Annotated in this window: 60 protein-coding genes (2 of these 60 running past the window's edge); 27 read left to right on the top strand and 33 right to left on the bottom strand. The window is 73.9% G+C overall.

Annotation, left to right across the window (positions count from 1 at the left end; genetic code table 11):
- Nucleotides 1-665: the 5' portion of a nitrilase-related carbon-nitrogen hydrolase gene (locus tag IEZ31_RS03450; protein ID WP_190248223.1), read on the bottom strand. The gene continues 175 nt to the left of window position 1, outside the view; 665 of the gene's 840 nt are visible here — the first part of the coding sequence; its start codon is at nt 663-665; its stop codon lies beyond the left edge, outside the window.
- Between the two features lie 225 nt (nt 666-890).
- Between IEZ31_RS03450 and IEZ31_RS03445 the strand changes: the two genes are divergently transcribed.
- On the top strand, nt 891-2,282 hold the full coding sequence (locus IEZ31_RS03445) for an aminotransferase-like domain-containing protein (RefSeq protein WP_229834086.1): 1,392 nt from the start codon (nt 891-893) through the stop codon (nt 2,280-2,282).
- 429 nt (nt 2,283-2,711) lie between these two features.
- Here IEZ31_RS03445 and IEZ31_RS03440 read toward each other — a convergent pair whose 3' ends face one another.
- Entirely contained in the window at nt 2,712-3,824 is a 1,113-nt protein-coding gene (locus IEZ31_RS03440; protein ID WP_190248222.1) for an acetate/propionate family kinase, read from the bottom strand.
- Between the two features lie 18 nt (nt 3,825-3,842).
- On the opposite strand from IEZ31_RS03440, the gene pta reads away from it, so the two are divergent.
- Together pta and IEZ31_RS03430 are read left to right on the top strand one after the other, a co-directional pair.
- Nucleotides 3,843-5,873 carry a phosphate acetyltransferase gene (pta, locus tag IEZ31_RS03435; protein ID WP_190248221.1) on the top strand — a complete coding sequence of 677 codons (2,031 nt, stop codon included), beginning with the start codon at nt 3,843-3,845 and terminating at the stop codon, nt 5,871-5,873.
- Nucleotides 5,874-5,889: 16 nt separating this feature from the next.
- Complete coding sequence (locus IEZ31_RS03430; RefSeq protein WP_190248220.1) at nt 5,890-6,240, top strand: VOC family protein; 351 nt, start codon at nt 5,890-5,892, stop codon at nt 6,238-6,240.
- Here IEZ31_RS03430 and IEZ31_RS03425 read toward each other — a convergent pair whose 3' ends face one another.
- Together IEZ31_RS03425 and IEZ31_RS03420 are read right to left on the bottom strand one after the other, a co-directional pair.
- Nucleotides 6,241-6,951: a M23 family metallopeptidase gene (locus tag IEZ31_RS03425; RefSeq protein ID WP_190248219.1), complete on the bottom strand. Its 711-nt coding sequence runs from the start codon at nt 6,949-6,951 to the stop codon at nt 6,241-6,243.
- An 11-nt stretch (nt 6,952-6,962) separates the two neighbouring features.
- A complete protein-coding gene (locus IEZ31_RS03420; protein WP_190248218.1) occupies nt 6,963-7,751 on the bottom strand; it encodes a helix-turn-helix domain-containing protein in 789 nt (262 codons plus the stop codon).
- A 63-nt stretch (nt 7,752-7,814) separates the two neighbouring features.
- Here IEZ31_RS03420 and IEZ31_RS03415 point away from each other — a divergent pair, with 63 nt between their 5' ends.
- Together IEZ31_RS03415 and IEZ31_RS03410 are read left to right on the top strand one after the other, a co-directional pair.
- Nucleotides 7,815-8,369, top strand: coding sequence for a TIGR03086 family metal-binding protein (locus IEZ31_RS03415; protein WP_229834077.1), 555 nt, complete (start codon nt 7,815-7,817; stop codon nt 8,367-8,369).
- Nucleotides 8,370-8,695: 326 nt separating this feature from the next.
- A complete protein-coding gene (locus tag IEZ31_RS03410; RefSeq protein ID WP_229834169.1) occupies nt 8,696-10,105 on the top strand; it encodes an SDR family NAD(P)-dependent oxidoreductase in 1,410 nt (469 codons plus the stop codon).
- 4 nt (nt 10,106-10,109) lie between these two features.
- Here the strand turns inward: IEZ31_RS03410 and IEZ31_RS03405 are convergent, their stop codons facing one another.
- Both IEZ31_RS03405 and IEZ31_RS03400 read right to left on the bottom strand, forming a co-directional pair.
- Nucleotides 10,110-10,811 carry a bifunctional nuclease domain-containing protein gene (locus tag IEZ31_RS03405; RefSeq protein ID WP_190248217.1) on the bottom strand — a complete coding sequence of 234 codons (702 nt, stop codon included), beginning with the start codon at nt 10,809-10,811 and terminating at the stop codon, nt 10,110-10,112.
- Nucleotides 10,812-10,886: 75 nt separating this feature from the next.
- A complete protein-coding gene (locus tag IEZ31_RS03400) occupies nt 10,887-11,663 on the bottom strand; it encodes a sporulation protein (RefSeq protein WP_190248216.1) in 777 nt (258 codons plus the stop codon).
- A gap of 38 nt (nt 11,664-11,701) precedes the next feature.
- On the opposite strand from IEZ31_RS03400, the gene IEZ31_RS03395 reads away from it, so the two are divergent.
- Nucleotides 11,702-12,097, top strand: a complete 396-nt coding sequence (locus IEZ31_RS03395; protein WP_190248215.1) for a MerR family transcriptional regulator — start codon at nt 11,702-11,704, stop codon at nt 12,095-12,097.
- Between the two features lie 6 nt (nt 12,098-12,103).
- Here IEZ31_RS03395 and IEZ31_RS03390 read toward each other — a convergent pair whose 3' ends face one another.
- Nucleotides 12,104-12,745, bottom strand: coding sequence for an FMN-dependent NADH-azoreductase (locus IEZ31_RS03390; RefSeq protein WP_190248214.1), 642 nt, complete (start codon nt 12,743-12,745; stop codon nt 12,104-12,106).
- 86 nt (nt 12,746-12,831) lie between these two features.
- Here IEZ31_RS03390 and IEZ31_RS03385 point away from each other — a divergent pair, with 86 nt between their 5' ends.
- On the top strand, nt 12,832-13,374 hold the full coding sequence (locus tag IEZ31_RS03385; protein ID WP_190248213.1) for a MarR family winged helix-turn-helix transcriptional regulator: 543 nt from the start codon (nt 12,832-12,834) through the stop codon (nt 13,372-13,374).
- On the opposite strand, the gene IEZ31_RS03380 is transcribed toward IEZ31_RS03385, so the two are convergent.
- The 6 genes from IEZ31_RS03380 to IEZ31_RS03355 form a co-directional block, all read right to left on the bottom strand.
- Complete coding sequence (locus IEZ31_RS03380; RefSeq protein WP_190248212.1) at nt 13,349-14,611, bottom strand: hypothetical protein; 1,263 nt, start codon at nt 14,609-14,611, stop codon at nt 13,349-13,351. The two genes, IEZ31_RS03385 and IEZ31_RS03380, sit on opposite strands and share 26 nt — an antisense overlap.
- Nucleotides 14,612-14,740: 129 nt before the next feature.
- Entirely contained in the window at nt 14,741-14,989 is a 249-nt protein-coding gene (locus tag IEZ31_RS03375) for an eL34 family ribosomal protein (RefSeq protein WP_190248211.1), read from the bottom strand.
- 79 nt (nt 14,990-15,068) lie between these two features.
- Nucleotides 15,069-15,221, bottom strand: coding sequence for a hypothetical protein (locus tag IEZ31_RS03370; RefSeq protein WP_190248210.1), 153 nt, complete (start codon nt 15,219-15,221; stop codon nt 15,069-15,071).
- A 71-nt stretch (nt 15,222-15,292) separates the two neighbouring features.
- Nucleotides 15,293-15,883, bottom strand: coding sequence for a DUF305 domain-containing protein (locus IEZ31_RS03365; RefSeq protein WP_190248209.1), 591 nt, complete (start codon nt 15,881-15,883; stop codon nt 15,293-15,295).
- A complete protein-coding gene (locus IEZ31_RS03360) occupies nt 15,880-16,662 on the bottom strand; it encodes a lytic polysaccharide monooxygenase (protein ID WP_190248208.1) in 783 nt (260 codons plus the stop codon). The genes IEZ31_RS03365 and IEZ31_RS03360 overlap by 4 nt, the downstream gene beginning before the upstream one ends.
- Before the next feature lie 78 nt (nt 16,663-16,740).
- A complete protein-coding gene (locus tag IEZ31_RS03355) occupies nt 16,741-18,024 on the bottom strand; it encodes an NAD(P)/FAD-dependent oxidoreductase (protein ID WP_190248207.1) in 1,284 nt (427 codons plus the stop codon).
- Nucleotides 18,025-18,081: 57 nt separating this feature from the next.
- Between IEZ31_RS03355 and IEZ31_RS03350 the strand changes: the two genes are divergently transcribed.
- Nucleotides 18,082-19,242: an MFS transporter gene (locus IEZ31_RS03350; RefSeq protein ID WP_190248206.1), complete on the top strand. Its 1,161-nt coding sequence runs from the start codon at nt 18,082-18,084 to the stop codon at nt 19,240-19,242.
- Nucleotides 19,243-19,294: 52 nt separating this feature from the next.
- Nucleotides 19,295-22,375, top strand: a complete 3,081-nt coding sequence (locus IEZ31_RS03345; protein ID WP_190248205.1) for an ATP-binding protein — start codon at nt 19,295-19,297, stop codon at nt 22,373-22,375.
- Here IEZ31_RS03345 and IEZ31_RS03340 read toward each other — a convergent pair.
- The 5 genes from IEZ31_RS03340 to IEZ31_RS03320 form a co-directional block, all read right to left on the bottom strand.
- Complete coding sequence (locus IEZ31_RS03340) at nt 22,357-23,118, bottom strand: ABC transporter permease (RefSeq protein ID WP_190248204.1); 762 nt, start codon at nt 23,116-23,118, stop codon at nt 22,357-22,359. The two genes, IEZ31_RS03345 and IEZ31_RS03340, sit on opposite strands and share 19 nt — an antisense overlap.
- Nucleotides 23,115-24,083 (bottom strand): ATP-binding cassette domain-containing protein, encoded by a 969-nt coding sequence (locus IEZ31_RS03335; protein WP_190248203.1) that lies wholly within the window; start codon nt 24,081-24,083, stop codon nt 23,115-23,117. Before IEZ31_RS03335 ends, IEZ31_RS03340 begins: the two co-directional genes overlap by 4 nt.
- A gap of 122 nt (nt 24,084-24,205) precedes the next feature.
- Complete coding sequence (locus IEZ31_RS03330; protein WP_190248202.1) at nt 24,206-25,606, bottom strand: glycoside hydrolase family 10 protein; 1,401 nt, start codon at nt 25,604-25,606, stop codon at nt 24,206-24,208.
- 143 nt (nt 25,607-25,749) lie between these two features.
- On the bottom strand, nt 25,750-26,994 hold the full coding sequence (locus IEZ31_RS03325) for an SGNH/GDSL hydrolase family protein (RefSeq protein ID WP_190248201.1): 1,245 nt from the start codon (nt 26,992-26,994) through the stop codon (nt 25,750-25,752).
- 73 nt (nt 26,995-27,067) lie between these two features.
- Nucleotides 27,068-28,501 carry an amidase gene (locus IEZ31_RS03320; RefSeq protein WP_190248200.1) on the bottom strand — a complete coding sequence of 478 codons (1,434 nt, stop codon included), beginning with the start codon at nt 28,499-28,501 and terminating at the stop codon, nt 27,068-27,070.
- A gap of 83 nt (nt 28,502-28,584) precedes the next feature.
- On the opposite strand from IEZ31_RS03320, the gene IEZ31_RS03315 reads away from it, so the two are divergent.
- Nucleotides 28,585-30,696, top strand: coding sequence for a LuxR C-terminal-related transcriptional regulator (locus IEZ31_RS03315; RefSeq protein WP_190248199.1), 2,112 nt, complete (start codon nt 28,585-28,587; stop codon nt 30,694-30,696).
- Nucleotides 30,697-30,763: 67 nt separating this feature from the next.
- Here IEZ31_RS03315 and IEZ31_RS03310 read toward each other — a convergent pair whose 3' ends face one another.
- From IEZ31_RS03310 to IEZ31_RS03290, 5 genes are all read right to left on the bottom strand, one after another.
- The gene (locus IEZ31_RS03310) at nt 30,764-31,702 is read right to left on the bottom strand and encodes a type IV toxin-antitoxin system AbiEi family antitoxin domain-containing protein (protein ID WP_190248198.1); all 939 of its coding nucleotides are present in this window, start codon (nt 31,700-31,702) and stop codon (nt 30,764-30,766) included.
- Nucleotides 31,703-31,816: 114 nt separating this feature from the next.
- Nucleotides 31,817-32,329, bottom strand: coding sequence for an SRPBCC family protein (locus IEZ31_RS03305; RefSeq protein ID WP_190248197.1), 513 nt, complete (start codon nt 32,327-32,329; stop codon nt 31,817-31,819).
- Between the two features lie 70 nt (nt 32,330-32,399).
- Nucleotides 32,400-32,576 (bottom strand): SDR family NAD(P)-dependent oxidoreductase, encoded by a 177-nt coding sequence (locus tag IEZ31_RS58120; RefSeq protein ID WP_268241643.1) that lies wholly within the window; start codon nt 32,574-32,576, stop codon nt 32,400-32,402.
- 10 nt (nt 32,577-32,586) lie between these two features.
- On the bottom strand, nt 32,587-33,474 hold the full coding sequence (locus IEZ31_RS03295) for a Sco1979 family transcriptional regulator (protein WP_505661122.1): 888 nt from the start codon (nt 33,472-33,474) through the stop codon (nt 32,587-32,589).
- 113 nt (nt 33,475-33,587) lie between these two features.
- Nucleotides 33,588-33,830: a DUF397 domain-containing protein gene (locus tag IEZ31_RS03290; RefSeq protein WP_190248195.1), complete on the bottom strand. Its 243-nt coding sequence runs from the start codon at nt 33,828-33,830 to the stop codon at nt 33,588-33,590.
- A 205-nt stretch (nt 33,831-34,035) separates the two neighbouring features.
- Between IEZ31_RS03290 and IEZ31_RS03285 the strand changes: the two genes are divergently transcribed.
- From IEZ31_RS03285 to IEZ31_RS03275, 3 genes are read left to right on the top strand one after another with little or no spacing between them, the layout of a single operon-like run.
- Nucleotides 34,036-34,725 (top strand): GGDEF domain-containing protein, encoded by a 690-nt coding sequence (locus IEZ31_RS03285; protein WP_190248194.1) that lies wholly within the window; start codon nt 34,036-34,038, stop codon nt 34,723-34,725.
- Between the two features lie 12 nt (nt 34,726-34,737).
- On the top strand, nt 34,738-34,941 hold the full coding sequence (locus IEZ31_RS03280) for a hypothetical protein (protein WP_190248193.1): 204 nt from the start codon (nt 34,738-34,740) through the stop codon (nt 34,939-34,941).
- On the top strand, nt 34,938-35,321 hold the full coding sequence (locus tag IEZ31_RS03275) for a hypothetical protein (RefSeq protein ID WP_190248192.1): 384 nt from the start codon (nt 34,938-34,940) through the stop codon (nt 35,319-35,321). Before IEZ31_RS03280 ends, IEZ31_RS03275 begins: the two co-directional genes overlap by 4 nt.
- Here the strand turns inward: IEZ31_RS03275 and IEZ31_RS03270 are convergent.
- Complete coding sequence (locus IEZ31_RS03270) at nt 35,239-35,979, bottom strand: endonuclease/exonuclease/phosphatase family protein (protein ID WP_229834165.1); 741 nt, start codon at nt 35,977-35,979, stop codon at nt 35,239-35,241. The genes IEZ31_RS03275 and IEZ31_RS03270 overlap by 83 nt on opposite strands.
- 26 nt (nt 35,980-36,005) lie before the next feature.
- Between IEZ31_RS03270 and IEZ31_RS03265 the strand changes: the two genes are divergently transcribed.
- From IEZ31_RS03265 to IEZ31_RS03250, 4 genes are all read left to right on the top strand, one after another.
- Complete coding sequence (locus tag IEZ31_RS03265) at nt 36,006-37,241, top strand: ArgE/DapE family deacylase (RefSeq protein WP_190248190.1); 1,236 nt, start codon at nt 36,006-36,008, stop codon at nt 37,239-37,241.
- A 70-nt stretch (nt 37,242-37,311) separates the two neighbouring features.
- Nucleotides 37,312-38,751, top strand: a complete 1,440-nt coding sequence (locus IEZ31_RS03260) for a cellulose binding domain-containing protein (protein WP_190248189.1) — start codon at nt 37,312-37,314, stop codon at nt 38,749-38,751.
- 55 nt (nt 38,752-38,806) lie between these two features.
- Nucleotides 38,807-39,136: a PadR family transcriptional regulator gene (locus IEZ31_RS03255; RefSeq protein WP_190248188.1), complete on the top strand. Its 330-nt coding sequence runs from the start codon at nt 38,807-38,809 to the stop codon at nt 39,134-39,136.
- 240 nt (nt 39,137-39,376) lie between these two features.
- Complete coding sequence (locus IEZ31_RS03250; RefSeq protein WP_229834074.1) at nt 39,377-40,828, top strand: MFS transporter; 1,452 nt, start codon at nt 39,377-39,379, stop codon at nt 40,826-40,828.
- 80 nt (nt 40,829-40,908) lie between these two features.
- Here IEZ31_RS03250 and IEZ31_RS03245 read toward each other — a convergent pair whose 3' ends face one another.
- Entirely contained in the window at nt 40,909-41,697 is a 789-nt protein-coding gene (locus IEZ31_RS03245; RefSeq protein ID WP_190248187.1) for an alpha/beta fold hydrolase, read from the bottom strand.
- 130 nt (nt 41,698-41,827) lie between these two features.
- Between IEZ31_RS03245 and IEZ31_RS03240 the strand changes: the two genes are divergently transcribed.
- The 5 genes from IEZ31_RS03240 (at nt 41,828) to IEZ31_RS03225 (ending at nt 43,812) form a co-directional block, all read left to right on the top strand.
- Nucleotides 41,828-42,250 carry a hypothetical protein gene (locus tag IEZ31_RS03240; RefSeq protein ID WP_190248186.1) on the top strand — a complete coding sequence of 141 codons (423 nt, stop codon included), beginning with the start codon at nt 41,828-41,830 and terminating at the stop codon, nt 42,248-42,250.
- Between the two features lie 58 nt (nt 42,251-42,308).
- On the top strand, nt 42,309-43,037 hold the full coding sequence (locus IEZ31_RS03235) for a histidine phosphatase family protein (RefSeq protein WP_190248185.1): 729 nt from the start codon (nt 42,309-42,311) through the stop codon (nt 43,035-43,037).
- Nucleotides 43,021-43,257, top strand: a complete 237-nt coding sequence (locus tag IEZ31_RS56040) for a carbohydrate kinase family protein (protein WP_229834072.1) — start codon at nt 43,021-43,023, stop codon at nt 43,255-43,257. Before IEZ31_RS03235 ends, IEZ31_RS56040 begins: the two co-directional genes overlap by 17 nt.
- A 135-nt stretch (nt 43,258-43,392) precedes the next feature.
- Entirely contained in the window at nt 43,393-43,566 is a 174-nt protein-coding gene (locus IEZ31_RS56035) for a hypothetical protein (protein ID WP_229834069.1), read from the top strand.
- Between the two features lie 21 nt (nt 43,567-43,587).
- Nucleotides 43,588-43,812 (top strand): hypothetical protein, encoded by a 225-nt coding sequence (locus IEZ31_RS03225; RefSeq protein ID WP_190248184.1) that lies wholly within the window; start codon nt 43,588-43,590, stop codon nt 43,810-43,812.
- 73 nt (nt 43,813-43,885) lie between these two features.
- On the opposite strand, the gene IEZ31_RS03220 is transcribed toward IEZ31_RS03225, so the two are convergent.
- Both IEZ31_RS03220 and IEZ31_RS03215 read right to left on the bottom strand, forming a co-directional pair.
- Entirely contained in the window at nt 43,886-45,253 is a 1,368-nt protein-coding gene (locus IEZ31_RS03220) for a hypothetical protein (RefSeq protein WP_190248183.1), read from the bottom strand.
- Between the two features lies 1 nt (nt 45,254).
- Nucleotides 45,255-45,671, bottom strand: a complete 417-nt coding sequence (locus IEZ31_RS03215) for a DUF2000 domain-containing protein (RefSeq protein ID WP_190248182.1) — start codon at nt 45,669-45,671, stop codon at nt 45,255-45,257.
- Nucleotides 45,672-45,721: 50 nt separating this feature from the next.
- Between IEZ31_RS03215 and IEZ31_RS03210 the strand changes: the two genes are divergently transcribed.
- Nucleotides 45,722-46,549, top strand: a complete 828-nt coding sequence (locus IEZ31_RS03210; RefSeq protein WP_190248181.1) for an AraC family transcriptional regulator — start codon at nt 45,722-45,724, stop codon at nt 46,547-46,549.
- On the opposite strand, the gene IEZ31_RS03205 is transcribed toward IEZ31_RS03210, so the two are convergent.
- Complete coding sequence (locus IEZ31_RS03205) at nt 46,501-46,872, bottom strand: cupin domain-containing protein (protein ID WP_229834061.1); 372 nt, start codon at nt 46,870-46,872, stop codon at nt 46,501-46,503. The two genes, IEZ31_RS03210 and IEZ31_RS03205, sit on opposite strands and share 49 nt — an antisense overlap.
- A 59-nt stretch (nt 46,873-46,931) precedes the next feature.
- On the opposite strand from IEZ31_RS03205, the gene IEZ31_RS03200 reads away from it, so the two are divergent.
- A complete protein-coding gene (locus IEZ31_RS03200; RefSeq protein ID WP_190248179.1) occupies nt 46,932-47,357 on the top strand; it encodes a MarR family winged helix-turn-helix transcriptional regulator in 426 nt (141 codons plus the stop codon).
- 181 nt (nt 47,358-47,538) lie between these two features.
- On the opposite strand, the gene IEZ31_RS03195 is transcribed toward IEZ31_RS03200, so the two are convergent.
- Nucleotides 47,539-48,492: an RNA polymerase subunit sigma-70 gene (locus IEZ31_RS03195; protein ID WP_190248178.1), complete on the bottom strand. Its 954-nt coding sequence runs from the start codon at nt 48,490-48,492 to the stop codon at nt 47,539-47,541.
- A gap of 58 nt (nt 48,493-48,550) precedes the next feature.
- Between IEZ31_RS03195 and IEZ31_RS03190 the strand changes: the two genes are divergently transcribed.
- Complete coding sequence (locus IEZ31_RS03190) at nt 48,551-49,870, top strand: DHA2 family efflux MFS transporter permease subunit (RefSeq protein WP_190248177.1); 1,320 nt, start codon at nt 48,551-48,553, stop codon at nt 49,868-49,870.
- Here the strand turns inward: IEZ31_RS03190 and IEZ31_RS03185 are convergent.
- Genes IEZ31_RS03185 through IEZ31_RS56030 form a run of 3 tightly spaced genes read right to left on the bottom strand, consistent with a single transcriptional unit; the run spans nt 49,805 to nt 52,205 of the window.
- Nucleotides 49,805-50,392, bottom strand: coding sequence for a hypothetical protein (locus IEZ31_RS03185; protein ID WP_190248176.1), 588 nt, complete (start codon nt 50,390-50,392; stop codon nt 49,805-49,807). The genes IEZ31_RS03190 and IEZ31_RS03185 overlap by 66 nt on opposite strands.
- On the bottom strand, nt 50,389-50,991 hold the full coding sequence (locus tag IEZ31_RS03180; RefSeq protein ID WP_229834162.1) for an MMPL family transporter: 603 nt from the start codon (nt 50,989-50,991) through the stop codon (nt 50,389-50,391). The genes IEZ31_RS03185 and IEZ31_RS03180 overlap by 4 nt, the downstream gene beginning before the upstream one ends.
- A 50-nt stretch (nt 50,992-51,041) precedes the next feature.
- A complete protein-coding gene (locus IEZ31_RS56030; RefSeq protein WP_229834058.1) occupies nt 51,042-52,205 on the bottom strand; it encodes an MMPL family transporter in 1,164 nt (387 codons plus the stop codon).
- Here IEZ31_RS56030 and IEZ31_RS56025 point away from each other — a divergent pair.
- Entirely contained in the window at nt 52,111-52,644 is a 534-nt protein-coding gene (locus IEZ31_RS56025; RefSeq protein ID WP_229834057.1) for a TetR family transcriptional regulator, read from the top strand. The two genes, IEZ31_RS56030 and IEZ31_RS56025, sit on opposite strands and share 95 nt — an antisense overlap.
- Here the strand turns inward: IEZ31_RS56025 and IEZ31_RS03170 are convergent.
- Nucleotides 52,601-53,131, bottom strand: a complete 531-nt coding sequence (locus IEZ31_RS03170) for a hypothetical protein (RefSeq protein ID WP_190248174.1) — start codon at nt 53,129-53,131, stop codon at nt 52,601-52,603. The genes IEZ31_RS56025 and IEZ31_RS03170 overlap by 44 nt on opposite strands.
- Before the next feature lie 14 nt (nt 53,132-53,145).
- Here IEZ31_RS03170 and IEZ31_RS03165 point away from each other — a divergent pair, with 14 nt between their 5' ends.
- Nucleotides 53,146-53,560 carry the 5' portion of a glycoside hydrolase family 16 protein gene (locus IEZ31_RS03165; protein ID WP_190248173.1) on the top strand. The gene runs 347 nt beyond the window's last position, so the window shows 415 of its 762 coding nt (coding positions 1-415); its start codon is at nt 53,146-53,148; the stop codon falls past the right edge of the window.

Genomic DNA, 53,560 nt, shown 5'->3' with positions numbered 1-53,560 from the left:
CCGTAGAAGTCGTTGTCGCCGAGGTCCTCGATGCCGGTGCGGTTGATCGCGCCGATGAAGTACTCGTTGGCGACGGCGCTCGCCGGCTGTTCGAGCTTCCAGAGGTACGCCGAGAGGCCGCGGCTCGTCGCCGAGGGGTTGAAGACGATCTGCGCGCCGTTGAGGCCCAGGGCCCGCCAGCCCTCGGGGAAGTGCCGGTCGTAGCAGATGTAGACGCCGACCTTGCCCACGGCGGTGTCGAAGACGGGATAGCCGAGGTTGCCGGGGCGGAAGTAGAACTTCTCCCAGAAGCCCTTCACCTGCGGGATGTGGTTTTTGCGGTACTTGCCGAGGTAACGCCCGTCGGCGTCGACCACGGCGGCGGTGTTGTACAGGACGCCCGGCTGCTCCTGCTCGTACATCGGCAGGACCATGACCATGCCCAGCTCGGCGGCGAGGGCCTGGAAGCGTTCGGTGGTGGGCCCGGGGATGGACTCGGCATACTCGTAGTACGCCTTGTCCTGGACCTGGCAGAAGTAGGGGCCGTAGAACAGCTCCTGGAAACAGATCACCTTGGCGCCCTGGGCGGCGGCCTGACGGGCGTAGTCCTCGTGTGCCTTGATCATCGACTCCTTGTCGCCCGTCCAGCTGGTCTGGACGATGGCGGCCCGGATGACGGCTGTCATGGCTGCCCCTCTCTGGTCAGTCCACTGTGTCCGGCGTGCGGGTATACCGGCGGTTGACCTTGTCTCGGGTCGGATGCCGTAGGACACTAACGACACAAATCTAGGCGGACAATGGTCCAAGCGTTACAGAATGTTTCGGAGATGTAATTTGCTCGCGCCAACTTCTCTGGGCGGGTCGAGGCCTACGGCTCTTGACCTGATCGACTTGCGGATCGGTCGGGGCCTGTGGCTCTCGACCTGATTGCCGGGGCCATCGACGACCGCACCGCCCGGGGCATCGCCGCGGCCGTCGGCCGGCTGGTCACGGCCGGCACGCTGCCCGCCGGGACCCGCCTGCCGACCGTTCGGGACGTCGCCAAGGAGCTGGGGATCAGCCCGACGACGGTGAGCGAGGCGTGGCGCAGCCTGGCCCGGGCCGGGGCGATCCAGACCCGCGGCCGCTCGGGCACGTTCGTGTCCGGCCCGTCGGTACCCCGGCAGCGGCTGCGGTATGCGCAGCTCGGCGGCCGGGTGAGCGAGCTCGGCGGCGGGCTGGTCCGCGACTACTCCACCGGCGTGCCCGACTACGACCTGCTGCCCAGCCTCAGCGAGGCGCTGCGGCGCATCGGCGACGCCCGCCTGACCACCAGCTACCTCGACGGCGCCGTGCTGCCCCGGCTGGAGGCGGTCCTGCGGGCGCGCTGGCCGTTCCTGCCGGAGCAGCTCACCGTCGTCGACGGCGCCCTCGACGCGCTCGACCGGATCACCGGCGTGGTCGTCCGCTTCGGCGACCACGTCCTGGTCGAGGACCCGGCCTTCCCGCCGGTGCTCGACCTGCTGGAGACGGTCGGCGCCACGGTCGTCGGGGTGCCGATCGACGAGCACGGCCTGCGCCCGGAGGCCCTCGCGGCGGCGCTACGCTCGGTCGACCCGGTCGCCGTGTACCTGCAGCCGCGCGCCCACAACCCGACCGGCGCGAGCATGACCCAGGCCCGGGCCGACAAGCTGGCCCGCGTGCTGGCCAAGCACCCGTCCGTCACGATCGTCGAGGACGACCACTCCGGCGGCATCGCGACCGCGGCGCCGGTCAGCCTCGGCCGCCGCCTGCCGGACCGCACGGTCCACGTGGTCAGCTTCTCCAAGAGCCACGGCCCCGACCTCCGCCTCGCCGCGATCGGCGGCCCGGCCGACGTGGTGACCGCGGTGACCGACCGCCGCCTGCTCGGCCCGGGCTGGTCCAGCCGCCTGCTGCAGGCCGTGCTCGTGGACCTGCTCACCGATCCGTCCACTGTGGAGCAGATCGCGCACGCCCGCGAGGAGTACGCCCGCCGCCGCACCGCCCTCCTCGACGCCCTCGACGCGCGGGGCGTGACCGCGACCGCGGGCGACGGGATCAACCTGTGGATGGCGGTGGCCAACCAGCAGGTGGCGATGCTGACCCTGGCCGCGCACGGCATCGCGGTCGCACCGGGCGCGCCGTTCGAGGTGAGCCACCTCGACAGCGACCACGTGCGGGTCACGGTGGGGCTGGTCCGCGAGGGCTTCGAGGAGCTGGCCGACGTGCTGGCCGAGGCGGCGGGCACCCCGCTGCGCGGCAGCGGCCCCCGCACGGCGACCCACCCCCGCGGCTGGCGCTGACCCACCCCCGCGGCCAGCCCCGCTCCCGGCCTCGCACCGCCCGTCCGCACCGCGCCGCCCGTCGGCACCGGCCCTCCGCACCGCGATCTTGGAGTTGTGGTCCCCAACTTATCGCGATTTTCCGACATATTGGGGACCACAACTCCAAGATCGCGGACGAGGAGCGAGCGAGTCCGCCACCGCACCCGTAGACGTTGGTCGATCTACCCTCACGAGGGCGCGAAGTTCTGAGGGTAGATCGACCAACGTCTACGAAGGTGCAGAGGACCGCGCGGGAGCGCCGCGGGAGAGCCCCGCGCGGGAAAGCGCCGCGCAGGAGGGGGCCGCGGGAGAGCCCCGCGCGGGAAAGCGCCGCGCAGAACAGGGCCGTGCAGAACAGGGCCGCGCGAGGGCGGCGCGCGAAGAGGCGGTCGTGCGTGTGGTTGAGGGTTAGGAGAGCAGCGTGGTGACCTGTTCGGCGATCGAGAGTTCCTCGTCCGTCGGGACCACACAGACCGCCACCGGGGCGCCCTCCGGAGAGATCAGGCGGGCCTCGCCCGACGGCGCCGCGTTGCGGGCCTCGTCCACCTCGATGCCCCAGCCGGACAGGCCGGCCAGCGACGCGGCGCGGACCGGGGCGGCGTGCTCGCCCACCCCCGCCGTGAACACGATCGCGTCCAAGCGGCCCAGGACGGCGTGGTAGGCGCCGACGTACTTGCGAATCCGATGACAGTATACGTCGAACGCCAGCACCGCCGCCTCGTCGCCGGCCTCCCGGCGCGACAGGACGGTGCGCATGTCGTTGACGCCGGCCAGGCCGAGCAGGCCGGACCTGCGCAGCAGGATCTCGTCGACCCCCGCGAAGTCCAAGCCCGCGACCCGGTGCAGGAAGCCGGGGATGGCCGGGTCGACGTCACCCGATCGGGTGCCCATGACGAGGCCCTCCAGCGGGGTCAGGCCCATCGAGGTCTCGACGCTGCGGCCGCCCGCGATCGCCGTGACGCTGGCGCCGTTGCCGAGGTGCAGGACGATCTGGTTCAGCTCCGTGACGTCCCGGCCCAGCAGGTCCGCGGTGCGGCCGGCGACGAAGGCGCACGAGGTACCGTGGAATCCGTATCGACGGATGCCGTGGCGGGCGGCCAGTTCGCGGTCCAGGGCGTAGGTGGCCGCCGCGGGCGGCAGCGTCGCGTGGAACGCGGTGTCGAAGACCGCCACGTGCGGCACGTCCGGCAGCGCGGCGCGGGCCGCCTCGATGCCGATGATCCCGCCCGGGTTGTGCAGCGGCGCGAGCGGCACCAGCGACCGCAGCTCGTCCAGCACGGCGTCGTCGACGAGCGTCGGCGCCCGGAAGCGCTCGCCGCCGTGCACCACGCGGTGGCCGACCGCCGTCACGCCGGCCCCGTCCACCCGTTCGAGCACCTGTGTCAGCGCGGCGGTGTGGTCGGGCACGCCGCCCGGCTCGCCGATCCGCTCGACGAGGCCGCGCTCGCCGCCCGAGGGGTCGGCGAGATCCACGACACGGTACTTCACCGAGGAGGAGCCGCTGTTGAGCACGAGGATCATGCCGTGCAGACTACTGCCGTGGCCCGAATCGTGTACCTCGTCGAGCAGGACCCCGCCAGCGGCAAGTCGGCGGTGGCCCTCGGCCTGGCCGAACTGCTGTCCCGCGCGGTGCCGCGGCTCGGCGTGTTCCGCCCCGTTGTCCCGGCGTTTCCCGACCCGTTGCTCACGCTGCTCCAGGAGCGCTACGGGATAATGAAGGAGCCGGCGGCGCTGTACGGGGTGACCGCCGCCGAGGCCGCCGCGGAGCTGGCCGCGGGGCACGGCGAGGAGCTCGTCGGGCTGGTCGTCGAGCGGTTCCGGGCGGTCGCGCCCGAGTTCGACGCCGTGGTGGTGATCGGCACCGACGCGGACGACGACCTGTCGTTCAACGCCCGGCTGGCCAACGAGTTCGGCGCGGTGGTGGTCCCGGTCGTCACCGCCCCGACACCGTCCGATGTGGACAATGCGGCCCGCCAGGCGTACCACGCGCTCGTCGACCTCGACGTCACCGTCGCCGCCGTCATCGTGAACAAGACGGCCGGCCCGGTGCCGCCGCCCGAGCTGCCGGTCCCCTGCTACACGATCCCGCACGTGGCGACGATCGGCGCGCCGACCGTGGCCGAGGTCGCCGACCAGCTCGGCGCCACGGTGATCACCGCCACCGAGGCGGCGCTCGGCCGCGACGTCCACGACTACGTCGTCGGTGCCGCGCAGGTGCCGGCCCTGCTGTCCCACCTCACCGAGAACGCGCTGCTCATCACCCCCGGCGACCGCGCCGACCTGCTGGTCGCGGCCGGGGCCGCGCACGCGTCGGGCCTGATGCCCCTGGCCGGGATCGTGCTGACGATCGGCATCGCGCCCGACCCGACCGCGCTGCGCCTCTTCGAGCGCCTCAACCCCGGCCTCGCGGTGCTGTCGGTGCCCGGCGCGAGCTACGAGACGATCGCCGCGTCGACGCGCGTCGAGCACCGGCTCGGCATGGCCAACCCGCGCAAGGTGGAGGCGGCGCTCGGCGCGTTCGAGTCCAATGTGGACGTCGCCGCGCTCGCCTCGGCGCTGGAGCTGACCCGGTCGTCGCGCGTGACGCCGCTGATGTTCGAGTACGACCTCATCGAGCGGGCCCGCGCCGACCGGCGGCGGCTGGTGCTGCCGGAGGGCACCGAGGACCGGATCCTGCGCGCGGCCGACATCCTGCTGCGCCGCGGCGTCGTCGACCTCACCCTGCTCGGCGCGCCCGACGCCGTCGCCGCGAAGGCCCGCGACCTCGGCGTCGACGTGTCCGGGGCGGCGGTCGTCGACCCGCTGACCTCGCCGCTGCGCGACGAGTTCGCCGTGGCGTACGCGCGGTTCCGTGCGCACAAGGGCGTCTCGTTCGACCTGGCCTGGGACGTCGTGGCCGACGTGTCGTACTTCGGCACGCTCATGGTGCAGCTCGGCCACGCCGACGGCATGGTCTCCGGCGCCACCCACACGACGGCGGCGACGATCCGGCCGGCGTTCGAGATCATCAAGACGGTGCCGGACGTGTCGGTCGCGTCGAGCGTGTTCTTCATGCTGCTGCCCGACCGGGTGCTCGTCTACGGCGACTGCGCGGTGAACCCCGACCCGACGGCCGAGCAGCTCGCCGACATCGCGCTGTCGTCGGCGGCGACCGCGGCCCGTTTCGGGGTGACCCCGCGGGTGGCGATGCTGTCGTACTCCACCGGCACCTCCGGGGCGGGCGCCGACGTCAACAAGGTGGCCACGGCGACCGAGCTGGTCCGCTCGCGCCGGCCCGACCTGCCGGTCGAGGGACCCATCCAGTACGACGCGGCGATCGACCCCGCCGTGGCCGCCACAAAGCTGCCGGACAGCCCGGTGGCGGGCCAGGCGACCGTCTTCGTCTTCCCCGACCTCAACACCGGCAACAACACCTACAAGGCGGTCCAGCGGTCGGCCGGCGCGGTGGCCGTCGGCCCGGTGATGCAGGGCCTGAACAAGCCGGTGAACGACCTGTCGCGGGGCGCGACCGTGAAGGACATCGTGAACACGGTCGCCATCACCGCGATCCAAGCGGGTTCGCACGGATAAGGGCAAGATTGGGAGCATGACCGCGCGTTTGAACACCGTCGTCTTCGACACGCCTGACCCGCACACGCTGGCCCGGTTCTACTCGGAGCTGCTGGACCTGCCCATCACGCGGATCGACGGCGACTGGATCGACGTCGGCGACGGCGCCACGAAACTGAGCTTCCAGCACGCCCCGAACTACCGGCCGCCGCAGTGGCCGGATCCGAACTTCCCGCAGCAGCTCCACCTCGACATCCGGGTCGACGACATCGACGCCACCGAGGCCAAGGTGCTGCGGATGGGCGCGCAGCTGCTGTCGACGAAGGAGTCGGGCTTCCGGGTGTACTGCGACCCGGCCGGCCACCCGTTCTGCCTGGAGTTCGAGTAGCTAGGGGAAGACGGTCGGCTTGGTCGGGCAGCCGTTCTTCTTCTGCCACGACTCGAGCTCGCCGACCGGGGACTTCTCCTTGCCGGCCTTCCAGGCGTCGAGATACGGCCACGGCCAGATGACGCCCCGGCGGGTCCACCAGTCGCCCGTCTTCTGGCAGGCCGGCGACAGGCCGAAGTGGATGTGGCAGGCGCTGGCGTCGCCGGTGCGGCCGACCTTGGCGACCGGCTGGCCGGCCGTGACCGGGGTGCCGGCCTCGATGCCCTCGTCGATGCTGGAGAAGTGCGACATGTAATACCGCGCGCCGTCGTTGCCGATGATCGACACGGACAGGCCGCCGCGGGTCGCGCCGTCGTTCGTCTTCTTGTTCCAGGTGTCGACCCGGGCCACCTCCAGCACGGTGCCGTCGACGGGCGACACGGCGACCAGGCCGCAGTTCGCGATGATGTCGCTGGCCGGGTAGTCGTGGTGCTCCCTCGAGTAGGACCCCTTGCCCTGCAGCGGGAACGCGTGCTTGACGTTCCCCGGCGTGGCGGCGCCGGGACTGGCCGCCGCCGGTGGGGCGCTGCCCGCCTCGCCGAGCGACTGCGCCTGGCGCCCCGGCGACTCGACGGTCGTGGCTGCGGAGTCCGGGGTCTCGGCGGGATCATCGCCGCAGCCGGCCGCCCCGAGGACGACGATCAGGGCGACCCCGAGCAGGCGTGTACGCATCGCCCGCCACCCTACCCCTGCGTCCCGTAGCGGGCCGCGTAGGAGGTCGGCGGCTCACCGAACATCGCCGTGAAGTCCCGGGTCAGGTGGGCCTGGTCGACGTACCCCAGGTCGGCCGCCAGCCCGGCCCAGTCGACGTCCGGTCCCCGCCGGTTCAGGCGTTCGGTCACCTCGTGCAGGCGGTACCGCCGGATGAGCCACTTGGGGCCGACCCCCACGTGCTCGGCGAACAGCCGCTGGAGCCGCCGAGGATGCACGCCGCAGTGCTCGGCGACCAGGTCGACCCGGCGCAGCCCGCTCGACGCGCGGATGTCGTCGGCCCAGCCCGCGACCTGGTCACCGACCGGGTCGGCCGCCGGCAGCGCGCCGCGCAGGAAGGCCTCGACCGCGGCCTGGTCGACACCCACGCCGTCGGTGTCGGGTGCCGGCACGAACCGGGGCGGATCGAACACCTCGGACGCCGGCAGCGCGCGGTCGGTGAGCTCGGCGACCGGCCGGTCGAGGAACCGGCGGAAGATGCCGGGCCGGAACACGACGCCGAAGCGCGCCCCGACGCCGGCCAGCTCGAAGACCACCCGCCCCCGCGGGACGCCGCGCACGAGCGCGGTCCCGTCGTCGGCGAACGTCAGCTGGACGCTGGGCTGGGGGACGATGAGCTGCCGGTACGGCGCCTGGCCGCGCAGGTCCCACCGCGCCCACCAGTAGCGGTCGACGACCGGGGCCAGGTCGGGCGCGGGCGCGGCGAACCCGAAGCGCTGGAACGCGGCCCACGCACCGCCGAGCTCCCTGCTGTCCCGCACGCGGCCCAGGCTACCGTCGCGTTTGTCCAAGACCGTGGCGCCGTCGTGTCCTACGGTCGCGCAATGGACATGCACCTGCTCCCCGGCTCCGCCGTCGTGATGATCCGCAAGCTCGCCGCCGACCTGACCGAGGCCGACCTGGCGGCGACGACGCCGTGCGCGGGCTGGGACGTGCGGGCGCTCACGGAGCACCTGCTGCACTGGGGCCCGGCGCTGGAGGGCGCGGCCCGCAAGGAGACGGTCCCGCCCGGCGCCGTACCCGGCCTGACGCTGGCGGGCCGGCTCGACGGCCTGGCCGAGGCGTGGTCGTCCCCGGCCGCCTGGGAAGGCGAGACGCACATGGCCGGCCCGGACCCGCTCCCCGCGGCCGTGGTGGGCGGCATGGTCCTCGGCGAGTTCGTGGTGCACGGCTGGGACCTGGCGCGGGCGCTGGGTCGCTCCGTCGAGTGGGACGACGAGCTGTTGCGCATCGTGTACTCCGAGGCCGCCCAGATGGCGGACCAGGGCCGGGCGATGGGCGTGTACGGCCCGGAGGTCTCCGTGCCGGACTCCGCTCCCCTGCTGGACCGCCTGCTGGCCCTGACCGGCCGCGACCCGTCCTGGAGCCCGCCCGCCTGACGCGGCGCACCCACGCCGGCGGGAATTCCGCGTGGCGTCAACCGAATTCGCCCGAAATTCCCGACATATCCGGTTTACTGGTCACGTCAGAGACGGCGTGGCCCCCGCCGGGATACAACGGGGGACGGTGGGAGCCGCGTGGCAGGCGGGTCCGGGTGGCAATGGTGCCACGCGGGCCCGTTCCGTTTTTCGCGTACAGTTCCGGGGTGACCCCGCACGACTCGGCCGCCCTCGCCGATCAGCACGACCTGCCCGGCATCGACCTCGACCGGCCCTTCGGCGACCCCGCCGCCGGGAGCGACGTGGCCGGGATCGACCCGGAGCGGATGGCAGTCTGCCTCGCCGTGTTCGAGGAGCTGCAGGAGCTGCCGCCCGACCACCCCGACGTGCTGCGGGTGCGGCGGGCCACCTCGCACCTGTACAAGCAGGTCAAGCGGCAGCGGCGCAGCGACAAGCGGGCCGCCGTCACCGAGGCCGACCGGATCGTCACCGAGGCCACCGCCACCGGGGCGCCCGGGCGGATCGACGACGAGACGCAGGGCATCGCGCTCGTGTCGCCCACCGTCGGGGCGACGGCGGGGCGGCTCAAGCGGCCCCGGGCGTGCTACACGTGCAAGCACCGGTACGTCGACGTCGACGCGTTCTACCACCAGCTCTGCCCGGACTGCGCGAAGCTCAACCGCGAGCGGCGGGACGCGCGCACCGACCTGACCGGGCGGCGGGCGCTGCTCACCGGCGGGCGGGCGAAGATCGGCATGTACATCGCGCTGCGGCTGCTGCGCGACGGCGCGCACACGACCATCACCACGCGGTTCCCCAACGACGCCGTGCGGCGGTTCTCGGCCATGCCCGACAGCGCCGACTGGCTGCACCGGCTGCGGATCGTCGGCATCGACCTGCGCGATCCCGCGCAGGTGTCCGCGCTGGCCGACGACGTGGCGGCGCAGGGGCCGCTCGACATCCTCATCAACAACGCGGCCCAGACGGTGAAGCGGGCGCCCGGGTCGTATTCGCACCTGGTCGCGGCCGAATCCGCGCCGCTCGCCATCGACGGCCCGGTGCCCGAGATGGTGACCTTCCACAAGGCGCCGCACGCCCACGACGCCCCGGCCGAGCTGGTGGGGGCGGCGCCGACGCTGATCCCGCCGGACGCGCTCACCGCGCTGGCGCTGACCAGCCGCAACGCGACGCCCGAGCGGATCGCCGCGCTGACCGCGATCGACGCCGGCGGGCTGGTGCCCGACCTCGCGTCCTCGAACAGCTGGGTGCAGATGGTGCACGAGGTCGACCCGCTGGAGCTGCTGGAAGTCCAGCTGTGCAACGTGACGGCGCCGTTCATCCTGGTCAGCCGCCTGCGTCCGGCGATGGCCGCGGCGAGCGCGCGCCGGAAGTACGTCGTGAACGTCAGCGCGATGGAGGGCCAGTTCAGCCGCCGCTACAAGGGGCCCGGCCACCCGCACACGAACATGGCCAAGGCGGCGCTCAACATGCTCACCCGCACCGCCGCCGAGGAGATGCTGCTGGCCGACGGCATCCTCATGACGGCCGTCGACACGGGCTGGATCACCGACGAGCGCCCGCACCCGACCAAGATGCGGCTGCACGAGGAGGGCTTCCACGCCCCGCTCGACCTTGCCGACGGCGCGGCGCGGGTCTACGACCCGATCGTGCGCGGCGAGCTCGGCGAGGACCTCTACGGCTGCTTCCTGAAGGACTACAGCCCGTCGCCGTGGTGAGGCGCTAGCGCAGCTGGTAGAGCAGCGTGAACTTGCCGACCTGGACCTCGTCGCCGTCGTTGAGGGTCGCGCTCTTGACCCGCTCGCCGTTGACGTAGGTGCCGTTGAGGCTGCCCATGTCGAGCGTCGAATAGCCGACGCCGCCCGCGTTGCGGTGGAACTCCACGTGCTTGCGGCTCACCGTGTTGTCGTCGAGGACGATCTGGTTGGCCGAGTCGCGGCCACAGAGCACGACCTCGCCGTCGAGGGCGAACTCGGCGCCCGCCTCGGCGCCCTTGCGGATCAGCAGGGTGGCCCGGCCCGACGGGAGCTTCTCCATGTGGGCGGTCAGGTCGAGCGCCTGGGTCGGCCCCTCGGGCGCGGCGACGGCCGCGCTGGACAGCAGCTCCTCGGAGGTCACGATCGGCACGCGCAGGTGCCGGGCCAGCGCGATCGCCTCCAGCGGCGCGGCCGGCACCCGGATGCCGTCGGCGAGCACCAGCTGGAACGGGCCCTGCGGCGCGGTCACCTCGATGGCCCGCAGCGGCACCCGCAGCGCCATCAGCACGCGCTGGAGCAGCTCCGCGCTGATCGGCTCGTCCAGGTTGCGGGGGCCGCCGTCGACGGGCAGCTGGATGTGCCGGCCGGAGACTTCCTCCTTGAGCAGGACCATCGGGCGGCTCTGCCAGGTCTGGGCCCGCACACCCACCACGACAAGCTCTCGCATGCCCCGCCTCCCGTGTCCGACGTCAAGTGCTGTGCGCTAACGGTACCGCGCCGATCCATCGACGGACCCGGCCGGTCAGGCCCATCCGCGGCGGCTTTGCGCCGTTTGTCGCATCCATCCGTCGACCTCGCGGGTCCAGTCGACCGCCTGCGCCTGTGCGTGACCGATCTTGAACCGTCCGATCGCGTCGTGGCCCCCGCGGCGTTTGTCCAGCTCTATGATGATCTCCATGCCGTGCGGGTCGGTCACGAACGTGACCTCGACCTCGGTCACGGCCCCCTGGTACTGCGGGGCCGCCCAGAACTCGATCTCCTGGTAGAACGGCAGGGTCTGGCGCACCCCGTAGATGAAGCCGCGCTCGAGGTCGGCCGACTTGAAGCGGAAGCCGAGCTCGACGAAGCCGGCGAGCACCCCCGCCTGCGCGGGCAGCGGGTGCACGTTGATCGGGTCGAGGTCGCCCTTGTCGACCGCCCGCGCCACCTCCAGCTCCGTGCGCAGGCCCATCGCCATGCCGGGGAGGCGCTGACCATACAGATGCGTGATCGGGGTCTCCCAGGGCACCGGCAGCTGGAACGGCACCGCGTGCTGCATCCCGGGCGCGAGCCGGAACCCGCCGGTGAGCTGCTGCCGCTGGAAGGCGACGGTCGAGTCGTGCTCGCCGTCGGAGGTCTCCACCTCGACCCGGGTCACCAGCTCGACCACGATGCGCTCGACCTCGACCTCGTGGTCGCCCCCGGCGAACAGGACCTGGCCGGCGAGCGGCTCGCCGGGTCGCACGTCGGGGCTCCTGAGCTGCGTGTCGACGGTCGGTCCACCGACGCCGAGGGCCCGCCGCAGGCTCTTGAAAACCATGGCGGGCACACTAACACGTGGCACTGTAGGGTTAGCTCGTGTCCAGACTGCTTCGGATCGGTGAGCTGGCGAATCTGTCCGGCGTATCCACCCGTACTGTCGACTTCTATACCGGCCTCGGCCTGATCGAGTCGGCCCAACGCACCGCCGGCAACTTCCGGCTCTACGACCCCTCGTGCGTCGACCGTATCGCGGCCATCAAGGTGCTGGAAGCCAACGGCGTCAGCCTGTCCGACATGGCCGGGGCGCTGCAGCGCGGCGCCGGCGACCTTGCCGGCCAGCTCTCCCAGGTGCAGGGCGACCTGGAGACGCTGCGGGAGGCGGCCGCGCACGCCGGCCCGGCCGCCCACCAGCTGCTGCTCGCGCTCACCGCGCGCCTGCAGTCGCTCATCGCGACGGCGCTGGACCTCACCAACAACCTGCCGCCGCTGTAGGCGTCCCTACGCCCGGATGAGCTCCGCGAGCCGCTGCCCGTGGGCGGCGGCGTGCTCGTGGCCGGCGCGCAGCGACTCGGCGGCCAGCCCGCGCAGCGGCGCCATCGCCGGGTTCACGTCGGCGAGCGTCAGCTCCGCCTCGGCGACGTGCAGGTCGAGGCCGTAGACGTCGGCGAGGATGCGCTTGAGGTATGGGCTGTTGTGGTCCCAGCCCTCCTTCGGCGCGCCCGGCCCGTAGCCGCCGCCCCGGCTCATCGCGAGCACGGCGGGGCGCCCGGCGATGTGCGACTCCTCCCCGGTCCGCAGCCCCGTGTGCAGCCCGAGCAGGTCGAACCAGGACTTCACGTGGGCCGGGACGCCCCAGTTGTACAGCGGGATCGCGAACACGTAGGCGTCCGCGCCCAGCAGCTCGTCGCCCAGCTCCTGCACGAGCGCCGTGGCGGCCGGGCTCTCGGGGGCCGCCGGGTCGAACTGCCGGCGGGCGAGGGCGGGCCAGGCGTCCGACGGCAGCGGGTGCAGGCCGATGTCGCGCCGGGTGACGGTGGCGTCCGGGTGGGCGGCGAGCCAGGCCTGCTCGGCGGTGTCGGCGAGCGCGCGGCTCACCGAGCCGGTGGTGCGGATGCTGGCGTCGAGACGGAAGAGATGCATGAGGTTCCCCCTTTAGCGGCTTCGCAGAAAGTCTGCTTCACAGAACATCTTTCGGCAAGAGGGAGTGAGCTGCGTATCATTGCTGCATGACGCAGGCGCCGGAGACCCCGGCACACACCGCCGGCGATCTCAGCTCCGACCTGGGCTGGGCGCTGGGCGTGCTGCTGCGCGGCTACGCCAAGGGCGCGCAGCACGTCATGGCCGACCTCCCCGGCGGACCGCGGGGCTACCAGATCCTCACCGCGGCCGTGGCGGGCACGGCCTGCACGCAGCTCGCGCTCGCCAACCAGCTGGGCATCGACCGGACGGTGATGACCTACCTGCTCGACGACCTCGAGAAGGCCGGCCTCATCGAGCGCCGGCCCGACCCGGCCGACCGCCGGGCCCGCCGGCTCGTGGCCACCGAACAGGGCCGGGCCACCATGTGCGAGCTGCACCGCAAGCTGCACGACGTCGAGGAGCGGGTGCTCACGGCGCTGGACGAGCCGGACCGCACGGTGTTCCGCGACCTGCTGCGCCGGGTCGCGACGCGCATCGACGAGCACGACCCGCTCGTCGACGCCTGCGCACCCATCGAGGAGTTCGCGGGCGTGGAGCCGGCCGTCAGGACCCGTCGCCGACGCGCTTGATGCGGTATTCCAGGGTGAGGAACGGCAGGCCGAAGAGCGCGAAGGCGTGGTCGGCGCGCAGCTCCCCGTCCCGGACGTAGACGTCGAGCTCCTCGCTGAAGCCGTGCACCGCGAGCGTGGTCAGGTCGCGCCCGTCGGGGTCGACGTAGCTGAGGTAGTGCCCGGTCTGCCCGTCGCCGCCCTTGCTGGTGAGCTTGAGCCCGCCGCCGTCGCGCTGCCGCGGCGCGAGCGTGGCGGTGAAGTTGGCCTGCGGCAGCGGAAACCCGACACTCACGTAGCCGCGGTCGTCGTGCCGGTACGTCGTGTAGATGCCGACGTACATGGCCTCGCCCGTCTCGGCGAAGCTGCGGATCCACCCGCGCGTCGAGACGATGCCGCTGCCGGGCTCGCTGATCGTGTCGATCCGGCTGCGGATGCCGCGCTGCGCCTCCCGCTGGTTCATCGGGACGTTCGCCTGCCCGAGCGGGCGGGCCACCAGGGTGCGGTACAGCAGGTATCCCGGCCGCACCCAGGTCCGCCAGCGCGGCACGATGTCGAGCGAGAACCGGGTGGTCCGCTCGTAGAACTCCCGCACGTCCGGGTGGACCAGCGCCGGGTCGAACTGCGGGCCGGCGAGGGCGTCGAGGCTCGCGACGATGCCGACGTCCCGCGCCGCCTCCCGGTAGACGCCGCCGGTGGCCTCGGCGAGCTCCTTGACGTAGCCGGTGCCGACGCGCCGCGTGCGCGCCTCCAGCGGCACCACGAACGGCAGCTGCTCGGCCGGCACCTTCGCGGCCAGCAGCGCCACCTGCGGGTCGCGGAACGCCAGCTGGGAGACGGTCCGGAAGGCGACGACACTGGCCGCCGCGGCCTGCGCGGGCGTCGCCGTGCGCATGGCGGCGCCGACGGCGAGCCCGACGACGGGACCGAGGGCGACCTTCTGCGGCCGCACGCCCATCGCCCCGGCGATCGCCCCGCCGGCGACGGCGACCGCGAGTGGGCTGGCCCCGGCCTTGCCGGCCACCCACCCGGCGGGCGCCGCGAGCGCCCCGCTGGCCGCGATCCGCGCCCACACGGCGGGGATCTCGTTGGGCTTCTGCAGCGCGCGGGCGGTGCCGTCGACGGCGGCGAGGGCCCCGGCCCCGAGGAGCGCGCCCGTGAGTGCGCCGCGCGGCCCGCGGTGCGCGGTGAGCGCCGCACCGGCGACGGCCCCCATGACGGCGGCGAACCCGATCCCCTGCGCGCGCTTGGCGTCCATGAGGTTGATTTCTACACCGTGGAGGGGCGGAGCTCAGCCCGGGTAGGCCGATGGTTGCGGCCTACCCGGGCGGGCCCGGGTGGTGGCGGTCGGCGCGCCAGCGAACCCCGGGCGGAGCAACGCTGCGCGTCAGCCGACCGGGGCGGGCAGGATGGCCAGGAGCTGGGTCGGCGGTTCGAGGGCGTCGACGAGCGTGTCGCCCTCCAGCCAGAGGCCGCCCGCCCGGCAGACCAGGGCGGCGGCGGCTTCGGTGGGGCACGGGAGCGGGGCGCCGCAGGCCGCGCAGCGGCTCGGGTCGTCCGCGTCGCGTTCGAGGTGGCGGATCTGCAGCTCGGCCGCCGTCTTCACCAGAACGCTGTCGGGATCCAGGTGCAACATGCCGATGATCGTGCCGGGGCGGCACGCCCGGGTGGCGGCAGGAAACGGGTGAAACCGCAGGATCACCCTAGGACAGGCCTTAGCGGCTCGGTTGGCCCGATCCGGGGCATTGCGCGGCACCCTGCGTGGCGCCGTCGGGCTGGTGGGGCGGGGTCGGCGAGCCGGCGTTGACGTAGACGCGGGCGCCGCAGGCGGGGCAGCGGCTCATGGCCTCGCCGGCAGTGGTCGACATTGCGGTACCTCCGATGCGAAACGGGCCGGACCAAGGACTCATGCCCCCCGTCCGGCCCGCTCGAACATCGCTCAGGCGCCGACGAGCGTCAACATCTGCTTGATCTGCTGCGTCCGGGACAGCTCGACGCGCTTCGCGTAGTCCTTGACCGCCGCGTTCTGCCCGGCACCGCCCAGCTGCTGGGCCATCTCGACCGCGTTGTGCTGGTGGGCGATGAGCAGGTTGAGGAACTTCGTCTCGAAGTCGGCCCCGGTCGCCTCCTGCAGGGCCTTGATCTCCTCCGGCCCCGTCGCCGGCCGGCCGCCGTGCGACGCGTGGACGCCCGCGTCGGTGGCCCCGGTGACCGGGACGTTCCAGCCGGTCAGCCAGCGCTCCATCATCGCGACCTCCTCGGCCTCGACGACGTCGATCGCGCCGGCCAGGTTGACGACCTCCTCGCGGACCGCCTTCGCGCGGCCCAGCTTGATCATCTCCAGGCCCTGCTTCTGGTGGCTGATCATCATCTGGAGGAACATCGCGTCGGCGTCGTTGTGCGGCCCGTCCGCGGTGACCGGGATGCCGGCCGGGGCGGCGGCCAGCTCGGACGATCCGGTGGGCGCCTTCGCGACCTGCCCGCAGCCGCTCAGCACGAGCGCGAGCACGACGGCCAGCAGGCGCCTCATACCGGCAGCCACAGGGCGAGGGTGTAGATCGGCTCCCAGGTGTAGATCGCCGTGTGGGCCTGGCGGCACTGGTACCTGCGGCCGTCGTACGTCACGACGTCACCGACCTTGTAGCTGGTGCCGGCGGTCCAGGCCGTGCCGGTGGCCTGGGTGGGCTTCGCGGACGTCGGGGCCGCCGTCGTCGTCGGGGCCTTCGTCGGCGACTTCGTCGCGGTCGGCTTCGCCGACGGGGTCCTGGTCGGCGTCGGCGTCGGCGTCGAGCCGCCACCCGAGCCGATCTGCACGTCGACGCAGTTGTAGAACGCGTTCGCCGTGTCCGCGATGTTCCACACCGCCAGGATCTTCTGCCGCCCGGAGTACCCGGCCAGGCTCACCTGGTGCGAGACGGTGGCGTTCGGCTGCTTCCCGCCGTCGTTGAACTGCGCGACGCGGGTGTTGCCGATGAAGTACTCCCACGTGCTCGTCGCGTGCCGCGCCGTGAGCACCCAGTTGAACGTCACCGACGTGCCGACCTGCGTCGCCGGCCAGTTGCGGCTGTCGTCGTCCAGCACCCCGAACTGCGACAGCCCGGCATTGCAGCTCTTCAGCCCTTTCGGGCCCTCGACGCTCTGCGGCTCGTATTGAATGGGGCCGCAGCCGGCGACCTTTCCCTGCGCGCACAACGCCTGCCGGCTCGGCGGCGACGAAACGTATCCGTGCGCCGAAGCCGGCGAGGCGACCACCAGGCTGCCGGCCGCCGCACCCAGCGCGACCAGCGGATAGAGCACCGTTTTACGCATTCCCGAAAACTATCGGAGCGGCACTTAACGATCCCCTTTCCGAGCTACAAGTTCGCCTGAAGGGCATTTACGGTGCCGTTAAGCATCCACCGTTTCCAGCGGCACCTGCGGCGAGCGCACGAGGCCCAGCTCGACGGCCGGATTACCCTGCACGGCGTCGAACGCCCAGTCGGTGAGCACCCGGGTGCGGTTGCCCGGCAGCTGCAGCAGGTGGTAGCCGCGGGTCATCGCCTTGGCGACCGGGCCGGAGAGCGGGACCCGCAGCGGGTTCGCCGCCGCCTGCCGGCCGCCCAGGTCGACCAGGAAACCGAGGTCGTGGTGCTTGTACCGGCGGCGCCGCCCGGCCCCGAACGTCGCCGCCACGTTGCGCGCCACCAGGTCGCCCTGCCGGACCGCGTGCTGGGCGGTCATCGGCGTCAGCTTGCCGGGCCGGGTCAGGTCGGGCACCGCCGCCGCGTCGCCGGCCGCGAACAGGTCGGGGTGGCCGGGCACGTTGAGGTACTCGTCGACGCACAGGCGCCCGTCCTCGGTCGGCAGGCCCAGCCCGTCGACCAGCGGGTCGGGCCGCACGCCGACGCACCACACGAGCGTGCGGGTGGGGATCGACTGCCCGTCGGTGAGCCGCACGCAGTCGTGCATCGCCTCGGCGACCGAACAGCCCATGAGCACGTCGACGCCGCGCTCGCGCAGCACCCGGTCGGCCGTGCGCGACATGCGCTCGGACAGCTCCGGCAGCACGCGCGGTGCGGTGTCCAGCAGCAGCCAGTGGGCCCGCTCGTTCGCCAGCGCCGGCTGGTGGCGCAGCAGGTCGCTGGTCGCCAGCTGGCCGTGGGCCGCGACCTCGGTGCCCGTGTAGCCCGCCCCGACGACCACGAACGTGAGCCTTGCCGCCCGCTCGTCCGGGTCGCCGGTCGCCGCGGCCAGCTCGACCTGGCGGACGAGGTGGTCGCGGAGGTACAGGGCCTCCGCCACCCCGCGGAACCCGTGCGCGTGCTCGGCCACCCCGGGGATGGGCAGCAGCTTGTTCACGCTCCCGGCCGCGAGGATGAGCCGGTCGTACCCGATCTCGTGGTGCTCCCCCTCCGCGTCCCGATAGCGCACGGACCGCTTGTCGGGATCGACGTGATCCGCCTCACCCAGCAGCAGTTGTACCTCGGGCAGCGTCTTCGGCAGCGACACGGTCACCCGGCGCGGCTCCAGGATGCCGGCCGCGACCTCCGGCAGCAGCGGCAGGTAGAGGAAGTAGTCGGCCGGGTTGACCAGCACGATCTCGGCGTGGCCGCGGGACATCCGGACCAGCCGCCGGGCCGCGTGGAAGCCGGCGAACCCGGCGCCGACGATCACGATACGAGGCTTAGGCATGCCCTGACCCGTACCCGGCCTGCCGATGATCACGCGGCAACCAGGATGATCGACTCCATGGCCGCCTCCAGCCCCCTCCGCGCGGTCCTGCGCGCCGCCCAGGTCGCGCGGGTGCTCGCCGCCAGCACCGTCGGCCGGATCCCCCTCGGCGCGGCGCCGGTCGCGCTCCTGCTGTACGCCCGCGAGACGCTGTCGATCGCCGCCGCCGGCCTGCTCGTCGGCGTGTACACGGCCGGCCTGGCGATCGGCGGCCCGGTCCTGGCCCGCGTGGCCGACCGCCTCCGCCAGCCGCCGGTGATGCTGGCCGGCGCCGCCGTGTCGACCGCCGGCTTCGTCCTGCTCGCCCAGGGCGTTGCGCTGTGGGCGTCCCTCCTCGCCGCGCTGCTCGCCGGGCTGGGCGCCCCGCCGTTCGAGGCCGGCCTGCGCGTGCTGTGGCGCGACCTGCTCGACGAGTCGCAGGTCCCGACGGCGTACACCCTGGACATCGCGGTCCAGGAGCTCATCTTCGTCTTCGGCCCGTTGATCGCCGGCGCCTCGGTCGCGCTGGGCGGCCCGGCGGCGGGCGTGTACGTCACCGCGCTGCTGCAACTGCTGGGGACGGTGTGGTTCGTGACCACCCCGGCGGTGCGCCGCTGGCGCGGCGTGGCGGCCGAACGCCACTGGGCGGGCGCGCTGCGCGCGTCCCACCTGCGGCTGCTGCTGGTCGCGGTGGTCCTGGTCGGCGCGGGCGTCGGCAGCCTGCCGGTGGCCGTGATCGACTACACCGAGCAGTCCGGGGGCCGGGCCTGGACGAGCTGGATCCTGGCCGCCCAGGCCGCGGGCGCCTTCGCCGGCGGCATGGTGAACACCCGCCTGCGCCTGGACGGGCGCCGCCTTCCGCTGCTGGCGCTGCTGCTGGGCCTGGGCTACGCCCCGCTCCTGCTGACCCCGTCGTCGGCGGCCTGGATGATCCCGTTGGCCGCGCTGTGCGGCGCCTGCCTCCCGCCGTTCCTGGCGGCGACGTTCCTCACGGTCGACCGGGTGGCCCCGGTGGGCACGGCGGCGGAGGCGTTCGCGTGGGTGGCGACGGCCTTCTCGGTGGGCGCCGCGCTGGGCGCGGCCGTGGACGGCGTGATCGTGGACGCGGCCCCGGCCCGGTGGGCGGGCTTCCTGCTCTCCCCGCTGGTGATCCTGCTGGCGGTCCCGTGGGTCCGCCCGGTGGCCCGCGCCGCGACCTGAGAACGGCGGCACCGGTCGCCCGGTGTCCGGCCGATGAGGAATGCTGGGCCTCGTGCGTATCACCACGCTCGGGGAGCTCGCGGTCGACGGGAAGGCCGTGCGCGGGGAGCGGCTGGGCCTGGTGGTGCGGGAGCTGGTCGGGGCCCGCGGCCGGGCCGTCTCGGTCAGCGCGCTCGTCGACGCCGTCTGGGACGGGAGCCCGCCCGAGGACGCGGCCGGGGCCGTGCAGGCGCTGGTGTCCCGGGTGCGGCGCCTGGGGTTGCCGGTCGCGGCCGTCCCCGGCGGGTACCGGCTGCCCGCCGACGCCGTCGACGTCGACGCCGTCCGGGTGCGCGAGCTCGCCGAGCGGGGGCGGCGCGCACTCGCCGGCGGGGACGTCGCCGAGGCGAGAGCGGCCGGGGACGCGGCGCGGGCCGAGTTCCCCGAGGTGCCCGACCTGACCGGGGACGGGGTCGCCCGGCTGCTGGCCGACGTCGCCGGGCTGCGGGCCGAGGTCACCCTCGCCGCCGGGGAGCCGGCCGACGAGCGGGACCTGCGGCGGCTCGCCGGGCTGGCGCCGCCGCACGAGCCGTCGGCGGCGCTGCTGGTGCGGGTGCTCGCCGCGCAGGGGCGCGACGCCGAGGCCCTGGCGCTGGTCGAGCGGCTGCGGGCCGAGCTCGCCGAGCGCTACGGGGCCGACCTGTCGCCCGTCGTCGCGGCCGCGCACCTCGCGCTGCTCCGCGGCGAGCTCGCGCCGGCGGCGACCCCTGACAACGCGCGCGCGGAGTCGCGGACCGGGCCGGGCCCGCGGCGGGTGTGGCGCAGGGGCGCGGTCCGGCTCGTCGGGCGCGACGCCGACGTCGCCGCCGTTGCCGAGGCGGTGCGCGGTGCGCCGCTCGTCACCATCGTGGCCGCCGGCGGGGCCGGCAAGACCAGCCTCGCCGCCGCCGTCGCGGCCGGGGACGGGCGGCCCGTGTACGCCGTCGAGCTGGCCGGGCTGCGCACCGCCGCGGAGATCCTGCCCGCCGTGCTCGCGGCCACCGGGGCGGCCGAGCCCGAGCGGGCCGAGGCGCGGGCCGCGCCCGAGGCGCGGCTGCGGACCGTGGTGCGGGAGCTCGACGGGGTGCTCGTGCTGGACAACTGTGAGCACCTGCTCGACGGCGCCGCCGCCCTCGCCGCCGAGATCCTCGTTGAGGCGCGGGGCGAGCTGGCCGTGCTGGCCACCAGCCGGGCGCCGCTCGGGCTGCCCGAGGAGGTGGTGTACCGCCTCCGGGCGCTCCCCGACGACGCCGCCCTGGAGCTGCTGGAGACCCGCGCGCGGGCCGGCGGGGCCGCGCTCGCCATCCCGCCGGGCACCGCCCGGGAACTGTGCCACCGGCTCGACAACCTGCCGCTGGCGCTGGAGCTCGCCGCGGCCCGGCTGCGGCACATGCCGATCGAGGACGTGCTCGGCGGGCTCGGCGACCGGTTCGCGTTGCTCGACGACGCGCTGCGGGGGCTGCCCGACCGGCACGCCAGCCTGTGGGCGCTCGTCGACTGGAGCCGGGAGCTGCTCGCGCCCGAGGACCAGGAGCTGCTGGAGCGGCTCGCGGTCATCCCGGCGCCGTTCACCGCTTCGGCCGCGGCCGCGGTCGCCGGGCGGGACAGCCGGCGCGGGCTGGCCGCGCTCGTCGAGCAGTCGCTGCTGGCGATCGGCACCGGGGAGGACGGGCGCCCGCGGTACCGCATGCTCGAAACGGTCCGCGAGTACGGCGAGACGCGGCTCGCCGACCGGGAGCCGGCGATGGGCGGGCTGACCCGCTGGGCCGCGGCGCACGCGGCGGCGCTCGCGGCGGACTTCGTGGGGCCGGGGCAGCTCCAGGCGTACACCACGTGCGCGGAGGATCAGGAGAACCTCCTCGCCGCCCTCCGGTGGGCGATCGAGCACGGCGCCGACGTGGCGGCGGTCGACGTCGCCGCGGCGCTGTTCCACCTGTGGACGGTGCGCGGCCTGCACCCGCAGGTCGCACTGTGGGCGCGCCGGCTGTTCCACGCGGACGACCCGGTCGCGCGGCGCAGTGCGGCGTCGGCGGGCGCCGACCCGGACCGGCTGGCGTGGGTGTGCGTGCTCGCCGGGCTCAACGGCTTCATCGGCGCCGACCACCGGCTCTACGCACTGGGCCGCCGGGCGTTGCGCGGGATCGGTGGCGGGGTGTCGCACCGGGTCGCGACCCTGGCGGCGGCGATGCCGGAGCTCAGGTCGCCCGACTCGGAGGAGAGCATGCGCACCGCGGAACGGATGGTCATGGACGCCGACCCGTACGTGCAGGGCATCGGTCTCCTGTGGCGGGCGACCGTGCACGAGAACGCGGGGCGGCTCGACGCGGCCGCCACCGACGCCGAGCGCTCGTACGAACGGTTCGAGGCGGCCGGCGACCACTGGGGCATGGGCATGGCCGCGCAGGCGATCGGCACGCGGGTCGAGTGGGGCGCCGGGGACTGGCTGCGGCGCAGCGCCCGGCACATGGAGCTGGTCGGCGCGGCGCAGGACGTCGGCTCGATCCGGGTGCTGCTGGACTTCCATCTGGCGCTCGACGGCGACGCCGAGGCTGCGCGGCGGCTGGCCGGGGCCGCGGAGTCCGCCGACCCCGACCGGCCCGACGCCGCCCAGGCGCACCTCGCCCTCGCTCAGCTGGCCTGGCGGCGGCGGGCGTACCCCGAGGCGCTCGCCCACGCCGCGGCGGCCCTCCGGCTGGCGGAGGAGTCGCCGGCCGCGTTCCCGCAGATCCTGGTGGTCTTCCGGGTCGCCGTCGCGGTCCTGCACCTGCGGACGGACGACGACGCCCGCGCCGCCTCCCTGTTGCGCGCCGCCCGCGACGACGCGCTGGCCTCGCTCGACATGCCCGTGCTGGGCGCCTGGGCGATCGGCGGCGCGATGCTCGACGCGCACCGGGCCGGGGCGCGCACCCGGGAGCTGTGGGCGCTCGGGCTGCGGCTCGGCGCCAACGTCGTCCAGCTGTTCCACGGCGACTACGACGAACGGCTCACCGCCGCCCTCGGTGACGAGGAGAGCCGTGAGCCGTTGCTGTCCGCCTGGCGTGCGCGCCCGGCCGCGGAGGCGGTGGAGCGGATCCGCGTCGTGATGGACGAGGTGCTTCAGACCTTGCGGCGGTAGGCGGCCAGCGCGAGCGGCATGAAGACCGCGACGAGCGCCGCGCTCCAGCCCAGCGTCCACCAGACGTGGGTGCCGAGCGGGGTGCCGACGAACAACCCGCGCATCGCCCCGACCAGGTGGGTGAGCGGGTTCACGTCGACGAACCCGCGCAGCCAGGACGGCAGCGTGTGCGGGTCGACGAACACGCTGGACGCGAACGACAGCGGCAGCATGACGAGGAAGCCGATGCCCTGCACCGCGCCGGAGGTCCGCACGAGCATGCCGACGAACACCAGCGCCCAGCTGACGCACAGCCCGAACAGCACGCCGAGCAGGCAGCCGGCCAGCGTGCGGAGCGGGTCGGTGCCGATCCGGAAGCCCATCAGATAGGCGAAGGCGAACGTCGAGACGGTGACGACGACGTACCGCACGACGTCGCCGAGCACCGCGCCCACGAGCGGCGCCGAGCGGGCGATGGGCAGCGAACGGAAGCGGTCGAAGATGCCCTTCTCCAGGTCACTGTTGAGGTTCACGCCGATCGAGATGGCGCCCATGGCGAGGGTCTGGGCGAGGATGCCGGGCATCAGGAACTGCAGGTACTCGTGCGTCGAGCCGGCCACCGCCCCGCCGAACACGTAGACGAAGATGACCATGAACAGGCCGGGCTGCAGCGTGACGTCGATCAGGGCCTCGGGCGTGCGCCAGGTCTTGATGAGGCTGCGGCGGGTGAGCTCCAGCGCGTGCCGGACGAAACGGATGCTCACGCCGGGACCTCCTCGGTGAGTGCTCTGGTGGGGCGCCCGGTCAGGGTCAGGAAGACCTCGTCCAGGCTCGGCAGGTGCAGGGACAGCTCGACGACCTGGACGCCCGCGGCGGCGAGCTTGCCGACGGCCGCGTCGAGGGCCGTGGCGTCGCGGACCGGCACGGCGAGCACGCCCTTGCGGGTCTCCTCGGCCGACGCGCCGCTCGACACCGCGGACAGGATCGCCGCGGTCTGCGGCAGGTCGGCCGGGTCGGCCGGGCGCACGGTCAGGGTCTGGCCGCCGACGATGCGCTTGAGCCGCTCGGGGGTGTCGTGGGCGATGACCCGGCCGTGGTCGATGACGGTGATGGCGTCCGCGAGCGCCTCGGCTTCTTCGAGGTACTGCGTGGTCAGCAGCACCGTCGACCCGTCCCGCACGAGCGTGCGCACGACGTCCCACATGTCCTCGCGCTTGGCCGGGTCGAGCCCGGTCGTCGGCTCGTCGAGGAAGATCACGTCCGGCCGCCCGACGAGGCTGGCGGCGAGGTCGAGCCGCCGCCGCATGCCGCCGGAGTACGTCTTCACGGGCCGGTCCGCGGCCCCGCTCAGGCCGAACCACTCGAGCAGCTCGGCGGCCCGCTCGCGGGCGGCCCGCCGGCGCAGGTCGAGCAGCACGCCGAAGAGCACGAGGTTCTGCCGCCCGGTGAGATCCTCGTCCACGGACGCGTACTGCCCGGTGAGCCCGATCGCGGCGCGGACCCGCTCGGCGTCGCGCACGACGTCGTGGCCGGCGATGCGCGCCGACCCGCCGTCGGGCCGCAGGAGCGTGGACAGGATTCGGACCGCCGTGGTCTTCCCGGCCCCGTTGGGCCCGAGCACGCCGTGCACGGTGCCGCGGGGGATGGCGAGGTCGACGCCCTGCAGGGCCCTCGTCTCCCCGAAGCGCTTGACGAGGCCCTCGGCCTCCACCATCAGGTCTGTGGTCATGCCACCGAGGCTGCGGCGGCCCGCTGACACGGCACCGACACGCGACCGACACGCCCGTGTCAGCGGACCCCAGCCGCGGGCCGGGGAGTCCCACGGTCGGCGGGCTCCCCGGCGTCAGCGGGTCAGGCGCAGGCCGGCACGGGTGCGGTGTTGGTCCCGTTCCACGAGGCGAGGAAGCCGAACGTGGCGGTGCCGGTGCCGTTCCAGGCCGCGTTGCGGACGGTCACGTTCGCGCCGGACTGGCTGACCGTGCCGTTCCACAGCTGGCTCACCTGCTGCCCGTTGGCGAACGTCCAGGTGACGGTCCAGCCGGTGCGCCCGGCCGGGTTGGTGACGACGACCTCGCCCTGGAAGCCGCCCGGCCACGAGTTGACGACCCGGTAGGTCGCCGTGCAGGCGCCGGCCGGCGGCGGGCTGGTGCTGATGGACGCCGACGGCGACGGGCTGGTGCTGACGGACGCCGACGGCGACGGGCTCTCGATCGTCCCGCCCAGGGCCGCGACGATCGCGTTGTACGCCGTGGGCTTCTTCTGCAGGTTCTCGTCCCAGGGCAGCGCCGCGCCCTGGCCGGAGAAGACCGACGGCACCCAGGAGTACTTGTCGGTGTAGTCCCAGATCGTCACGCCGACGCAGCGGGTGACCGCCACGCAGGCCTTCACCACGTTGCTGTAGTAGGTCGCCTGGGTGGCGTCCTTGGTGGCGTCCCGGGGCAGCACCATGCGCACGTCGAGCTCGGTGATCGCCACGTCGACGCCGAGGTCCGCGAAGCGCTGGAGGTTCTGCTGCATCTGGGAGGGGAAGCCGTACTGGATGGCGAGGTGCGCCTGGAAGCCCACCCCGTCGATCGGCACGCCGTCCGCCTTCAGCTGCTTGACCAGGTTGTACATGGCGTCGGACTTCGCGCCCAGCCCGTCGGTGTTGTAGTCGTTGACGTAGAGCTTGGCGTCGGGGTCGGCGGCCCGGGCGGCCCGCAGGGCGGTGGCGACGTACGAGCTGCCCATCGCGTTGTAGAACGGGGTCGCGCGGAACGTGCCGTCCTCGTTGAACGGCTCGTTCACCACGTCCCAGGCAAAGACCTTGCCCTTGAAGTGGGTCGCGACCTGGGTGATGTGGTTGACCATCGCCGGCTGCACCTCGGCCGCCGGCAGCGAGCCGACCCACGAGGGCAGCTGGCTGTGCCAGACGAGGGTGTGGCCGCGGACGGTCATGTTGTGCGACTGCGCGAACGTGACGATCGCGTCGCCCCGCGTGAACGAGAACGTGCCGCGGGTCGGCTCGGTCGCGTCCCACTTCATCGAGTTGCCGGGCGTGGTCTGACCGAACTCGCCCCCGCCGAGGACTGCGGTGTAGGCGGTGTCGCTGAGCTCGCCGTTGTCCGTGGCGGAGCCGAAGTACTTGCCCTTGGCGGCGGCAAGCTGGTGCAGCGTCTGGGTGGCGGCCCCGGCCTGGACGAGGTTGAACGCCATGGTGGTGGCCACGAGCCCGGCGACGGTGATGGCACCGATAAGCCAGCGTCGATTCATGAGGTCACATCGTGGCGCCCGCTGCCGGGCAGTCAAGCGCTTCGACACCGCTCGACGCCGCTACCACGGGCGGCCTGCGAAAGTTCCACCTGGACCTCCCCTCGGGCCCGGCAGAGCCCGAAGGGAGGCGATCGGTCGGACGTTCAGGACGTGACGATGGTTCCGTCGGGCTGGCGGGTGCAGGTGACGGCCCGCGCCGCGGTGGTGGCGGCGCCGGTCAGGCACTTGCCGAGCACGGTGTGGCCGGCCGCGGTCGGGTGCCAGGACTCCTGGCAGGTCTGGAAGTACGTGACGCAGGTGTTCGCGATCCGCTGGATGGCGATCTTGTCCTTGCCGTCCAGGCTGGTCACGAAGACCCCGCTCGCCCCGTCCTGCAGGCGGATCGGCGTGGCCAGGGCGTTCGCCGGGCTGCCGGCCTTCTCGCAGAGGCGGGCGCCGTCGAAGGCGTGCTGCACGTCGAGGAAGACGAGGTCGTCGTTCGGGAACTCGGCGGCGAGGGTGTTGCGGGTGGTCTGCACGAGGGTGCCGAGACCCTGCGAGAACAGGTGACCGGCGGAGAGGCTGGCCCGGTGGATCGGGCAGCCGGCCGCGTACCGCTCGGCGCCCAGGGCACGGAACTTGTCCCGGTCGTCGGCGCGGCCGTCCTCCTCCCAGTAGGTCTGGTCGAGGTCGAAGGGCAGCGGGTTGGTGTAGTCCTGGAAGACGACCCGGTGCTGGCCGTCGGCGTCGATCTGGTCGAGCGTGGTGAGCAGCTGCCGGACGGCGGCGATCGTCTCGTTGGTCGCGGCCGTCAGCTGCGCGGCGGTGGCGAGGTCGCTGGCCGTGCACGGGGACTGCTCGACCGGGCCGTTGAGGTACGCCCAGAATTCCCACCAGCCGGTCCACGCGTCGGCGATGAAGCGGTTCGCGCACTTCTCCGCCACGTCGCCGAACGTGAACGAGCTGTTGTTGGAGCCCAGCCCCACCAGTACCAGATCGATGTCGTGCGTCTGGGCGACGGCCCGCAGCTGGTCGAGCTGCGCCTTGACCTGGCGGCCCTTCTCGCGGCCCGACGAGGCGTTGGCGATGTCGAACGGCCGGCCGCCCGAGCAGGCGAGGTTGAACCGGGCCTGGATGCCGGGCAGCGTGGCCTGGTTGATCGAGGCGTTGGCGGAGCGGTGGCAGAAGAACGCGTTGTTGTTCGGCGCCGACCAGCCCGGGAAGCCCTGGGCGACGCCGCCCGAGTCGGTCACCGGCTGGTAGCTGCCGGCCCCCTCACCACTGATGAAGCTGTCGCCGAGGGCGACGGCGGCGGTCGGCAGCGCGGCGCTGGCGGGCAACGGCGGTGCGACCACTGCGCTCGCGGCGACCAGGGTCACCACGAGCGCGGCACGACGGAACACGGACACGGCGGTCTCCTCGATCCCATCGAATGTGAAAATTCTTCCGAGACGGGATCAGATCATGCTTCTAGCATGGTCGTCAATGCAGTTCTCTACTAATCAGGTCGGCGAAGTCGTCTTCCAGCGCGGCCGCGAGCGCGAGCAGCCGGTCCTCGCGGCCGTGCGGCGCCACGAGCTGCACCCCGATCGGCAGCCCGGAGGTGCTCCGCCCGAGCGGCAGGCTGACCGCGGGCAGGCCGGCGAGGTTGAACAGCGTGGTGAACGGGCCGAAGGCGAGCATCGCGTCGAGCCAGCCCGCCACGGTGTACCGCGGGTCGTCGTAGTCCAGCGTTCCGTGCGGCGCGGGCAGCCGCGCGAGCGTCGGGGTGACGAGCAGGTCGTACCCGGCGAAGAACGCCCACACGCCCCGCGCCGCCCGCTCCCCCGCCGCGGTGGCGCCGGCGAGGTCGAGCGCGGTCATGGCGCGGACCTCGGCGATCACCGCCCGGCTCACCGCCTCGAGCCGCCCCGGGTCGACCGGGCGCGGCGCGGCCAGCAGCGGGGCCACGTTCGCGACCAGCTCGCCGCGCAGCCCGGCGCGGACGTCGTCCCAGTCCAGCTCGGGCGCGGCCAGTTCGACGGCGTGGCCGAGCCGCTCCAGCAGGTGCCCGGCCCGCTCGGTGGCGGCGACGACCTCCGGCTCGACGGGCACACCCGACCAGGCGGCCGTGGTGATCCCGACGCGCAGGATTCGGTCGGTCGACCGACCGGCAAGGCCCGGGTCTCGGTCGGTCGACCGACCGGCAAGACCCGAAATTCGGTCGGTCGACCGACCGGCAAGACCCCAGTTTCGGTCGGTCGACCGACCGAGAGCGGGCAGTCCGAACACCGCCTCGAACAGTGCCGCCGTGTCGCGCACGCTTCGGGTGACGGCGAACTCCCCCAAAAACGGCGGCCCCGGTAGCCGGCCCGCGCTCGGCTTCAGCCCGACCAGCCCGCAGCACGAGGCCGGCACCCGGATCGACCCGGCGCCGTCGTTGGCGTGCGCGATCGGCACCGCCCCCGCCGCGACCAGCGCCGCCGCGCCGCCGCTGGAGCCGCCGGCCCCGCGCTCCCGGTCATACGGGTTGCGGGCCGGCCCGTGCCGCCGCGGCTCGGTCGCGAAGCTCAGCCCCAGCTCCGGCATCGTCGTCCGGCCGAGCGTCGCCAGCCCGGCCCGGCGGAACCGCTCCATGATCGGCGCGTCCCGCTCGGCCACCACGAAGTCTGGCACCGCCCGGCTCCCGACGCCGAACGGCACGCCCGCGGCCATCGGCACGTCCTTGACCAGGAACGGCACCCCGCCGAAAATCCCGCCCGGTTCGTACCGCAGCGCCGCCTCGAACAGCGGCCCGGCCAGACCGTTCACCCGCCGGTGCGCGGCCTCGACGGCGACGCGCGCGACCCGCTCGACCTCGGCCGCCGACACCTCCCCCGCCCGGATCAGCCCGGCGATCGCGACCCCGTCCAGCCGCGTGTACTCGTGGAGTTCCATGCCGTCGAGCCTCGGTGATCCCAGGGTGTACCGCATGAGCGCCAGCACTGACCCGCACCACTGATTTTGGCAGGATGGGCGCCATGCCCTCCGAGTTTGCCGGCCGATCCGCCGAGCTCGCGCGGCTCAGGGAGCTGACCTCCGGCCTGGTCGTGGTCTCCGGGCCGGCCGGCGTCGGCAAGACGCGCCTGCTGCGGGAGGCGTGCCCGGACGCGCTGTGGGTGCGGTGCCCGCCGGACGACGACGCCCCGCCGATGTGGCCGTGGCTGCGGGTGCTGTCCGCGCTCGGCGTCACCGCGCCGGCGGGGTCCGGCTTCACGGCGGCCGTCGCCGTCGCCGATCTCGTCGCCGGGTGCGCCGGCCGGGTCGTGGTGGTCGAGGATCTGCAGGACGCGGACGAGGGCTCGCTGGCCGTGGTCCGGCACCTGGCCCTGGCGGTCCGGGCCGAGGGCGGGCCGCTCGTGGTCGTCACCGTCCGCAGCGGCGCGCCCGCGCGGCGCCCCGAGGCGTTCGCGCGCGCCGAGGAGGAACTCGGCCGCGCGCTCGGCGTGCGGCGGCTGGTGCTCGGGCCGCTCACCGCCGCCGAGGCGGCCGGCCTCGACAGCGCCCCGCTGCTGCTCGGCGCGGCCCGGCAGGCGCTGCGCGACGGGGCCGCCGACGACGCGGCCCGGCTCTACGAGCGGTGCCTCGGCGCGCTCGACCACGCCGGGGACGCCGAGCGGGCCGCGCTGGTGGTCGAGCTGGCCCGGGCCGAGTACCGCGCCGGGCGGCCCCGGCGGGCCTCCGAGCACTGTCTGGTCGCCGCCGAGCTGGCGACCGCCGCCGGGCGGCCCGACCTGCTGGCCGCCGCGGCCCTCGTCATCCACGGCGCCGGGGACGCCGACGTCGCCGTGCGGGCGGCGCTGCTGTGCGAGCGCGCGCTGGCCGGCGCCGGGCCGGGCGACCGGGTGCGGCTGCTCGCCCGGCGGGCGGCGCTGCACGCCGACGCCGACCGGGTCACCGAGGCCGAGAGCGCGGAGGCGCTGCGGGCCGCCGAGGACGGTGGCGACGACGAGGCGCTCGCCGACGCGGTTCGGGCGCGGATGTGGCTCCTCGACGATCCCGCCGAGCGGCTGCGGCTCGCCGGGGTCACGGCCGACGGCGGGCTGCGCACCGGGCGGCTCCTGGTCGCGGTGCGCGGGGAGCTGTGGCGCGTCGACTCGCAGTACCACATGGGAAATCTCCGCGGCGTGGACGACGGGCTCGCTCGTCTGCGGGACCTGGCCGCCGCGGCCCGGCTGCCGGTCGCCGAGTGGCACGCGCTGCGGGCCGATGCGGCGCGGGAGGCGCTCGCCGGCCGGTGGGGCGCGGCGCGGACGCTGAACGAGCGGGCGCACGCGGCGGCGCTGCGGACCGGCGACCGGCTGGCCGCCGCCGTCACCGACCTCTTCGCCGTCCTGCTGGGGCTGGTCCGCGGCGACCGCGGCGAGCTGCGCGCCGGCTGGGCCGAGCGGCGCGACGACGACCCGCGGCTGCCGCTCGGCGACGCCGTCACGGCGCTGCACCACCTCGTCGACGGGGAGGCGGCCGAGGCGCGGGCCCGGTACGAGCGGCTGCGGCACCTGCTGCGCGACCCGCCGCCGGGCCTGCGGCGGCTGGGGATGCTGCAGTTCCTCACCGAGCTGGCGCTGGCGTTCGGCGACGCCGAGGCGGCGGCGTGGGCCTACCCGCAGTGGCTGCCGTGGACGGCCGCGGGCGGGCTGCCGGGCGGCGCCGACACGTTCCCGGGCGGCGCCGCGGCCCGGCCGGCCGGGCGGCTCGCGGCGCTGCTCGGGCGCACGGACGAGGCCGTCGACCTGCTGCGCACGGCCGTCGCGGTGAACACCCGGCTGGACGCCGGGCCGTGGCTGGTCCACACGCGGCTCGACCTGGCCGCGCTGACCGGCGACGCGGCGCTCGCGGCCCGCGCCGCCGCCGACGCCCGCCGGCTCGACCTGCCCGGCCCGGCCGCGCGGGCGTCCACTGTGGACCCGCTCACCGAACGGGAGCGGGAGGTGGCCGCGCTCGTCGCCGAGGCGCTGAGCAATCGGGAGATCGCGGCGCGGCTGGTGCTCAGCGAGCGGACGGTGGAGAGCCACGTGCGGCACATCCTGGCCAAGCTCGGGCTCGCGAACCGCACCGAGCTGACCGCGCGCCTGCTACGCCCTCACCACTGAAAACGCCGTCGCGGTTGGGCTGAGTTCGTTACGTGGTAGCGAAACTGGGCCTATAGCACCAGTTTCGCTACCACGTGATGCGGCAGTCGTCGCCGCAGCGGGCCGGGGTGCCGCGCCAGCCGCCCACCCGCAGCGCCGCCGCGACGGTCCCGGCCGTCGCGCACGGGCGCTCGGCGACGTCGGCCCAGCCGAAGCGCAGCGTCCCCCAGCCGCGCGTCGCCGAGCGGTTGTCCCGCCGCCGGTCGTGGAGGCGCTGCTCGTCGTCGTGGGCGGCTCGGCCGTCGAGCTCGACGACGAGGCCGAACGCGGTGTACTCCACGTCGCGGTAGGCGATCGTCCCGGCCGCCCGGCGGGCCCGCTGCCGCTGCCCGCCGGGCAGGCCGTGGCCGCGCTCGACGTCGCGCAGGTAGCGGAGCTCGAGCACCGACTGCGCGCCCGCGCCGACGTCGGCGACCGCCGCGAGCAGCGGGGCGCGCCGGCGGACCCGGGACCGCGAACGGATCGTGGCCGCGAGCCGGTCGGTGGTGGTGAGCCGCCGGCCGCACGCGCGGGCGATCCACCCCACGGCCTGGTCGAGCGAGTCCGCGACCTGCGTCAGGTCGACCACGGTGTCCTCGACCCGGGTGCGGGCCGGCAACCGCAGCGGCACGGCGGCCGGCACCGGGGTGCGGTAGTGGAAGCGCACCCCGTCGATGCGGTCCGGTCGCCGCCGGCCGGGCAGGCTGACGTGGATCGTGGCGGCGGGCTCGTCGGTCAGGCCGAGCAGCTCGGCGGCGGTGTGGTGGCTGAGCACGGCGCCCGGGCCGGCCGCCGCGAGCACGGCCGACAGCACGGCGAGCCGGGAGGGCTCGCCCGTGAATGTGTAGTAGACGCCGCGGTAGGGCCGGCGCCAGCGGCCGGAGTGCAGGCGGCTGCGGATCATGTCCTCGGTCAGGCCGCAGGCGCGGGCCTGCTGCCGCGTGATGACTCCCGCCTGCGCGGCGGACAGGTCGTCGAGCTCGGCCATGCTCCGAGCATCACGGGCGGCGGGACGCGGCCGCCAGGGGATTGTCGCGGCTGTGGACAGACGGCGGCGCCGCCGGCCCGCGAGGGGTCGGCGGCGCCGCGGTGTCGAACAGGGTCACCTGCCGGGGCGCGGGACGTCGCCACGCCTGGCGCCCGGCGTGCCGGGCTCACCGGGGCGCGGGATGTCGCCGCGCCAGGCGCCGGTCTCCGCGCCGTGCTCCTCGACGTACTCCTTGAAGCGCTTCGCGTCGGCCTTCACCTGCATGGTGTCCAAGCCCACCGCGCTGCCGGCCTTCTCGACGAGGCCCTCCGGCTGCCAGTCCAGCTGGACCGTCACGCGGGTGTCCTGATCGCTCAGGCGGTGGAAGGTCACGACGCCGGCGTGCTTGGTGTCGCCGCCGGTACTCCTCCACGCGATCCGCTCGTCCGGGTGCTGCTCGGTGATCTCGGCGTCGAACTCGCGGCGCACGCCGCCGATCTTCGTGACCCAGTGCGTGTGCCGGTCATCGAGCTGCCGGATCGACTCGACGCCGCTCATGAACTGCGGGAACGACTCGAACTGGGTCCACTGGTTGTACGCGGTGCGTACCGGCACATGGACATCGATGGTCTCGGTCACGCCACTCATTCGTCCTCCTTGGCACTGGACTCCTGTGTTCCCTGTAGGCATGCCCGGCGGCGGGCGGACCAAACGGGAATCAGGCGACCTGCTCCGTGGGGCGCAGCTCGTTGATCGCGACGTGCCGCGGACGCGTGACGATGTATGCGAGCGCCACCGCGGCGCCCTGCGCGGCCAGCGCGAGCGCCGCCGCCGAACCGATGCCACTGGATGCGCCCGTGACGAGCGCGACGGTGCCGTCCAAACGATCTGCCATACGGCACAACCTACGCGTCGAGGTCCTTGCGGATCTCCTCCAGCACGCGGGAGGTGTCCGTCGGCGGGCGGGCCTCGACGCAGAGCCGCTCCATGGCTTCGGCGTAGAGGTCGACGTCGTCGCGCTTGTCGAGGTACAGCGCGCTCGTGAGCTGCTCGATGTAGACGACGTCGGGCAGGTCCTCGTCGGGGAACCGCAGGATCGTGAACGCGCCGCCGGCCGCGGCGTGGCCGCCGGCCTGGAACGGGATGACCTGGAGCCGAACGTTGGGCAGGGTGTTGGCCTCCAGCAGGGCCTCGACCTGAGCGCGCATCACGCCGATGCCGCCGATCGGCCGGCGCAGCGCCGCCTCGTCGACGACGACCCAGAGCCGGGCCGGCTGCGTCTCGCGCGTGAGGATCTGCTGGCGCTGCATGCGCAGCTCGACGCGGCGCTCGATCTCGTCCGGCTTGGCCCGGCCGTGGCCGAGCAGCACGACGGAGCGGGCGTAGTCGCGCGTCTGCAGCAGGCCCGGCACGAACTGGACCTCGTAGGTGCGGATGAGCGCGGCGGCGGCCTCCAGCCCGAGGTACGACTGGAACCAGTTGGGCAGGACGTCGCCGAAGCGGTGCCACCAGCCGGGGTTGTTGGCGTCGCGGGCCAGCGCGAGGAGGCGTTCACGTTCGACCGGGTCGTCCATGCCGTACAGCGTGAGCAGGTCGGCGACGTCGCGCTCCTTGAAGCCGACGCGCCCCAGCTCCATCCGGCTGATCTTGGACTCGGAGGACCGGATCTCCCAACCGGCGTCCTCCCGGCTCACCCCCTGCGCCTCGCGCAGCCGGCGCAGGTGCGCGCCCAGCAACATCCGGAGGACCGTTGGGCCTCCGGACGCGCCTCCTTCAGGTATACCGGTCGTCACCTACCGCCTCCGGAAAGTCAACAGCCGCGGACGGCCGGAGTAAGCATGCCATGACCGGACAGTAAGCGGGAGTGGGCCTACCTTCCCGCCTTACTGATCCCTCCGCGTGTTCCTTACTCAGCTAACAGATTGTCGAAGTCGCCGTCACGGGCGCCGCCGACGAAGGCCGCGATCTCGTCAAATGTGTAGATCAGGGCCGGTCCGAGGGGGTCACGGGAGTTGCGGACGGCGAACCCGGAGCCGTCAGGCAGGCGAGCGAGCTCGACACAGTTGCCACTGGGGTTGCTGCGACGGCTCTTCTGCCAGGTCACGCCGGTCAGGGCGGTGGCCGGCATGCCGTTGTACGTCTGTTCCATGGACATCTCTCTGATGCATTGGTTGAAAGTTCACCGACGAATCGGCGTCTGCACGTGCATCGGCTCTTGCGTCTGCAGCCGATAACGCGCATGCTAGCGCATGTGCGGATGTCAGGAGACGCTCACAATTCGTGATCAAAACCGGACATCTGCTCCCAGATGATCGAGGCTCTTCCCCACCTGCGATCGAAGAAGGGACGCGCGCATGGATCCCCTCGCCTTCCTGGCCGGCGCGGCCGCGGCGGCAGGGGCGTGCGCGAGTCTCTGTATGTATCTGCGTGCGCGCGGCGCCGAGCGGGAGGCCGCCCGCCTCCGCGCCGAGCTCGACGTGCAGCGGCACGCCGCCGACCACGACGCGCTGACCGGCCTGCCGAACCGGCGGGCCTTCTATCAGCGCGGCGCCGTCCTCGTCGCCGACCCGAGCCGGCACCCGCTGGTCGCCGTGGTCCTCGACGTCGACGGGTTCAAGGAGATCAACGACGTCTACGGGCACTCCGCCGGCGACGAGGTGCTCGTCACCATCGCCCGGCGGCTGTCCGCCTGCGCCGGCACCGGCCTGGTCGCGCGGCTGGGCGGCGACGAGTTCGCCGGCCTGATCGCCAGCCACGGCACGCCCGACGAGCAGGCCGCCCGGCTCAGCGAGGCGCTCGCCGCGCCGCTGCGGCTGGCCGGTCAGATCGTCACCGTCAGCTCGTCGGTCGGGCTCGTCCCGGTCGAGCCCTTCGCCCACCTGGCCGACGCAGTGCACCGGGCCGACGCGGCGATGTACCGGGCCAAGAGCGCGCGGCGCCGCCCGCTCCTGTCCCACCAGCACCTCGTCCACACGACCATCCGCCTCGGCCGGCCCCGGCACTCGGTCGAGAAGGACAACACCCGCCCGACCCCGGCGTCCTAAAGGGAACGCGACATGGACCTCAAAGAGCTCGTTCGACAGCGCCGCCGCCACCAGCCCCGCCCGCGATCCTGGCTGGCCAACAAGCTCAAGCGCGGCGAGCAGTGCCGCGACTGCCACCGGCCGTGGCCGTGCGACCAGTACGTGAGCGCACGCAACTCGGTGCTCGTGTACGCCCTGCGCCGCCTGGAGCTCGCACGGCCGGGGAGCCTGGGGTGAATGTCGCGCACATCCCGGGCCGGCCGACCTGGCTGTGCACGGGATGTGGTGACCTGTGGCCGTGTGCGGCGAAGCGCGACCAGCTGCTGCTCGAGTACGCGGACAGCCACGCCGAGCTGCGCACCATGATGGCGCTGCGGGTGGCCGACGCCGCGGAGGACCTCCGCCAGCTCGGGGCCGAGCAGCTGTGGGCGCGGTTCCTCGGCTGGCTGCCGGCGCCCGGTCAGGGGCCGGTGATCCGCTGGGTCGCCAACCCGCCGCTGGGCGGGAACCGCCGGCCGGCCAACGAGGCCGCCGTCACCACGCTGCCCGCGCCACCAGCGGGTAGTGGTCCGACGCGGACTCCGCCTCCCCGCCGGTCACGACGCGGCATTCGGTGAACCGGGCGGCCGCCGCCGGGGTGGCCATGATGTAGTCGAGGCGCAGCTCGGTGAACTCGGCGCCGCCGCCCCTCGTCGTCGGGACGGTCCACGGCTGGCCGGTGCCGCACCGGCGGTACACGTCGACGAACCCCCGTCGCGCCAGGAACGCCATCGCCCGCGTGTCGACCCCGCGGCCGATCCGGCGCAGATGTCTGCTCCGGTACTGCGGGGCGAGCGTCGCCAGCTGCACGCCGTGGTCGGTCCACGGGTCCAGCGAGTTGAGGTCACCCATGATCACCGCCTCCGGCCGGCCGCGCACGAACCCGGCCAGCCAGCGCGCCTCCCGCAGCCGCACCCGGCCCCACAGCGGGAACAGGTGGGCGCCGACCACGGTCAGCGGCCCGCTCGGGGTCGCCAGCCGCGCCCACGCCGCGGCGTGGAAGAACGGCCGGGGCACCGAGCCGGCCGCCAGCACGCGCAGGTGCCGCGCGACGAGCAGCCCGACGGGCTGGCCGCCGGTCGGCCGCGCCACGTGCCACCGCATGCCGGTCGCGGCGCCCAGGTCGGGGCCGCCGCGCAGCTCCTGCACCGCCACGACGTCGGGCGCCTGCTCGGCGATCACCCGCACGACCGCGTCGAGGCGGCCCTTCGCGCCGTTGCGGATGTTGTACGTCATGAACGTCAACGACATACGCTGCCCTCGTGAACCACGCCCTCACCGTCCTGCACGACGCCCGCGACGAGGCGGTCGCCACGCTCGTCGACCTGATCCGGATACCCAGCGTGGGGGGCACCCCCGCGGAAAGTGAGATCGTCCACCACGTGGCCCGGCTCCTGCAAGCCGAGGGCATCGAGGTGGACCTGTGGCCGATCCCGGTCGCCGAGCTGGCCGCCCGGCCGGACTTCCCCGGCATGGAGGTCGGCCGCGACGAGGCGTGGGGCCTGGTGGCGCGGCTGCCGGGCACGGACCCGGGCGCGCGGTCGCTCATGTTCAACGGGCATTTGGATGTGGTACCGCCGGGAGACCGCGGCACCTGGTCCGCCGACCCCTACTCCGGCGAGGTCCGCGACGGGCACGCCTACGGCCGCGGCGCGTGCGACATGAAGGGCGGGTTCGTCGCCGCCCTGTCGGCGCTGCTGGCCCTGCACCGCAGCGGCACCCGCCCGCGGGGCGACGTGCTGCTCGCGGCGGTGGTCGGCGAGGAGGACGGCGGGCTGGGCACGTACGCGACGCTGGCCCGCGGCTGGCGGGCCGACGCCTGCGTGATCACCGAGCCGACCGCCCTCGACGTGCTGGCCGCCAACGGCGGGGCGCTGACCTTCCGGCTGCGGGTGCCCGGCCTGGCCGCGCACGCCTGCGCCCGCACCAGCGGGGTGAGCGCGGTGGAGAAGTTCCAGCTGATCTTCCCGGTGCTGCGCGCGCTGGAGGCGGCCCGCAACCGCGAGGTCGACCCGATGATGCACCGCTGGGACGTGGCCTACCCGCTGGAGATCGGCACGGTCCGGGCCGGTGACTGGGCCTCGACGGTGCCCGACCTGCTGGTCGCCGAGGGGCGGTTCGGGGTCGCGCTCGACGAGCCGGTCGATGAGGCGCGGGCCGTGTTCGAGCGGACCGTCGCCGAGGCGTGCGCCGGGGACCCGTGGCTGAAGGAGCACCCCGTCACCGTCGAGTGGTGGGGCGGGCAGTTCGCCTCCGGCCGCTGCCCGTCGGGCACCGACCTCGTCCGCCGGGTGCAGGCGGCCCACGGGGATCCCTCGCCGGCCGTCGTCGGCGCGCCGTACGGGTCGGACCTGCGACTGCTCACCGCGGCCGGGATTCCCACGGTGCAGTACGGGCCGGGCGTCGGCTACGGGCACTGCCCGGACGAGAGGGTGTCGCTGTCGCAGGTGTTCGGGTGCGCGGAGACGCTGGTCCGGCTGGCGTCGGTCGATGCGTAGGGTTGACCCACTGCTGTAAAGACTGTTTACTAATCAGCCTACGGACGCTCACCGCGGAAGAGGCTGGTCGATGCGCATCCCTCGCTCGCTGCTGCTCACCGTCGTCGCCGGCGCCGCGATCGTGCTGGTCGCGCCGCTCGCCCGGGCCGCGTCAGCGGCGCTGACCGCAACCTTCACCCAGTCGTCGGTGTGGAGCAGCGGGTACGGGGGCGCGTTCACGATCGTCAATCGCGGGGACGCCACCGCGAACGGCTGGGTGGTCGAGTTCGACCTTCCGGCCGGGTCGGCGGTGAGCAGCTCGTGGGACTCGGTGCGGTCGGGCAGCGGGCAGCACTACCGGTTCGCGAACGCCTCCTGGAACGGCGCGGTCGCGGCGGGCGGGTCGGTGTCGTTCGGGTTCAACGTGGCCGGGCTCGGCACGCCGGCGAACTGCCTGCTCAACGGCGCTCCGTGCGCGGGCGGCCCGGCGCCGACGTCGTCGCCCGCGCCGTCGTCGCCCGGCACTCCCCCTCCGTCGACGCCCGCTCCCAGTACACCTCCCCCTTCCGGAACCGTCGTGGACGTCTCGACGGCCGCGCAGCTCTCCAGCGCGATGGCCGCCGCCCGCCCCGGGCAGACGATCCGGCTCGCGCCGGGCACCTACGACGGCTCCTTCATCGGCACGGCCGTAGCGACTGGGGCGGCGCCGATCACGGTCACCGGCCCGCGCACCGCCGTGATCACGAACCCGGCCCCGGCCGGCTCGGGACCGTCCTGCCCGGTGCCGACGCCCGGCTGGGACCCGGGGTACGGGATCTGGATCGCGAACGCCGCATACTGGCGGCTGACCGGGTTCACGGTCGCCAACGCCAAGAAGGGCGTGGTGGTCGACAACTCGCCGCACGTCACGATCGACGGCCTGCACGTGCACCACATCGGCGACGAGGGCGTCCACTTCAGACGGACCTCATCGGACGGTGTCATCCGGAACTCCATTGTGGAGTACACGGGGACCGCGCAGCCGGCGTACGGCGAGGGCGTGTACATCGGCTCGGCCAACTCCAACTGGGACTGCCACGGCAACGTGGGCGGCATGGACCGCTCCGACCGGGTGGAGGTGCTCGACAACCGGATCGGCCCGTACGTCTCCGCCGAGCACATCGACGTCAAGGAGGGCACGTCGAACGGCCTCATCCGGGGCAACACGTTCGACGGCACCGGCATCTCCGGACAGAACTCGGCCGACTCGTGGGTCGACGTCAAGGGCACCGGCTACCTGATCCAGGGCAACACGGGCAGCTTCGCCCCGCCCGGCACGTTCGCCAACGGCTACGAGACGCACAACCCGGTCGCCGGCTGGGGCTGCGGCAACGTATGGCGGGACAACGTATCCGACCTGGGCGGCGTCGGCCGGTACGCGATCAACGTGACGTCGACGTCCAAGTGCACCGGCAACCTGAACGTGGTGTACGCCTCCAACACCGTGTCCCACGCGACGACCGGCCTGACGAACATCGCGGTGACCCCGTGAGTCGCTGACCGATCGGTTGATTGCATATATCGATGGCCTTTATATAGTGATGGGTATGACTGGCTTACCGTTGCGCGAACCGACGTTCCTGGTCCTGACCGCGCTCGCCGCCCAGCCCCAACACGGGTACAGCGTCCTGGAGGACGTACGGCGAATCTCGGAGAACCGCGTGCGGTTGCAGGCCGGCACGCTCTACGGCATCCTCGACCGGCTGCGGGCGGACGGCCTGATCGAGGTGGACCGCGAGGAGGTCGTGGCGTCACGACTGCGGCGCTACTACCGGCTCACGACCCCGGGCCGCGACCTGCTGACGGCGGAGACCGACCGCCTGCACCGCAACGCGGCCGCCGCCGACCGCCGCCTGCGCCAGGTACCCGCCGCGTAGCGCAGCACGGCGGGCATCGGTCACCCGGCCGAGGGCAGCGCGGCGCTATCGCAGGCGGCGCAGCACGGCGGGCAGCGCGGCAACGCGGACGGGGGCAACGCGGCGCTGTCACAGGCGGCGCAGCACGGCGGACATTGCGGCAACGCGAGCGCAGGCAGCGCGGCGCTACCGCAGGCGGCGTAACACGGCGGGCATCGCGGCAACTCGGGCGCGGGCAACGCGGCGACGGTCGCGGGTGGCGTGGCTCGACGGCCGGGTGAGCCGCAGGGCGGCGGCTGCGACGGCATCGGGGTACGGTGCGGTGTGGCCGCCGATCTTCGCCGCGCACGGTTCGCGGGCAGCCTCCTCTTTCTCCTCTTCGGCATGGCGCTCGGCGTGTGGACGGCCCGGGTGCCGGCGGTCAAGGACGCGGCGTCCCTCACGGACGGCACCCTCAGCATCGCCCTCCTCGGCCTGGCCGCCGGCGCCATCACCGGCCAGCAGCTCGCGGGCCGCCTGGTCGACCGCTTCGGCCCGCTGCGCGTCGCCGCACCCACCGCGCTGGCCGAGGGGCTGCTGCTGCTCCCCACCGCGTACTCCCCCGCACTCCTCTCCCTCACCGCCGCCCTCTTCGTCTTCGGCGTCAACCACGGCGTGCTGAACATCGCCATGAACGCCAATGCCCTGCGGACTCAACAGGCCTACGGCCGGCCGATCATCTCCTCGTACCACGCGGTCTACAGCATCGGCGGCTTCGCCGGCGCTGCCCTCGGCGGCCTGTGCGCCCACCTCACCTGGTCCGCCCGGGCAACCTTCCTCGTCACCGCGGCCCTGACGCTGGCCCTGGCGTCCTGGTCGCTGACCTGGCTGCGCCGCAACCCGCTCCGCACGACGCCGGCACCCGCAGCCACCGAGCACCCCGCCCTCCCCGACCAGCCCGCCCTCGTCAACCAGCCCACGCCGACCACCCAATCCGCACCGGCCACCCAGCCCACGCCGACCGCCCAGCCCACGCCGACCGCCCAGCCCGCACCGAGCGACGGACCCGCAACCGCCGAGCGGTCCGGCGGAGCCTTGGCCAAGACCTCGCCCGCCGCGGCTTCCTCGGCCGCGGCTTCCTCGGCCGCGGTGCTGCCCGACGGCCGCCTGCAGGGGGTCTGGCTGCTCGGCGTGCTCGCCTTCTGCGCGCTGGTGGGCGAGGGCGCGGCGGCCGACTGGAGCGCCGTCTACCTGCGGGACACCCTGGGCGGCACGGCCGGGTTCGCGGCCGCCGGCTACGCGGCCTTCGCCGTCGCGATGACCGGCGCCCGCCTCGTCGGCGACCGCCTGACCGCGCTGCTGGGGCCGGTGCTTCTGGTGCGCGCCAGCGCGCTGGTCGCCGCGGCCGGACTCGGCGTGGCCCTGCTGCTGCGGCACCCGGTCGCGGGCGTGGCCGGCTTCGCCTGCCTCGGCGCCGGTCTCGCGTGCATCGCGCCGCAGGTCTTCTCGACCGCGAGCGCCCGCAACCCGGCCAACCCCGGCAAGGCCCTGGCCCGCGTCGTGAGCATGGGCTACGCCGGTTTCCTCGCCGGACCCGTGCTGATCGGCGCCGCCACCGCCGCCGTCCCGCTGTCGGTGGCGCTCGCCGTCCCCGTGCTCCTCACGCTCTTCGTCGCCCTCAGCGCCGGCGCCCTCCGCCCACCGAGGACCGCCGAGCCGGCCCCGGCCGCCTGACCAGCGCGACGGACCCGCCCCGACAACAGCGCCGGTCGCCCCGAACGGCCACCATCGGCGCAGGAGCCGCAGCAGCGCGCTCACTCCGCCTCCACCCGGTCGAGCCACTCGCCCATGAGCGCGTCGAAGAGCGCCGGCTGCTCGAACTGCAGGTTGTGCCCGGCGACGTCCAGCACCGCGAACGTCGCCCGCGGATACTGCGGCAGCAGCGCGAACTGGTCCACGTAGCCCACGCTCGCGTCCTGCCGACCTGTCAGGATCAGCGTCGGCCGCTCGAACGGCGGGCCCTCCTCCGGCGCGGGCCGCAGCACCCAGCGCCGCCGGATGCGGGCCATCGCCTCGTGGTCGGCGGCGTCGAGGCCCGTGAGCACCTCTTCGCGCCAGCGCCGCAGCGTCTCCGGCGTCTGCACGACCGCCATGCCCGCATACTCCTCGGCCAGCCATGGCTCCAGCCCCGACACCAGCGCCGGGTCCGGCCGCAGGACCTGATGCGCCGGCACCGTGCGGTCGGCGTGCTCGACGGCGGTGCCGATCGGGCAGATGAGCGCCAGCCCGCGCACCTGCGGCCGGCGCACGCGGGCCAGGGCACGGGCGAGATAGCCGCCATACGACTCGCCGATCAGCAGGAACGGCGCGTCGCCGAGCTCGCGTGCGACGAACGCGTCGAGCGCGCCGAGCATGTCGTCGGAGCCGGCGATCGACGGCGGCGCCGGCGTGCGGCCCATCCCCGGCAGGTCCGGATAGAGCCGCCGATAGCCCGCGCGGCGCCCGAAGAGCGGCTCCAGGCAGCCGAGCATGAGGCGGTGATCGGGTGTCCAGCCGTGGATGGCGAGCACCGTTGTGCCCGTGCCGTGCGCGACGAAATGCATGCCCGCATCGTGCCCGCCGGGTCTGACACTTTTCCGGCCCAGCCACGAAAAGTGAAGCGAGTTGTACCGATCGTCACGGCGCTCCGTGGCCGTTTGACGCCCGGCCCCGGCGTCGGGTTGGCTCTCGCACATGCCGAGCCGCTTCACGGACGAACGAGAAATCACCGGCGTCGCCGACCTGACGCCGGTCCAGCGCGACCAGCTCCGGGCCGCCGGGAAGCTGTACGACGGGGAGGACCTCGACGCCGCCGCCCGGCTCGTCGACGACCCGGACGACGAGCGGAGCTTCCTGGGCTTCTGCAACCTGTGGCGGGTGGTCGACGGTTCCGAGGACCGCTACGACGCCTGGCTGTATCAGGTCGACAGCGGCACGATCTTCCGCGCGGGAACGACCGACGTGGCGGCGGAGATCATCCAGTTCGGCCTGGAGACACGCGACCCGGCGGTGCGGGCGGAACTGGGTCCGGCTCTGGTGGAGGCGGGGCTGTTACCCAAGTCCGACGTGAGCTATCCGGAGTTCGCCGGGCTGCTCCGCACCCAGCAGGGCGCGTAGGCCCGGCGCGCTGCGGGGACGGTGCATAGGAGCCGATCGGGAAGGGTACGGGGGCGCCATGGCGGAGCTGCGATGGCTGGGTGTGGTGCGGCACGGGCAGAGCACCGGCAACGTCCTGGCCCAGGAGGCCGAGGCCGGCGGACTCGACGTCATCGACATCGCGGAGCGGGATGCCGATGTGCCGCTGTCCGACCTCGGGCGCGACCAGGCGGCGGCCGTCAACCGGTGGCTGCGGGAGCTGCCGCCGGACGACCGGCCCGACGTGGCGGTCGTGTCGCCGTACCTGCGGACGCGCCAGACCGCCGAGATCGCCCTCGACGGGACCGGCGTGCGGGTCGTCTACGACGAGCGGCTCCGCGACCGCGAGCTCGGCGTGCTCGACCTGCTGACCGCCCGCGGGGTCGAGGCGCGGCTGCCCGACGAGGCGGCGCGGCGAAGACGGCTCGGCAAGTTCTACTACCGCCCGCCCGGCGGCGAATCATGGACGGACGTCCTCCTGCGGATCCGCAGCCTCCTGCGGGACGTCCGCGAGGAGCACCCCGGCGGGCGTGTGCTCCTCGTCGGTCACGAGGCAGTGGTACTGCTGGTGCGATACCTGATCGAAGGGCTCACCGAGTCGGAGCTGCTCGGCATCGCCCACGCCACCACGATGGCGAACGGGTCGATCAGCAGCTGGCGGGCCGAGGACGGGGTGCTGCGGGCCGAGTGGTTCAACGCCGTCGACCACCTCCGCCGGTATGGTGCGGCACCGACTCGGCAGGAGGACGTGAATGCCGAGCCGGTCTGACACCACCATCATCACGCCGGGGCTGCTGCGGCGGTGGCCGCTGCCGGGAGGGGAAGGCGACAAGGAGCGCCGCGGGACCGTGCTCGTCATCGGCGGGTCGCGGGACACGCCGGGCGGGGTGCTGCTCGCCGGGATCGCCGCCCTGCGCGCCGGGGCCGGCCGATTACAGCTCGCCTTCGCCGCCAGCTCGCCGTCGCCGCCAGCACCGCCGCCGCGCTGAGCATCGCCGTGCCCGAGGCGAAGGTCGTCGGCCTGCCCGAGACCGACGAGGGCAGCCTCGCCGGGAAGGTGCCGGCCCGAACTGCCCAACGGCGGCCCGCAGCCCGAACTGCCCAAGAGCAGCCCGCAGCCGATCGTGCTCACGCCGAACCGGACCGAGGCGGGCCACCTCCTCGGCGAGGAGGCCGGCGACGATCTGGCCGGGGTGGTCGGGGCGCTCGCCGCGCGGTACCAGGCGGCGATCACCCTGCACGGGCACGTGGCCGCACCCGCCGGGCGCGCCTGGCTCGAGGAGAGCACGGTCGGCTGACCGCCCCGACCGGTCAGCGACGTGCGCAGGACGTCGTCGCCGCGCGAGGGCGACAACGGCACCGAGCCCGAGGACGAGGGCGACGCGATCCCGTCCGGAGGTGGGAACAGCGGGGCCGGCGGGGTGAGCGCCGTGCCGTGTCTCGTCGGGGGCGACGGTCGCGGACTCCTGGTAGGAGACGCGGCCGGGGATCTCGACGAGACAGGGGCCTCCTTGCCCGGGCGTCGCGACGGCCTGCAGGACTAGGTATGCGCCGGTCTCCCGGCGGATCAGGTCCGCGGCGCGGTGGCGGGCCGTCACCAGGAGCCAGGCCCGCGGGTCATTCACCCAAGGGGCGAACGGGCGCCGGCGAAGGTGGACACTCCCGCAGCGCGATCTCCTCCATCGCCCACAACAGCCGCTCGGAGTCGGCCGGCGCGACCCACCGCGTGTCGGTGTGCACGGTCAGCCGCAGGCCCTCGGCGAGCGACTCCACGTCGAGGATCAGCGGCTCCAAGCCGGGATGGTCCTGGCGCGTGATCCAGGTGAACGACGACGGCGGCAGGTCGGCGAGCGACGGCGGCAGGTCGTCGAGCGACGGCGGCAGGTCGTCGAGCGACGGCGAGTCCATCGGCACCGCGCCGCGGCGGTCGTTCAGGAAGCAGCCGATCTGCAGTTCGGAGCCTCGCTCGGCACCGATCCGGGTGACCGACGCCCACAGGTCGCGCTGGTCGAAGTACGCGTGCTTGAACCCGGACAGCGCCGCCCGCCGCGCCCGGTCCACGACCTCGTCGAACGGACCGGACGTGTCGATCAGGCACAGGCCGGCCTGCGTCGCCGTGCACACCACGCCGGCCAGGCCGGCGCGGAAGCGGTTGCTCACCACCGGCCGCACCACGACCGGCGTGAGGCCCGAGGTCTCGCCGACCGCCGCGGCGAACACCGCGAGCAGCGTCGCCGCCGGGTCCACGTCCAGCCGCGCGGTGAGCACGCGCAGGGCCAGGTCCAGGGCCACCGAGTCGAGGACGCCCCGCCAGTACCGCGGGCTGGCCGGCGCCGCGGGCACGGGGAACCGCACCGGCGGCATCGCCCGCAGGACCGCCTCGAAGTGCCGCTGCGCGCCCGTGTTCTGCCGGCGCCCGGCCGGCGACTCCTGCCAGCGCGCCTGCGCGAGCGGCGCCAGCCCCTCGACGGGCGTCGCCGGCCGCTCCCGCACCTCGCGGAGCATGATCTGCGCGCCAGCCCCGTCGGTCGCGAAGTGTGACAGCAGCGCCACCAGGTGCGTGGGCTCGCCGTCGCGCCGGATCACGGCGGCGCGGATCGGCCACTCGACGGCGAAGTCGAGCGGGCGGTCGCGGTACGCGTCCACGACCGAGCCGACGTCGAGGTCGTCATAGACCAGGACCGTCAGCGAGCCGGAGCCGAAGACCTCCTGCGTCGGCGTCTCCCCGTCGAACCGCAGCAGCGTCCGCAGCGTCACGTGCCGGCACATGTGCCAGCGCAGCTCGTCGAGCACGTCCTCGAGCGTCGTGCCGGGCTCCAGTTCCACCGCGCCGCCCAGCGGCATCCAGTGGCCGAGCGTGCGGATCGCGTTCCAGCTCTCGATCTGGCCCCACGAGAGCGGGCCGCGACCGGCGCCGTCCCCCTCGAACGGGACCTCCAGACGCTCGACGATGGCGGCCTCCTCGCGTGGGGTGGGCAGCCGCATACTAACCGTGCAGTCGGGCCCCTTTCAGGATCCGGTCCACGGAGTTTTTCGGCCCGTGCACGGCGAGTCCGACGAGCCGCAGCTCAGCGCGCGGCACCGCCCGGACGGCCGCGCGATTGTCGTCGTCGTTGCCGGTCTTGAAGAGCTCCTCCGTGAAAACTGCACACGCGACGCCCCGCTCGACGGCCCGCGCGTGTGCCGCGCGAAGCGTCTCGAAGGCACCCTCGAAGATCATCACCGGCTGACCGAACATCGGCAGGTACGGGGTGCCGTCCGCGTCCGAGTAGTCCGAACCGAGCAGCGAGGGCTGGGTGCCCGCGATACCGCTGACGACGAATGCGGTGACGTTGAGCCGCTGCCAGACCGCCAGGTCGTCGCGGAGCAGTACGGCGATCTTGGTGGGAAAGGAGGAGGTCATGCACCTCACGGTGCCCTCGCGCGAGCGGGCCCGTCTTGTACGTTGTGTACATGACCACCGAGCTGGTCACGGCCTGGCGCCCGACGGTCCCCGGCGTCACCGAGGTGTTCCACGCGCACTTCGTCGACCACGCGTATCCGCTGCACGTCCACGACGCCTGGACGCTGCTCATCGTCGACGACGGCGCGATCCGCTTCGACCTCGACCGCCACCGCCGCGGCGCGGCCGGCGCGAGCGTCACCATCCTGCCGCCGAACGTGCCGCACAACGGCCGCGCCGCGACCGACCGCGGGTTCCGCAAGCGGGTCGTGTACCTCGAGCCCGACATCCTCGACACCCGCCTGGCCGGGGCGGCCGTGGACCACCCCGGCTTCGACGACCCGCTGCTGCGCCGGCGCATCCACCAGCTGCACGAGGCATTGCGCCCCGGCGACGAGTTGGAGGCCGAGAGCCGGCTCGCCCTCATCCGCGGCCGATTGCAGGCGCATCTGGACCGGCATCACGCCGATCCGGCGGTACCGCTGCCCCGTCGCCTGGCGGACGGCCTGCGCGAGCTGCTCGATGCCCGTACCGCCGAGGGAATCACCCTGCGGGAAGCCGGATCCCTGCTGGGCAGCCACCCTGGCCACCTGGTCCGCGCGTTCACGTCCACGTTCGGCCTGCCGCCCCATCGGTACCTCGTGAGCCGGCGCATCGAGCACGCCCGCCGGCTACTGCTGTCCGGCGCGCGGCCGGCCGAGGCGGCGGCGCTGGCCGGCTTCCACGACCAGGCCCACCTGCACCGCCACTTCCGGCGCCACCTCGGCGTGACGCCGGGCGCGTACGCGGCTCAGGCGGCCCAGGGCGGCGTGCCGATCACCGCCCCGTCGGCCCCGTAGGCGGTGAAGCCGGCCGGCAGCGCGACGTACACCTCCGCCGGCTCGCCGGTCGGGTTGGCCACGGCGATCGGCGCCCCGGCCGGGACGACCGCCGAGTCGCCGGGGCCGAGCAGGTCGCCGTCCGGCGTGACGCGGACCTGCCCGGACAGAACGATGAACACCTCGTCACGGTCGATGGTGTGCGGGGTGGAGTCGCGCCCGGCGGGCACGGTGAGGCGCCAGACGCACTGCTGCGCGGAGCCGTTGGACGGGCCGGCGAACACGGTGAACCGCGCGCCGCCGAACTCGAAGCGCGGCGCGTCGGCCGCACGCACGATACTCACTGCGGAAGTCATGGGAGAGAAACTAAACCAGGTTTCTCATTTTGTAAACGGGGTTTCGTATGCCCGACGATGATCTGCCGATCGGCCGGCTGCTGCTGCATGCCCACCGCCGCGCCCAGGCGGCGTCGCTGGCCCGGCTCCAGGCGAGCGGCTACGCGGACGTCCGCCTCGGCCACGTCCCGGTGCTCACGGCGCTGGCCGAGGACGCGGAGATGCGGATCACCGACCTGGCGGCCAAGGCCGGGATGACCCGCCAGATGGCCGGCCGGCTGGTCCGCGAGCTGGAATCCCTCGGCTACCTGGCGACCCGTCCGGACCCGGGCGACCAGCGGGCCGTGGTCGCCGCGCTGAGCCCCCGCGGCACCGCGTTCCTGGCCGCGGCCCCGGCCGCGATGTCCGCCGTGGACGAGGACTTCGCGGCCCTGCTCGGCGCCGACGACCTGGCCCGCCTGCGCGCGGCCCTGGTGAAGATCGCGGACTCCTAGCGGCCGCCGCCCGTCACCGGCAACCGGCGTATCGTGGCGGCGTAACGGGGATCGAGGACGGGCTTCGGCGGGTGGCCGAGTTGGGCGCGCGCGAGCACTGGCTGGCCGTGCTGGTGACGATGCGGCCGGACGGCGAGCCGTCGACGTCCGTGGTCAACGCGCTTCGCAACCAACCCCTGATCTAGAGACGTGCGGGCAGGTCGAACCAGGGCAGGACCGCGTTGTCCATGAAGCGGGTGAAGGCGCTCACCGCGTCGCCCGCCACCGTCACCACGAGCAGGCCGTGGGCGTGCCAGGCCGGGTCGTCGCCCTCGCGGATGTAGGCGCCGAAGGCCGGCTGGCCGTTCGCGCCCACCGGGACCAGCCGGTAGCGGCGGCCGTTGCGGAAGCCCACGCGGCGGAGGAAGTCGGCGATCGCCGCCCGGCCCTGGTACTGGTGCGGCGCCGGCGGCATCGTGAGCCAGGCGTCGTCGGTGAGCAGCGACACCACCGCGTCGACGTCGCCGCTCTCGATCGCCTCGGCGAACCGGCCCGCGGCGGCCTGCTCGCGGGCGGTGCCGGGGCGCTCGGCGGGCGGGGCGGGCAGCACCGACCGGGCGCGGCGCAGGGCGGCGTTCACCGCGTCCTCGGTGGTGTCGAGCAGGTCGGCGACCTCGGCCGCGCGGAACCCGAGCACGTCGCGCAGCACGAGCACCGCCCGCTGGCGCGCAGGCATCAGTTGTACCGCGGTGATGAACGCGAGCGAGACGGCCTCCCGCGACTCGGCGAGCGCCTCGGGCAGCAGCGCGTCGGGGACCGGCTGCACCCACAGCGGCTCGGCCATGCGGGTCGGCGTCGGCGGCACGACGTCCGGCGGGAACACCGACACCGGCCGGCGCGACGCGTCGCGCACCGAGTTGAGGCAGCGGTTGGTCGCGATGCGGTACAGCCACGTGCGCACCGACGACCGTCCGGCGAAGCCGTCGAGGCCGCGCCACGCCGCGGTGAGCGTCTCCTGGAGCACGTCCTCGGCGTCCTGGACCGATCCCAGCATGCGGTAGCAGTGTACGTACAGCTCCCGGCGGTACGGCTCGACGAGCGCACCGAACGCGGCCCCGTCCCCCGCCCGCGCCCGGGCCACCAGCTCAGCGTTCATCACCACCATGCTGACACCGCGGCGACCGGAAAACCGTCGCGGCGGTGTCTGCACGGGCATGAGAACACAGCGATGGGCCCTCGGGCTCAGCTCAGCCGCGTCATTCATGGTCGTGCTCGACATGCTCGTCGTGGCCACCGCGCTCAGCAGTATCCGCCGCGACCTCGGCGCCTCGCTCGCCGAGCTCGAGTGGACCGTCAACGCCTACACGCTCAGTTTCGCCGTCCTGCTGCTGACCGGCGCGGCACTGGGCGACCGGTTCGGCCGGCGCCGGATGTTCGCGGCCGGCCTCGGCCTGTTCACGGCCGCGTCGGCGGCGTGCGCACTGGCGCCGTCGGCCGGCGCCCTCATCGCGGCCCGGGCCGTCCAGGGCGCCGGCGCCGCGGTGATCATGCCGCTCGCCCTGGCCACGCTCAACGCCGCGTTCCCGCCGGAGCGGCGCGGCTGGGCGACCGGGGTGTACGGCGGGGTGACCGGCCTGGCCGCGGTCGTCGGACCGGTCGTCGGCGGCGCGGTCGCCCAGGGGCTGGCCTGGGAGTGGATCTTCTGGCTGAACCTGCCGGTCGGGCTGGCCGCGATCCCCCTCGTCCTGACCCGCACCGCCGAGCACCGCGGCGCACCGGCCAGGATCGACCTGCCCGGCCTGGTCCTCGCGGCCGTCGCGGCGTTCGGGCTCACCTGGTCGCTCGTGCGCGGCGAACCGATCGCGGCCGCGGCCGGGCTCGCCGGCGCGGTGGCGTTCGTGCTGTGGGAGCGGCGGGCGGCGGCGCCGATGCTGCCGCTGCGGCTGTTCCGCTCCCGCCCGTTCGCGGCGGGCAACGTCGCGATCTTCTTCGTCAACGCGGCGCTCACGGGTGCCATCTTCTTCCTGGCCCAGATGTGGCAGGAGTCGTACGGCCAGAGCCCACTCTCGGCGGGACTGCGTCTCCTGCCGATCGGCGTGGCGCCGCTGCTGCTCGCCCCGCGGGCCGGCGCCTGGGCGGACCGCTTCGGCGAGCGCTCGCTCATCGCCGCCGGCGGCATGGTCCTCGCGGCCGCCCTCGGCTGGCTGGCGGCCGCGCCGACGTTCCCGGTCGCGGCGCCCGCGCTGATGGGCCTCGGCATCACGCTCGCCGTCCCGGCGGCGACCCGGGCCGTGGTGAGCCGGGTCGCGCCGCCGGAGATGGCCAAGGCGTCGGGCACGTTCAGCACGCTCCGCCAGCTCGGCGGCGCGTTCGGCGTCGCCGCGGCAGGCGCCGCGTTCGCGGGCGGCGCCGCGCCGGTGTGCGGCCTGATGGCGGCGCTCGCCCTCGGCGGCGCCGCCGGCGGGCTGCTACTCGAACGCCGGCAGCGCCTTGAAGTCCTCGTCGAGCCGGACGCTCGGCAGCAGCCGGCGTAGCAGCCCGCGGACCAGGGTGAGCGGATGCTCGGGGAACATCGCGTCGTACCGCTCGTCGTCGGCCTGGAGGAACGGCAGCCCGCCGGTCAGCTCGGGTGCGTACGGCGAGCGCAGGAAGGCGTGCTCCGGCCCGAGCTGGCCCATGATCAACGCTTCCCGGAACCCGGTCGTGCCCAGCTCGGCCGCCTGCAGCTTGAACATCACGCTGCAGGTGGCCTTGGGAAGGATGTACGAGCCGAGGAACACCAGCCCGTGGCCCTGCCAGTGCGGGATCTTGACGAGCTGCCGCACGGCCGGGGTGCCGTCGACCGGCTCGCCGACCGCCTCGATGAGCCCGGCGCCCTGCGCCGCCGTGTTCCGGGCGAGACCGGCCTGCAACGCGGGCAGGTCGTGCAGCGGCGCCGGCAGGTCCGGGCGCAGGTCGAAGAAGTGCAGCGTCAGGACGGTGCCGTGCTCGTCCCGCCAGGCGAGCTCGTCGACCTGCTCGAAGCCGGTCAGGTCGATCGCGGTGATCGGAGTCATGATCCGGCATTCTGGCCGACGAGCGCCGGCCGCGCCGCCCCGTCGCTCTCGGTGAGGCCGATGCGGCGGTGCAGGCGGCGCAGCGGGGCCGGGGCCCACCAGTTGGCGTGGCCGGCCGGGCGCATCAGGGCCGGGGCGAGCAGGCCGCGGATCAGGGTCGCGTCGACGAGCACCGCGAGGGCCATGCCGATGCCGAGCTGCTGGAGGAAGACCACGCGGCCGGTCGCGTACGCCGCGAAGGACACCGCCATGACGGCCGCCGCGGCGGTGACGAGCGGCGCGCTGCGCGCGATGCCGGCCGGCACCGAGCCGACCGGGTCGCGCGTGCGGTCGTACGACTCCTTGATCCGGGCCAGGAGGAACACCTCGTAGTCCATGGAGAGGCCGTAGGCGATGCAGAACATCAGGATCGGCACGCTGGGCTCGATCGACCCGGTCGGCGTGAAGCCCAGCAGGCCGCTGAGGTTGCCCTGCTGGAACACGAACACGAGCGCGCCGAACATGACCGACAGGCTCAACGCGTTGAGCACGGCGGCCTTCAGCGGCGCGACCACGCTGCCGGTCATGAGGAACAGCACCGCGAACGTGACGGCGACGATGAGGCCGGCGACGAGCGGCAGGCGCCGCGTGACGCCGTCGCGGTAGTCGGTCAGCCCACGGCGTCGGCCTCCTCCTGGGCGAACCCCGCGCGGATCTGGTCGTACAGCTGGCGCACCGGCGCAGACGAGGGCAGCACGCGGTCGTCGGGCAGGCCGAACCGGATGCCCAGCACCGGCGCGCCGAGCAGCAGGAGCAGCGCCAGGGCCACGCCGCCGTAGCGCAGCGGGCGGCGCACCACCCGCGCGGCGACCCGGCCCCAGAAGCGCTCGGCCCGCGGGGCCGCGTCGACCCGCCGGCCGAGCAGCGCCAGGGCGGCCGGCAGCACGACGACCGCGCCGGCGACGGCGGCGAGCACGACGGCGACGGCGGCGAGCACGACGGCGAGGCCGGCCCACGCGAAGGAGCTGAGGAACGGGAACGGGAACGCGAACAGCACGGCCACGGACGCGGCGACGGTGGCCCCGCTGAAGACCACGGTGCGCCCGGCGGTGCGGACCGTCCGGCCGACGGCGCCGGGGCCGTGCGGCAGCTCCTCGCGGAAGCGGAAGATCATGAAGAGCCCGTAGTCGACGCCGAGGCCGATGCCCATCGCCAGCGCGATGTTCGACGCGAACGTGGAGACGTCGACGCCGGCCGCGACGACCAGGCGCAGGAGGGCGAGGGAGCCGGCGACCGCGAACAGGCCGATGCCGAGGGTGACCAGGGCGGCGGCGACGCGGCGGTACACCCACCACAGCATGAGCACCACGAGCGGGAGGATGACCAGCTCGGCGCGGAGGAAGTCCTGGCGGGCCTGCTGCATCACCTGCCGGAACACCTCGTCGCCGCCGCCGACGACGACGGTGAGCTCGGCGTCCTCGCGGGTGAACGCCGGGGTCAGCGCGGGCAGCACGCCGCGGCGCACCTCGTCGGCGCTGCCGGGCAGCCAGGCCAGCACGAGCGCCTGCCGGCGGTCGGCGCTGCGCAGGGTCTCGGGGTTGCCGCGGGTCCAGTACGACCAGGCGTCGCCGACGCCCGCGAACGCGCGCAGCTCCCCGGTGAGCCGGGTGCCGGCCGCGGCGATCGCGTCGACGTCACCGTCGCGGGCCGTGACCAGCAGCGCGACGTTGGGGCTGCCGGTGCCGAAGTGGTCGGCGAGCGCCTGCCGGGCCAGGATCGCGATCGCCGCCGAGGCGGGCGTCTCCCCCGGCTCGCTGTACCAGTTCTTCGCCAACAAGGAGGCGATCGCCGCCGCGCTGGCCGGGCGGTTCGTGACCCAGATGCGTGAGGCGCACGAGGCGGCGCTGCTGGGCACCCCGGTGTCCACATTGGACTGGCCCGAGGTGGTCGACCGCACGGTCGAGCCGATCCTCGCGTTCAACGTGGCCAACCCGGGGTTCAAGGCGCTGTTCGCCCGCCCCGACATGCCGCCCGGACTGGCCGCCGCGGCCGAGCCGATCCAGGCCGCCCTGCTCGGCCGGGTCGAGTCGGTGATCGCCGCGAAGGCGCCGGGCCTGACCGCGCAGGAGCGCACCCGCACGGCCCGGGTCGCGATCCAGATCTTCCAGGCCATGCTGCCGATGGCGCTGGCGGCGGCGCCGGACGAGCGGCCGGCGGTGATCGCCGAGCTCAAGAAGGTGTTGTACCGCTACCTGTCGGCGCTTTCGCCATGACCTCGGACGAGTGGCGGAAGGCGGCCCGCACCCGGGCGACGACCGTGACCAGGGGCAGGGCGACCGAGGCCCAGAAGACCGCGTCGAGCGCCGCCCCGAAGGCGTCGAACGACCGCGACGCGATGCCCGGCCGCTCGGCCATCAGCTCGTGGGCCCGCTCCACGGTCGGCATGTCGTCGTGGGTGAAGCCGGTGTGCACGAACCCCCACGGGTAGCCCTGGCCGCGGTGGTAGCAGAACATGCAGCCGATGTCCTCGCGCACGAAGAACAGGCTGGCCGCGAGCCCGGCGGCGGCGAGCCCGCCGACCGCGGACCAGCCGATGGCGCCGACACCCTTCCCACTCACCCCGAACCAGGCCAGGATCGAGCCGGCGACGATCAGCGCGGCACCGAAGGCGCGCAGGTGCGGGACGGACTGCCCGAGCTGCAGCAGGGCGCCGAACACGACCATGGGCATTCCGACGAGCGCGTGCACCGCGAGCCGCATAGATTGATGGTGCCATGGATTTCGAGGATCATTTCGACGGTTCCGGGCTCGATCCCGCCGCCTGGCTGCCGCACTACCTGCCGGCGTGGAGCTCGCGGGCCGCGACCCGGGCCACCTACGAGGTCCGGGACTCCTGCCTGTGGCTGACGATCCCGCCGGCCCAGGGGCTGTGGCTGCCCGGCGAGCACGAGCCGCCGCTGCGGGTGTCCGGCATCCAGTCCGGCAACTGGTCCGGCCCGGTCGGCGGCACGCGCGGCCAGCAGCCCTGGCGGGACGGGGCGGTGGTCCGCGAGGCGCAGCCCGCGTTCCGCGGGTGGACCCCGGCCGGCGGGCACCTCGAGCTGCGGGCCCGCGCGGTGCTCAGCGCGCGCACGATGGCCGCCTGGTGGCTGGTCGGGCTGGAGGACGAGCCGGAGCGGTGCGCCGAGA

This window comes from Dactylosporangium sucinum (assembly GCF_014647515.1).
Classification (GTDB): Bacteria; Actinomycetota; Actinomycetes; order Mycobacteriales; family Micromonosporaceae; genus Dactylosporangium; species Dactylosporangium sucinum.
Note: the sequence above shows the minus strand (reverse complement) of the source record. Positions and strands in the feature narration are given on the sequence as shown.

Bases quoted from the DNA above. Each gene is read 5' to 3' on its own strand.
- IEZ31_RS03400 (WP_190248216.1), bottom strand. From the start codon at position 11,663: ATGGTTTTCAAGAGCCTGCGGCGGGCCCTCGGCGTCGGTGGACCGACC.
- IEZ31_RS03290 (WP_190248195.1), bottom strand. From the start codon at position 33,830: ATGGAACAGACGTACAACGGCATGCCGGCCACCGCCCTGACCGGCGTG.
- IEZ31_RS03215 (WP_190248182.1), bottom strand. From the start codon at position 45,671: ATGACCTCCTCCTTTCCCACCAAGATCGCCGTACTGCTCCGCGACGAC.
- IEZ31_RS03430 (WP_190248220.1), top strand. From the start codon at position 5,890: ATGACCGCGCGTTTGAACACCGTCGTCTTCGACACGCCTGACCCGCAC.
- IEZ31_RS03200 (WP_190248179.1), top strand. From the start codon at position 46,932: ATGCCCGACGATGATCTGCCGATCGGCCGGCTGCTGCTGCATGCCCAC.
- IEZ31_RS03380 (WP_190248212.1), bottom strand. From the start codon at position 14,611: ATGGACGCCAAGCGCGCGCAGGGGATCGGGTTCGCCGCCGTCATGGGG.
- IEZ31_RS03240 (WP_190248186.1), top strand. From the start codon at position 41,828: ATGCCGAGCCGCTTCACGGACGAACGAGAAATCACCGGCGTCGCCGAC.
- IEZ31_RS03320 (WP_190248200.1), bottom strand. From the start codon at position 28,501: ATGGAACTCCACGAGTACACGCGGCTGGACGGGGTCGCGATCGCCGGG.
- IEZ31_RS03330 (WP_190248202.1), bottom strand. From the start codon at position 25,606: ATGAATCGACGCTGGCTTATCGGTGCCATCACCGTCGCCGGGCTCGTG.
- IEZ31_RS03425 (WP_190248219.1), bottom strand. From the start codon at position 6,951: ATGCGTACACGCCTGCTCGGGGTCGCCCTGATCGTCGTCCTCGGGGCG.
- IEZ31_RS03235 (WP_190248185.1), top strand. From the start codon at position 42,309: ATGGCGGAGCTGCGATGGCTGGGTGTGGTGCGGCACGGGCAGAGCACC.
- IEZ31_RS03440 (WP_190248222.1), bottom strand. From the start codon at position 3,824: ATGATCCTCGTGCTCAACAGCGGCTCCTCCTCGGTGAAGTACCGTGTC.
- IEZ31_RS03170 (WP_190248174.1), bottom strand. From the start codon at position 53,131: ATGCGGCTCGCGGTGCACGCGCTCGTCGGAATGCCCATGGTCGTGTTC.
- IEZ31_RS03280 (WP_190248193.1), top strand. From the start codon at position 34,738: ATGGACCTCAAAGAGCTCGTTCGACAGCGCCGCCGCCACCAGCCCCGC.
- IEZ31_RS03270 (WP_229834165.1), bottom strand. From the start codon at position 35,979: ATGACGTACAACATCCGCAACGGCGCGAAGGGCCGCCTCGACGCGGTC.
- IEZ31_RS03315 (WP_190248199.1), top strand. From the start codon at position 28,585: ATGCCCTCCGAGTTTGCCGGCCGATCCGCCGAGCTCGCGCGGCTCAGG.
- IEZ31_RS03415 (WP_229834077.1), top strand. From the start codon at position 7,815: ATGGACATGCACCTGCTCCCCGGCTCCGCCGTCGTGATGATCCGCAAG.
- IEZ31_RS03260 (WP_190248189.1), top strand. From the start codon at position 37,312: ATGCGCATCCCTCGCTCGCTGCTGCTCACCGTCGTCGCCGGCGCCGCG.
- IEZ31_RS03410 (WP_229834169.1), top strand. From the start codon at position 8,696: ATGGCAGTCTGCCTCGCCGTGTTCGAGGAGCTGCAGGAGCTGCCGCCC.
- IEZ31_RS03190 (WP_190248177.1), top strand. From the start codon at position 48,551: ATGAGAACACAGCGATGGGCCCTCGGGCTCAGCTCAGCCGCGTCATTC.
- IEZ31_RS58120 (WP_268241643.1), bottom strand. From the start codon at position 32,576: ATGGCAGATCGTTTGGACGGCACCGTCGCGCTCGTCACGGGCGCATCC.
- IEZ31_RS56040 (WP_229834072.1), top strand. From the start codon at position 43,021: ATGCCGAGCCGGTCTGACACCACCATCATCACGCCGGGGCTGCTGCGG.
- IEZ31_RS03355 (WP_190248207.1), bottom strand. From the start codon at position 18,024: ATGCCTAAGCCTCGTATCGTGATCGTCGGCGCCGGGTTCGCCGGCTTC.
- IEZ31_RS03335 (WP_190248203.1), bottom strand. From the start codon at position 24,083: ATGACCACAGACCTGATGGTGGAGGCCGAGGGCCTCGTCAAGCGCTTC.
- IEZ31_RS03310 (WP_190248198.1), bottom strand. From the start codon at position 31,702: ATGGCCGAGCTCGACGACCTGTCCGCCGCGCAGGCGGGAGTCATCACG.
- IEZ31_RS03220 (WP_190248183.1), bottom strand. From the start codon at position 45,253: ATGCGGCTGCCCACCCCACGCGAGGAGGCCGCCATCGTCGAGCGTCTG.
- IEZ31_RS03405 (WP_190248217.1), bottom strand. From the start codon at position 10,811: ATGCGAGAGCTTGTCGTGGTGGGTGTGCGGGCCCAGACCTGGCAGAGC.
- IEZ31_RS03185 (WP_190248176.1), bottom strand. From the start codon at position 50,392: ATGACTCCGATCACCGCGATCGACCTGACCGGCTTCGAGCAGGTCGAC.
- IEZ31_RS03360 (WP_190248208.1), bottom strand. From the start codon at position 16,662: ATGCGTAAAACGGTGCTCTATCCGCTGGTCGCGCTGGGTGCGGCGGCC.
- IEZ31_RS03375 (WP_190248211.1), bottom strand. From the start codon at position 14,989: ATGTTGCACCTGGATCCCGACAGCGTTCTGGTGAAGACGGCGGCCGAG.
- IEZ31_RS03245 (WP_190248187.1), bottom strand. From the start codon at position 41,697: ATGCATTTCGTCGCGCACGGCACGGGCACAACGGTGCTCGCCATCCAC.
- IEZ31_RS03350 (WP_190248206.1), top strand. From the start codon at position 18,082: ATGGCCGCCTCCAGCCCCCTCCGCGCGGTCCTGCGCGCCGCCCAGGTC.
- IEZ31_RS03255 (WP_190248188.1), top strand. From the start codon at position 38,807: ATGACTGGCTTACCGTTGCGCGAACCGACGTTCCTGGTCCTGACCGCG.
- IEZ31_RS03195 (WP_190248178.1), bottom strand. From the start codon at position 48,492: ATGAACGCTGAGCTGGTGGCCCGGGCGCGGGCGGGGGACGGGGCCGCG.
- IEZ31_RS03370 (WP_190248210.1), bottom strand. From the start codon at position 15,221: ATGTCGACCACTGCCGGCGAGGCCATGAGCCGCTGCCCCGCCTGCGGC.
- IEZ31_RS03305 (WP_190248197.1), bottom strand. From the start codon at position 32,329: ATGAGTGGCGTGACCGAGACCATCGATGTCCATGTGCCGGTACGCACC.
- IEZ31_RS03285 (WP_190248194.1), top strand. From the start codon at position 34,036: ATGGATCCCCTCGCCTTCCTGGCCGGCGCGGCCGCGGCGGCAGGGGCG.
- IEZ31_RS03210 (WP_190248181.1), top strand. From the start codon at position 45,722: ATGACCACCGAGCTGGTCACGGCCTGGCGCCCGACGGTCCCCGGCGTC.
- IEZ31_RS03385 (WP_190248213.1), top strand. From the start codon at position 12,832: ATGACGCAGGCGCCGGAGACCCCGGCACACACCGCCGGCGATCTCAGC.
- IEZ31_RS03390 (WP_190248214.1), bottom strand. From the start codon at position 12,745: ATGCATCTCTTCCGTCTCGACGCCAGCATCCGCACCACCGGCTCGGTG.
- IEZ31_RS03365 (WP_190248209.1), bottom strand. From the start codon at position 15,883: ATGAGGCGCCTGCTGGCCGTCGTGCTCGCGCTCGTGCTGAGCGGCTGC.